Source organism: Nonomuraea fuscirosea (assembly GCF_003001935.1).
In the GTDB taxonomy this organism is placed as follows: Bacteria; Actinomycetota; Actinomycetes; order Streptosporangiales; family Streptosporangiaceae; genus Nonomuraea; species Nonomuraea fuscirosea.
In genome coordinates this window covers 1-53,576 of sequence record NZ_PVNG01000018.1, presented here as the reverse complement: position 1 = coordinate 53,576, position 53,576 = coordinate 1, and the positions used below count along the sequence as shown (strand labels likewise).

At 69.4% G+C, this 53,576-nt stretch carries 61 protein-coding genes, 2 pseudogenes and 1 riboswitch (1 of these 64 running past the window's edge); of the genes and pseudogenes, 27 read left to right on the top strand and 36 right to left on the bottom strand.

Annotated features, from left to right (window positions below; all coding sequences use genetic code 11):
• The 8 genes from B0I32_RS35875 to B0I32_RS35845 form a co-directional block, all read right to left on the bottom strand.
• Positions 1–370 carry the 5' end (the start) of a GNAT family N-acetyltransferase gene (locus tag B0I32_RS35875; protein WP_106247365.1) on the bottom strand. The gene continues 629 nt to the left of window position 1, outside the view, so 370 of the gene's 999 nt are visible here — the first part of the coding sequence; it begins with the start codon at positions 368–370; its stop codon lies beyond the left edge, outside the window.
• A gap of 10 nt (positions 371–380) precedes the next feature.
• The gene (locus tag B0I32_RS35870; RefSeq protein ID WP_106247363.1) at positions 381–731 is read right to left on the bottom strand and encodes a hypothetical protein; all 351 of its coding nucleotides are present in this window, start codon (positions 729–731) and stop codon (positions 381–383) included.
• A complete protein-coding gene (locus tag B0I32_RS35865) occupies positions 728–1,105 on the bottom strand; it encodes an SgcJ/EcaC family oxidoreductase (protein WP_106247361.1) in 378 nt (125 codons plus the stop codon). The genes B0I32_RS35870 and B0I32_RS35865 overlap by 4 nt, the downstream gene beginning before the upstream one ends.
• 127 nt (positions 1,106–1,232) lie before the next feature.
• The gene (locus B0I32_RS35860; protein ID WP_106247359.1) at positions 1,233–2,027 is read right to left on the bottom strand and encodes an MBL fold metallo-hydrolase; all 795 of its coding nucleotides are present in this window, start codon (positions 2,025–2,027) and stop codon (positions 1,233–1,235) included.
• Positions 2,028–2,075: 48 nt separating this feature from the next.
• Positions 2,076–2,717, bottom strand: coding sequence for a response regulator (locus B0I32_RS35855; RefSeq protein ID WP_181308147.1), 642 nt, complete (start codon positions 2,715–2,717; stop codon positions 2,076–2,078).
• 61 nt (positions 2,718–2,778) lie between these two features.
• Entirely contained in the window at positions 2,779–3,945 is a 1,167-nt protein-coding gene (locus B0I32_RS35850) for a sensor histidine kinase (RefSeq protein ID WP_245956225.1), read from the bottom strand.
• Between the two features lie 107 nt (positions 3,946–4,052).
• On the bottom strand, positions 4,053–4,505 hold the full coding sequence (locus tag B0I32_RS60290) for a hypothetical protein (RefSeq protein ID WP_245956224.1): 453 nt from the start codon (positions 4,503–4,505) through the stop codon (positions 4,053–4,055).
• Positions 4,506–4,540: 35 nt separating this feature from the next.
• Positions 4,541–6,340, bottom strand: coding sequence for a flavin-containing monooxygenase (locus B0I32_RS35845; RefSeq protein WP_106247356.1), 1,800 nt, complete (start codon positions 6,338–6,340; stop codon positions 4,541–4,543).
• Between the two features lie 184 nt (positions 6,341–6,524).
• Between B0I32_RS35845 and B0I32_RS35840 the strand changes: the two genes are divergently transcribed.
• The 3 genes from B0I32_RS35840 (at position 6,525) to B0I32_RS35830 (ending at position 8,577) form a co-directional block, all read left to right on the top strand.
• The gene (locus B0I32_RS35840) at positions 6,525–7,874 is read left to right on the top strand and encodes a hypothetical protein (RefSeq protein ID WP_106247354.1); all 1,350 of its coding nucleotides are present in this window, start codon (positions 6,525–6,527) and stop codon (positions 7,872–7,874) included.
• Between the two features lie 86 nt (positions 7,875–7,960).
• On the top strand, positions 7,961–8,299 hold the full coding sequence (locus B0I32_RS35835; RefSeq protein WP_106247353.1) for an ArsR/SmtB family transcription factor: 339 nt from the start codon (positions 7,961–7,963) through the stop codon (positions 8,297–8,299).
• Positions 8,300–8,310: 11 nt separating this feature from the next.
• On the top strand, positions 8,311–8,577 hold the full coding sequence (locus B0I32_RS35830) for a hypothetical protein (protein ID WP_219912180.1): 267 nt from the start codon (positions 8,311–8,313) through the stop codon (positions 8,575–8,577).
• Positions 8,578–8,758: 181 nt separating this feature from the next.
• Here B0I32_RS35830 and B0I32_RS35825 read toward each other — a convergent pair whose 3' ends face one another.
• From B0I32_RS35825 to B0I32_RS35815, 3 genes are all read right to left on the bottom strand, one after another.
• On the bottom strand, positions 8,759–9,202 hold the full coding sequence (locus B0I32_RS35825; RefSeq protein ID WP_106247351.1) for a protein-tyrosine phosphatase family protein: 444 nt from the start codon (positions 9,200–9,202) through the stop codon (positions 8,759–8,761).
• 104 nt (positions 9,203–9,306) lie between these two features.
• Positions 9,307–10,116 carry an SGNH/GDSL hydrolase family protein gene (locus tag B0I32_RS35820; RefSeq protein ID WP_106247350.1) on the bottom strand — a complete coding sequence of 270 codons (810 nt, stop codon included), beginning with the start codon at positions 10,114–10,116 and terminating at the stop codon, positions 9,307–9,309.
• 2 nt (positions 10,117–10,118) lie between these two features.
• The gene (locus B0I32_RS35815) at positions 10,119–10,751 is read right to left on the bottom strand and encodes an NAD(P)-dependent oxidoreductase (RefSeq protein WP_106247348.1); all 633 of its coding nucleotides are present in this window, start codon (positions 10,749–10,751) and stop codon (positions 10,119–10,121) included.
• A gap of 93 nt (positions 10,752–10,844) precedes the next feature.
• Here B0I32_RS35815 and B0I32_RS35810 point away from each other — a divergent pair, with 93 nt between their 5' ends.
• Positions 10,845–11,420: a TetR/AcrR family transcriptional regulator gene (locus B0I32_RS35810; RefSeq protein WP_106247347.1), complete on the top strand. Its 576-nt coding sequence runs from the start codon at positions 10,845–10,847 to the stop codon at positions 11,418–11,420.
• A gap of 143 nt (positions 11,421–11,563) precedes the next feature.
• Here B0I32_RS35810 and B0I32_RS35805 read toward each other — a convergent pair whose 3' ends face one another.
• Positions 11,564–12,445, bottom strand: a complete 882-nt coding sequence (locus B0I32_RS35805; protein WP_245956223.1) for an alpha/beta hydrolase — start codon at positions 12,443–12,445, stop codon at positions 11,564–11,566.
• A 476-nt stretch (positions 12,446–12,921) separates the two neighbouring features.
• Here B0I32_RS35805 and B0I32_RS35800 point away from each other — a divergent pair, with 476 nt between their 5' ends.
• Positions 12,922–13,707: a class I SAM-dependent methyltransferase gene (locus B0I32_RS35800; RefSeq protein WP_106247345.1), complete on the top strand. Its 786-nt coding sequence runs from the start codon at positions 12,922–12,924 to the stop codon at positions 13,705–13,707.
• Between the two features lie 3 nt (positions 13,708–13,710).
• Here B0I32_RS35800 and B0I32_RS35795 read toward each other — a convergent pair whose 3' ends face one another.
• From B0I32_RS35795 to B0I32_RS35785, 3 genes are read right to left on the bottom strand one after another with little or no spacing between them, the layout of a single operon-like run.
• The gene (locus B0I32_RS35795; protein WP_106247344.1) at positions 13,711–15,216 is read right to left on the bottom strand and encodes a tripartite tricarboxylate transporter permease; all 1,506 of its coding nucleotides are present in this window, start codon (positions 15,214–15,216) and stop codon (positions 13,711–13,713) included.
• Between the two features lie 20 nt (positions 15,217–15,236).
• A complete protein-coding gene (locus tag B0I32_RS35790; protein WP_106247342.1) occupies positions 15,237–15,698 on the bottom strand; it encodes a tripartite tricarboxylate transporter TctB family protein in 462 nt (153 codons plus the stop codon).
• Positions 15,699–16,730, bottom strand: a complete 1,032-nt coding sequence (locus tag B0I32_RS35785; protein ID WP_181308145.1) for a tripartite tricarboxylate transporter substrate-binding protein — start codon at positions 16,728–16,730, stop codon at positions 15,699–15,701.
• Positions 16,731–16,901: 171 nt separating this feature from the next.
• Here B0I32_RS35785 and B0I32_RS35780 point away from each other — a divergent pair, with 171 nt between their 5' ends.
• Both B0I32_RS35780 and B0I32_RS35775 read left to right on the top strand, forming a co-directional pair.
• Positions 16,902–17,585, top strand: coding sequence for a response regulator transcription factor (locus tag B0I32_RS35780; RefSeq protein WP_106247341.1), 684 nt, complete (start codon positions 16,902–16,904; stop codon positions 17,583–17,585).
• 6 nt (positions 17,586–17,591) lie between these two features.
• Complete coding sequence (locus B0I32_RS35775; protein WP_106247339.1) at positions 17,592–19,019, top strand: sensor histidine kinase; 1,428 nt, start codon at positions 17,592–17,594, stop codon at positions 19,017–19,019.
• A 136-nt stretch (positions 19,020–19,155) separates the two neighbouring features.
• Here the strand turns inward: B0I32_RS35775 and B0I32_RS35770 are convergent, their stop codons facing one another.
• The 3 genes from B0I32_RS35770 to B0I32_RS35760 are packed head-to-tail and all read right to left on the bottom strand — an operon-like array spanning position 19,156 to position 21,421.
• Positions 19,156–20,163, bottom strand: a complete 1,008-nt coding sequence (locus tag B0I32_RS35770; RefSeq protein ID WP_106247688.1) for a TAXI family TRAP transporter solute-binding subunit — start codon at positions 20,161–20,163, stop codon at positions 19,156–19,158.
• An 8-nt stretch (positions 20,164–20,171) separates the two neighbouring features.
• A complete protein-coding gene (locus tag B0I32_RS35765; protein WP_219912179.1) occupies positions 20,172–20,762 on the bottom strand; it encodes a hypothetical protein in 591 nt (196 codons plus the stop codon).
• On the bottom strand, positions 20,759–21,421 hold the full coding sequence (locus B0I32_RS35760; protein ID WP_106247338.1) for a TetR/AcrR family transcriptional regulator: 663 nt from the start codon (positions 21,419–21,421) through the stop codon (positions 20,759–20,761). The genes B0I32_RS35765 and B0I32_RS35760 overlap by 4 nt, the downstream gene beginning before the upstream one ends.
• Positions 21,422–21,540: 119 nt before the next feature.
• On the opposite strand from B0I32_RS35760, the gene B0I32_RS35755 reads away from it, so the two are divergent.
• Complete coding sequence (locus tag B0I32_RS35755) at positions 21,541–22,605, top strand: glycoside hydrolase family 113 protein (protein ID WP_106247336.1); 1,065 nt, start codon at positions 21,541–21,543, stop codon at positions 22,603–22,605.
• An 81-nt stretch (positions 22,606–22,686) separates the two neighbouring features.
• Here B0I32_RS35755 and B0I32_RS35750 read toward each other — a convergent pair whose 3' ends face one another.
• Positions 22,687–23,346, bottom strand: coding sequence for a MarR family transcriptional regulator (locus B0I32_RS35750; protein WP_219912178.1), 660 nt, complete (start codon positions 23,344–23,346; stop codon positions 22,687–22,689).
• Positions 23,347–23,544: 198 nt separating this feature from the next.
• On the opposite strand from B0I32_RS35750, the gene B0I32_RS35745 reads away from it, so the two are divergent.
• A complete protein-coding gene (locus B0I32_RS35745) occupies positions 23,545–24,753 on the top strand; it encodes a cytochrome P450 (RefSeq protein WP_106247333.1) in 1,209 nt (402 codons plus the stop codon).
• 12 nt (positions 24,754–24,765) lie between these two features.
• Here B0I32_RS35745 and B0I32_RS35740 read toward each other — a convergent pair whose 3' ends face one another.
• Both B0I32_RS35740 and B0I32_RS35735 read right to left on the bottom strand, forming a co-directional pair.
• Positions 24,766–25,410: a DNA alkylation repair protein gene (locus tag B0I32_RS35740; RefSeq protein ID WP_106247685.1), complete on the bottom strand. Its 645-nt coding sequence runs from the start codon at positions 25,408–25,410 to the stop codon at positions 24,766–24,768.
• 162 nt (positions 25,411–25,572) lie between these two features.
• Positions 25,573–25,833, bottom strand: a complete 261-nt coding sequence (locus B0I32_RS35735) for a DEAD/DEAH box helicase family protein (protein WP_106247331.1) — start codon at positions 25,831–25,833, stop codon at positions 25,573–25,575.
• Positions 25,834–26,078: 245 nt separating this feature from the next.
• Between B0I32_RS35735 and B0I32_RS35730 the strand changes: the two genes are divergently transcribed.
• Entirely contained in the window at positions 26,079–26,576 is a 498-nt protein-coding gene (locus tag B0I32_RS35730; RefSeq protein WP_146178437.1) for a hypothetical protein, read from the top strand.
• 140 nt (positions 26,577–26,716) lie between these two features.
• Here B0I32_RS35730 and B0I32_RS35725 read toward each other — a convergent pair whose 3' ends face one another.
• The gene (locus B0I32_RS35725; protein ID WP_219912177.1) at positions 26,717–28,030 is read right to left on the bottom strand and encodes an amidohydrolase family protein; all 1,314 of its coding nucleotides are present in this window, start codon (positions 28,028–28,030) and stop codon (positions 26,717–26,719) included.
• Positions 28,031–28,118: 88 nt separating this feature from the next.
• Between B0I32_RS35725 and B0I32_RS35720 the strand changes: the two genes are divergently transcribed.
• Positions 28,119–28,589 carry a MarR family winged helix-turn-helix transcriptional regulator gene (locus tag B0I32_RS35720; protein WP_106247682.1) on the top strand — a complete coding sequence of 157 codons (471 nt, stop codon included), beginning with the start codon at positions 28,119–28,121 and terminating at the stop codon, positions 28,587–28,589.
• A gap of 38 nt (positions 28,590–28,627) precedes the next feature.
• On the opposite strand, the gene B0I32_RS35715 is transcribed toward B0I32_RS35720, so the two are convergent.
• From B0I32_RS35715 to B0I32_RS58070, 4 genes are all read right to left on the bottom strand, one after another.
• Entirely contained in the window at positions 28,628–28,969 is a 342-nt protein-coding gene (locus B0I32_RS35715) for a VOC family protein (protein WP_181308192.1), read from the bottom strand.
• Between the two features lie 61 nt (positions 28,970–29,030).
• Positions 29,031–29,345: a hypothetical protein gene (locus B0I32_RS56785; protein ID WP_106247326.1), complete on the bottom strand. Its 315-nt coding sequence runs from the start codon at positions 29,343–29,345 to the stop codon at positions 29,031–29,033.
• Positions 29,342–29,935: a hypothetical protein gene (locus B0I32_RS58075; protein ID WP_106247324.1), complete on the bottom strand. Its 594-nt coding sequence runs from the start codon at positions 29,933–29,935 to the stop codon at positions 29,342–29,344. Before B0I32_RS58075 ends, B0I32_RS56785 begins: the two co-directional genes overlap by 4 nt.
• A gap of 46 nt (positions 29,936–29,981) precedes the next feature.
• On the bottom strand, positions 29,982–30,158 hold the full coding sequence (locus B0I32_RS58070) for a hypothetical protein (protein WP_181308141.1): 177 nt from the start codon (positions 30,156–30,158) through the stop codon (positions 29,982–29,984).
• 274 nt (positions 30,159–30,432) lie between these two features.
• Between B0I32_RS58070 and B0I32_RS35700 the strand changes: the two genes are divergently transcribed.
• Both B0I32_RS35700 and B0I32_RS35695 read left to right on the top strand, forming a co-directional pair.
• A complete protein-coding gene (locus tag B0I32_RS35700; RefSeq protein WP_245956246.1) occupies positions 30,433–31,314 on the top strand; it encodes an aminoglycoside phosphotransferase family protein in 882 nt (293 codons plus the stop codon).
• Between the two features lie 253 nt (positions 31,315–31,567).
• The gene (locus B0I32_RS35695; protein ID WP_106247321.1) at positions 31,568–31,975 is read left to right on the top strand and encodes a hypothetical protein; all 408 of its coding nucleotides are present in this window, start codon (positions 31,568–31,570) and stop codon (positions 31,973–31,975) included.
• A gap of 109 nt (positions 31,976–32,084) precedes the next feature.
• Here B0I32_RS35695 and B0I32_RS35690 read toward each other — a convergent pair whose 3' ends face one another.
• Positions 32,085–32,927, bottom strand: a complete 843-nt coding sequence (locus B0I32_RS35690) for a helix-turn-helix domain-containing protein (RefSeq protein WP_106247319.1) — start codon at positions 32,925–32,927, stop codon at positions 32,085–32,087.
• Positions 32,928–33,013: 86 nt separating this feature from the next.
• Here B0I32_RS35690 and B0I32_RS35685 point away from each other — a divergent pair, with 86 nt between their 5' ends.
• Together B0I32_RS35685 and B0I32_RS35680 are read left to right on the top strand one after the other, a co-directional pair.
• A complete protein-coding gene (locus B0I32_RS35685) occupies positions 33,014–34,411 on the top strand; it encodes an MFS transporter (protein WP_219912176.1) in 1,398 nt (465 codons plus the stop codon).
• Positions 34,412–34,598: 187 nt separating this feature from the next.
• A complete protein-coding gene (locus B0I32_RS35680; protein WP_106247316.1) occupies positions 34,599–35,030 on the top strand; it encodes a hypothetical protein in 432 nt (143 codons plus the stop codon).
• 89 nt (positions 35,031–35,119) lie between these two features.
• Here B0I32_RS35680 and B0I32_RS35675 read toward each other — a convergent pair whose 3' ends face one another.
• Positions 35,120–36,550 (bottom strand): M20/M25/M40 family metallo-hydrolase, encoded by a 1,431-nt coding sequence (locus tag B0I32_RS35675; protein ID WP_106247315.1) that lies wholly within the window; start codon positions 36,548–36,550, stop codon positions 35,120–35,122.
• 117 nt (positions 36,551–36,667) lie between these two features.
• Here B0I32_RS35675 and B0I32_RS35670 point away from each other — a divergent pair, with 117 nt between their 5' ends.
• The gene (locus tag B0I32_RS35670) at positions 36,668–37,168 is read left to right on the top strand and encodes an HIT family protein (protein ID WP_106247313.1); all 501 of its coding nucleotides are present in this window, start codon (positions 36,668–36,670) and stop codon (positions 37,166–37,168) included.
• Positions 37,169–37,329: 161 nt separating this feature from the next.
• A complete protein-coding gene (locus tag B0I32_RS35660; RefSeq protein ID WP_181308139.1) occupies positions 37,330–37,980 on the top strand; it encodes a hypothetical protein in 651 nt (216 codons plus the stop codon).
• Between the two features lie 72 nt (positions 37,981–38,052).
• Here B0I32_RS35660 and B0I32_RS35655 read toward each other — a convergent pair whose 3' ends face one another.
• Positions 38,053–38,508: a hypothetical protein gene (locus B0I32_RS35655; protein WP_245956222.1), complete on the bottom strand. Its 456-nt coding sequence runs from the start codon at positions 38,506–38,508 to the stop codon at positions 38,053–38,055.
• A gap of 222 nt (positions 38,509–38,730) precedes the next feature.
• On the bottom strand, positions 38,731–39,633 hold the full coding sequence (locus tag B0I32_RS35650) for a LysR family transcriptional regulator (protein WP_106247309.1): 903 nt from the start codon (positions 39,631–39,633) through the stop codon (positions 38,731–38,733).
• 121 nt (positions 39,634–39,754) lie between these two features.
• Here B0I32_RS35650 and B0I32_RS35645 point away from each other — a divergent pair, with 121 nt between their 5' ends.
• Complete coding sequence (locus B0I32_RS35645) at positions 39,755–40,585, top strand: SDR family NAD(P)-dependent oxidoreductase (RefSeq protein WP_106247307.1); 831 nt, start codon at positions 39,755–39,757, stop codon at positions 40,583–40,585.
• A gap of 153 nt (positions 40,586–40,738) precedes the next feature.
• Positions 40,739–41,071 (top strand): SMI1/KNR4 family protein, encoded by a 333-nt coding sequence (locus tag B0I32_RS35640; protein ID WP_219912175.1) that lies wholly within the window; start codon positions 40,739–40,741, stop codon positions 41,069–41,071.
• Between the two features lie 329 nt (positions 41,072–41,400).
• Here B0I32_RS35640 and B0I32_RS35635 read toward each other — a convergent pair whose 3' ends face one another.
• Together B0I32_RS35635 and B0I32_RS35630 are read right to left on the bottom strand one after the other, a co-directional pair.
• Positions 41,401–42,006, bottom strand: coding sequence for a response regulator transcription factor (locus tag B0I32_RS35635; RefSeq protein ID WP_106247306.1), 606 nt, complete (start codon positions 42,004–42,006; stop codon positions 41,401–41,403).
• Positions 42,003–43,205: a sensor histidine kinase gene (locus B0I32_RS35630; RefSeq protein ID WP_245956221.1), complete on the bottom strand. Its 1,203-nt coding sequence runs from the start codon at positions 43,203–43,205 to the stop codon at positions 42,003–42,005. Before B0I32_RS35630 ends, B0I32_RS35635 begins: the two co-directional genes overlap by 4 nt.
• 252 nt (positions 43,206–43,457) lie before the next feature.
• Between B0I32_RS35630 and B0I32_RS60285 the strand changes: the two genes are divergently transcribed.
• Positions 43,458–44,027, top strand: a complete 570-nt coding sequence (locus tag B0I32_RS60285; RefSeq protein ID WP_106247302.1) for a hypothetical protein — start codon at positions 43,458–43,460, stop codon at positions 44,025–44,027.
• 66 nt (positions 44,028–44,093) lie between these two features.
• Here the strand turns inward: B0I32_RS60285 and B0I32_RS61790 are convergent.
• Positions 44,094–44,258, bottom strand: a pseudogene (locus B0I32_RS61790) (DUF4240 domain-containing protein); the annotation flags it as partial.
• A 198-nt stretch (positions 44,259–44,456) separates the two neighbouring features.
• A riboswitch (SAM riboswitch) is annotated at positions 44,457–44,550 on the top strand.
• Between the two features lie 7 nt (positions 44,551–44,557).
• On the opposite strand from B0I32_RS61790, the gene B0I32_RS35615 reads away from it, so the two are divergent.
• Positions 44,558–45,181 carry a GNAT family N-acetyltransferase gene (locus B0I32_RS35615; protein ID WP_106247301.1) on the top strand — a complete coding sequence of 208 codons (624 nt, stop codon included), beginning with the start codon at positions 44,558–44,560 and terminating at the stop codon, positions 45,179–45,181.
• Here the strand turns inward: B0I32_RS35615 and B0I32_RS61785 are convergent.
• Complete coding sequence (locus B0I32_RS61785) at positions 45,135–45,647, bottom strand: methyltransferase domain-containing protein (RefSeq protein WP_425438125.1); 513 nt, start codon at positions 45,645–45,647, stop codon at positions 45,135–45,137. The genes B0I32_RS35615 and B0I32_RS61785 overlap by 47 nt on opposite strands.
• On the opposite strand from B0I32_RS61785, the gene B0I32_RS35610 reads away from it, so the two are divergent.
• The 6 genes and pseudogenes from B0I32_RS35610 to B0I32_RS35585 all read left to right on the top strand — a co-directional run.
• On the top strand, positions 45,596–45,988 hold the full coding sequence (locus B0I32_RS35610; RefSeq protein WP_106247299.1) for a YciI family protein: 393 nt from the start codon (positions 45,596–45,598) through the stop codon (positions 45,986–45,988). The two genes, B0I32_RS61785 and B0I32_RS35610, sit on opposite strands and share 52 nt — an antisense overlap.
• 18 nt (positions 45,989–46,006) lie before the next feature.
• Complete coding sequence (locus B0I32_RS35605) at positions 46,007–47,257, top strand: RNA polymerase sigma factor (RefSeq protein ID WP_106247298.1); 1,251 nt, start codon at positions 46,007–46,009, stop codon at positions 47,255–47,257.
• A gap of 726 nt (positions 47,258–47,983) precedes the next feature.
• The gene (locus B0I32_RS35600; protein WP_219912174.1) at positions 47,984–48,364 is read left to right on the top strand and encodes a tyrosine-type recombinase/integrase; all 381 of its coding nucleotides are present in this window, start codon (positions 47,984–47,986) and stop codon (positions 48,362–48,364) included.
• Positions 48,365–48,558: 194 nt separating this feature from the next.
• Positions 48,559–48,969, top strand: coding sequence for an Imm10 family immunity protein (locus B0I32_RS35595; RefSeq protein ID WP_106247296.1), 411 nt, complete (start codon positions 48,559–48,561; stop codon positions 48,967–48,969).
• A gap of 465 nt (positions 48,970–49,434) precedes the next feature.
• Complete coding sequence (locus B0I32_RS35590; protein ID WP_106247294.1) at positions 49,435–49,716, top strand: hypothetical protein; 282 nt, start codon at positions 49,435–49,437, stop codon at positions 49,714–49,716.
• A gap of 527 nt (positions 49,717–50,243) precedes the next feature.
• A pseudogene (locus B0I32_RS35585) lies at positions 50,244–50,390 on the top strand (helix-turn-helix domain-containing protein); the annotation flags it as partial.
• 107 nt (positions 50,391–50,497) lie between these two features.
• On the opposite strand, the gene B0I32_RS35580 reads toward B0I32_RS35585, so the two are convergent.
• Positions 50,498–50,812, bottom strand: a complete 315-nt coding sequence (locus tag B0I32_RS35580) for a hypothetical protein (protein WP_106247293.1) — start codon at positions 50,810–50,812, stop codon at positions 50,498–50,500.
• 773 nt (positions 50,813–51,585) lie between these two features.
• The gene (locus tag B0I32_RS35575) at positions 51,586–52,416 is read right to left on the bottom strand and encodes a DUF4365 domain-containing protein (RefSeq protein WP_106247291.1); all 831 of its coding nucleotides are present in this window, start codon (positions 52,414–52,416) and stop codon (positions 51,586–51,588) included.
• Positions 52,417–53,576 lie beyond the last annotated feature (1,160 nt).

The window sequence follows — 53,576 nt, the reverse complement described above, 5'->3', positions numbered from 1 at the left end:
GGAGGTGAAGCTCCGCGTCCACGCCGGGGAACGCCCTGGCGCTCAGCACCGGCGCCGTACGGACGGCCCAGTCCACGATCCGGCGGCCGAGCCCCTGCCTGCGGTAGGCGGGGTGCACCCCGCCGGAGAAGCGCAGGTAGTGCTTTCCGCCCTCGGCGGACTGCCGGACCGGCAGGTAGCCGAACGCCACGATGCGCTCGCCCTCCCTGGCCGCGATCGTGCCCTCGGCCAGGTCGATCAGGGGGTGGGCGAGCCGCTCGGCCGCCTCGTCGACCCCGTGCGGCTCGCCGGTCCTGTCCTCTGCCTCCACCGCGGCGTAGAGCTCGGCCAGTCTCCCGGCGTCTCCCCGCTCAAGCGATCCCCACCTCATGCCGGGCAGCCTAGGTGAGCCGGGCGGCACATCCCAACCGCTCGCCGATGCGGGCCAGCCCTTCGGCGAAGGACCTGCGGGTCTGCTCGTCGAAGCCGTGGAAGAACTTGTTCACCAGGGTGACAGCCCAGCTCAGCCGCTCGGCCACGTCGTAGACGCGGTGGATCACGCGCGTGCCCTCGGGGTCTGCGACGACCGCCCACTCGCCGCGGTACCACCAGCCGCCCTGGTAGGCGACGGTGTGCTCGCCGAGCTCGGTCTTCATCTCGTATCGCGGCCGGTCGTCCAGCAGGGCCCGCCACACCCGGTCCACCGGCGCCGCGACCACGCCGGAGACCTCGGTGATGAGCTTCTTCCTCATGGCCGGCCCACCCGGGTGTTCTGGAAGGAGGCGAAGCGCCAGCCCTCGGGGGTGCGCAGGGCGGTCAGCGTGATGACGGAGGCGCGGCTGGGGTCGGGCTCGCCGTCCATGGTGGAGGTGCCGCCGATGACCAGCACCGCGACGTCGGCGGTGAGCTGCCTGATCCGCGGCGCCTGGTCGCTCTCCGCCAGCTTGATCGGGGTCTCGAACAGCTTCCTGTGCACTTCCTCGATGGCCTTGCGGCCCTCCAGGTGCAGTCCGAAGTAGGTGATGTAGTCGGCGTCCTCGGTGAACAGGCCGGCGTAGCCCGCGGCGTCCCCGGCGTTCCAGGTCTCGGTCATGCGCTCGACCAGTCGGATGATCTCGGCGGACATGTCATGACTCCTTCGTGTCGCGGCACGGCCGGGGGACCGCGCCAGGTCATGGCATGACGCTATAACGCTCTCTTCTATATTGCAAGTTGCACTATTTAAGATGCGCCAGGTCGCTCGCTGCGTCGTCTCAGGCGTCCAGTTGCATGAAGGCGCGCTCGATGACCTGCCTGGTGACGTCCTCGGAGTAGGGGAAGAGTTTGATCAGGTCGCGCAGCCCCTCCACGTGGGCCCGTTTGGCCAGCTCGGCCACCTGCACCAGCTCGTCGTGCTGCGCCTGGGCGAACGCCCGGTCCACCACCGCGCCGTGCCCCGGCACGATCACCGGCTCCGGCATCTCCGCCAGCATCGCGGCCGTCGTCGCGGGCCAGTCCAGCGGGTACGAGTCGCTGAACGCCGGCGGCGCCCCCTCCTCCACCAGGTCCCCGGCGAACACCACGCCCGCGTCCGGCACCTGCGCCACGATGTCGTTGCTGCTGTGCCCGAGCCCGAAGTGGCGCAGATGCACCATGCGCCCGCCGATGTCGAGGCTGGCCGCGGCCGTGAACGTGTGGTCGGGCGGAACGATCGTGACCTCCTCCATCTCCTCGCGCCGCTCAGGATGATGCTTGATCACGCCGGCCCGGCTGTCCTCGCCGTACCGTTCGATCTCCTCGGCGCACCTGGCGTGCCCCCAGATCTCGGCGGGGCGGAAGAGCGCATTGCCGAAGTAGTGGTCGAAATGGGAGTGGCTGTTGACGACCGTCCACGGGGCGGCGGTGATCCGCCTGACCGCCGCCACGAGATCCGCCGCCTCCTGGTGGGAGCTGCGCGTGTCGAGCACCAGGCAGTGCCCGTCGCCCACGATCAGCCCCGTGTTCAGGTCGAACGACCGATGACGCCGGACGTATACCCGGTCGCCGACCTCATGCCATTGCTCGTTCATGCCAAGGAACACTACTTTTAGCCGCGGTGAATGGCATATGTCCCTGCGTCACCCGCGCAGGTACGCCAGCACCGCCAGCACCCGCCGGTGCCCGTCGGCGGCGGGCGGGAGGTCGAGCTTGGCGAAGATGCCGGCGATGTGCTTGGCCACGGCCGCCTCCGTGACGAAGAGCTCCTTGGCGATCGAGGCGTTGGAGCGGCCCTCGGCGATCAGGCCCAGCACCTCGTGCTCGCGCGGGGTCAGCCGGGCCAGCGGGTCGCGCCTGCGTCGCAGCAGTTGGCGCACCACCTCGGGGTCGACGACCGTGCCGCCCGCGGCCACCCGGTCGAGTGCCTCGACGAACTCGCGTACGTCGCCGATGCGGTCCTTCAGCAGGTAACCGATGCCGGCTCCCGCGCCGGACGCGAGCAGTTCGGCCGCGTACGTCTGCTCCACGTACTGGCTGAGCACCAGCACCGCCAGTCCCGGCTCCCGTCCGCGCAGTTCCAGCGCGGCCCGCAGCCCCTCGTCGGCGAAGCCGGGCGGCATCCGCACATCCGTCACCACCACGTCGGGACGGTGCGCGGCGACGGCCTCGATCAGGGCGGGGGCGTCCCCGACGGCGGCGGCGACGGTGTGGCCGAAGCGTTCGAGCAGCCCGGCCAGGCCCTCGCGGAGCAGGACGGCGTCCTCGGCGATCACCACGCGCACGTGCTCTTCCTTCCCATCCTGGTCATGGGCACGGGATCTCCGCCCGGCACGGGGTTCGCGTTCATGGGCACGGAATCTCCGCCCGGACCAGGGTCGGGCCGCCGGACGGGCTCGACAGGGACAGTCTTCCGCCCACCACCGCCAGCCGGTCGGCCAGCCCGGTCAGCCCCGTCCCCTTCGCCTGGTCGGCACCCCCGACGCCGTCGTCGCGCACCTCGACGACCAGCGTGCCCGCCTCGATCCGGCCGGCGACGTGCCCCCTGGTGGCCTGGCCGTGCCTGGCCAGGTTCGTCAGGGCCTCGCTGACGACGTAGTACGCGGTCACCTCGACCGGCGCGGGCAGCCGGCCCGGCACGGAGACGTCCACGTCGACCGGCACCGGCGAGCGTCCCGCCACGTCGTGCACCGCCGCCGCCAGCCCCCGGTCGGTGAGCACCTGGGAGTGCACGCCTCTGATCAGCTCGCGCAGCTCGGCCAGCGCCTGCTTGGCCTCCGCCTGGGCCACCCCGATCAGCCGGGCCGCCTCGGAGCCCTCGGGCAGGTCCAGTCCGACCATCCCCAGCGTCATGGTCAGCGCGACCAGACGTTGCTGCGCGCCGTCGTGCAGGTCCCGCTCGATCCGGCGGCGCTCCGTCTCGTACGCGTCCACCAGCCGCGCCCGCGACCGCAGCACCTCGCCCAGCTCGGAGCCCTGCGGCGCCAGCACCGCGCGCACCATGGCCCCCCTCGCCCCCGCCCAGGCGGTGATCGTGTACGCGGCCACCGGCAGCAGCAGGACACCCGCGACGAACGCCAGCACGCCGGCGACCGGCGTCGCCTCGGGCTGGACGAACCAGGTGAGCGCCACCACCAGGGGCCCGCCGACCGTGACCGCCAGCATGACCAGGTCGATCCACCACAGCGCGACCACGGTCATGACGACCAGCCCCGCCTCCCGCCTGCGCCGGTCCTGGGTGTCCGGCAGGGGGACGGCGTCCACCAGGCGCAGCCGGGCGCGTTCGAAGCGGGCGACCAGCGGGACCGACCCGGCCAGGGCGGCCAGGCCCGTCACGAGGCCCAGCGCCGGGGTGACCAGCGTGCCGCCGTAGGCAGCCGCGGCGACGAGCCCGGCGGCCGCGCCGGGGACGAGCCCGGCCACCAGGTACGCCGCGCCGCGCCACGGCCAGGCGGAGGCGAGGAACGGGAGGGGGCGCTGCGTCAGGGCTTCGAGCGCGGTCCTGTTGAGCACCTTGTGACCGTATCCGCTGGTGGGAGGGCAGGCAGTAGTGCTGGGTAGAGCATTCGTCCCGTACGCCCGCCACTTGTGCCCGAGCAGCGACGCTTGGTTGCGGGCCGTCAGGCGGTCACGGTGCCGCGGCGGCCGTACCGGTCCGCCACGGCGTCGAACAGCTCCACCGCGCGCCCCAGATCCCCGACCTCCGCCGCCGGCTGTCCGAGCTGCGGGTCGAAGCACTCGAACCCGGACGCGCCCGCCACCACGGCCGCCACCTCGTACAGCAGCCCGACCACCCGGCGGGCCTCCTCGCCGTGGGTCCGGTAGGGGACGCTCATCTCCCAGCCGCCCTCCCAGTGGTTCACCGAGATGCCGGTGGCCTCGTGGTCGAGCTCCCAGTTCGGCGGGTACTCGACGATGCGCACCTCGCCCAGCAGCTCGCGGGTGCGGCCGACGATGCTCTCCCACGCCTCCAGGTCGGGCCGCAGCGGCTCCGCCCGCGCGTCGTCGGCCGCCAGCGCCTCGTCCCATGACTGGCCGGGCGCGCGGCGGGTGAAGTAAAGGTCGTAGCTCATGGGGGACGAAGGTACTAGGTGCCGGATCTTGACGGTTACGTCCGGAACGTCAGGCCCTCGAAGGCGCCCGACGTACGCCACCGGTCGATGTAGGCGAAGTACGCCACCGCCCCGTGCGGATGGCCGACGTTGAGCCGGTCCTTCATGCCGAGGTCCCGGCCCTCGTTGTTGTAGTAGCCGGGCGTGCAGTCGGGGGAGCCGAGCATCCGGCCGGCGCCGGACAGCAGCAGGTCGACCCAGCCCTGCTCGGCCTGCGCCGACGCCTCGACCTGGGCGTACCCGTGCTCGACCGCGTGCCTGACGGTCGTGGCGATGGTCCTGCCCGCCTCCGTCAGGTTGTGCGGGATGTTGGAGATGAGGTTGGCGCCCTGCGTCGGCTGCACGAGGAAGGCGTTCGGGAAGCCGTGCACGTGGATGCCGTGCAGCGTGCGCATGCCCTGCGCCCAGTGCTCCGACAGCAGCACCCCGTCGCGCCCGGTCAGGTCGTAGCCGGCCCGGCGGGTGTAGTCGGTGCCGACCTCGAAGCCGGAGGCGTAGATGACGCAGTCGACCTCGTACTCCTTGTCGCCCGCCAGCACACCCCGCTCGGTGATCCGCGTGACGCCCCTGCCGTCGGTGTCCACGAGGTGGGTGCCGGGCACGTTGAACGCCCGCAGGTATTCGTCGTGGAAGCAGGGCCGCTTGCAGAGCTGGCGGTACCACGCCTTCAGCCGCCGCGCGGTCTCCGGGTCCCGCACGATGCTGTCGACGCGGGCGCGGATCTCCTCCATCTTCTCGAAGTCGGAGTCCTCGAACGCGGCCAGCATCGTGTCCTGGGTGAGCTCGTTCCGCGGGATGGCGTTGATCTTGGAGCGGTAGCGGCGGGCGATGTCGGTCCAGCCGTCCATCACCAGGTCCTCCTCGGCCGCGCCGCCGGTCTGGTTCGCGGTGAAGTTCTCCAGCCAGCGCTGCTGCCAGCCGGGGCTCGCGATCGTGGCGAACCAGCCGGGGTCGGTCGGCCGGTTGTCCCGTACGTCGACCGACGAGGGCGTGCGCTGGAAGACGTACAGCTCGGCGCAGGCCCGCGCCAGGTGCGGGACGCACTGCACGGCCGTCGCGCCGGTGCCGATGACGGCCACCCGCTTGTCCGCCAGCCGGTCCATGGGCGCGCCCGAGGGGTCGCCGCCGGTGTAGTCGTAGTCCCAGCGGCTGGTGTGGAAGGAGTGGCCGCCGAACTCCTCGATCCCGGGGATGCCGGGCAGTTTCGGCACGTGCAGCGGGCCGATGCCCATGGCGACGAACTGCGCGGTGAACGCGTCGCCTCTGTTGGTCCTGACGATCCAGCGGGAGCGGTCCTCGTCCCAGGTCAGGTCCAGGACCTCGGTGTGGAACAGGGCGTTGTCGTACAGGCCGAAGTGTTTGCCGATGCGGCGGCAGTGTTCGAGGATCTCGGGGGCGTGCGCGTACTTCTCGGTCGGCATGTGGCCGGTCTCTTCGAGCAGCGGCATGTAGACGAACGACGCCGTGTCGCACTGGGCGCCGGGGTAGCGGTTCCAGTACCAGGTGCCGCCGAAGTCGCCGCCCTTCTCGACGATGCGCACGTCGTCGATGCCGGCCTCCTTCAGCCGGGCGCCGGTGACGAGCCCGGCGAAGCCGCCGCCGATGAAGGCGACGGTCACGTGGTCGGTCTTGGGGTCGCGCTCGGTCATCGGGGTGTACGGGTCGTCGAGGTAGTGGGCGAAACGGCCGGTGAGGCGGAGGTACTGGTCGTTGCCGTCCGGCCGGAGCCGCTTGTCGCGCTCTTCGCGATATTTCCGGCGAAGGGCGTCCCTGTCGATGGTCGGGCGCTCTGTCATGCATCCCTCCGGGGGCGACGACGGTAATTCCAGAATGACATTCGGAAATGGCGTCCGACAAGCTCCGCGCCGCGATTGCGCGCGGCCTGCCACCCGGCGGCCACGGGGGCACGATGAAACGCCCGATTACCTGAGCGGGATGTCCACTATTGTGGTGGCTCGGACACACGGAGGAAGCGGATCCATGCTGGCCCATCGCGCACTCGTCATCGCCATGTTGCCGGCGATCGGGCTGCGGGTGCTGGCCGTGCTCGGCTTCCCTCCCGCCATCCTCTTCTACGGCGACTCCTTCGCGTTCCTGCGCGAGGAGCTGACGCCCGGCACGACGAGACCGTCCGGCTACTCCCTGCTCCTCGCCGTGCTGCGGCCCGCGCACAGCCTCAGCCTGGTCACGGTCCTGCAGCACCTGCTCGGGCTGGCGCTCGCGGTCGGGGTGTACGCGCTGCTGCGCCGCCGCGGCCTGCCGGGCTGGGGCGCGGCGCTGCTGGTCACGCCGCTGCTCTACGACGAGTTCCTCCTGCTGCTCGAACACATGATCATGGCCGACGCCGTCTTCATCGTGCTCGTCACGGCGGCCATCGGGCTCATCGTCTGGCGCGTCTCGCCGACGACGGCGGCCGTGGGCGGGCTGCTGCTCGGCCTGGCCGGGATCACCAGGACGGTCGGCCTGCCGCTGCTCATCCTGACCGCCGCCTACCTGCTGATCAGGCGGTACGGCTGGCGCCCCCTGGTGGCGCTGCTCGTCGCCGGGGCGATTCCGCTGGGCGCGTACGCCACCTGGATGAAGGTGGAGAAGGGCAAGTTCGGCCTGACCGAGGCCGACGGCAACTTCCTGTGGTCCAGGACCATGAGCTTCGCCGACTGCGCGGTGATCAAGCCGCCGGAACGGCTGGCCGTGCTCTGCCCCGACATGCCCGTGGCGCAGCGGCCCTATCCACCGCACTGGCTGTGGGAGAGCTTCTCGCCGCTACTCAAGGTGCCGGGGGCGGCCAACCGCAACCAGCTGGCCGGCGAGTTCGCCAGGCAGGCCATCCTCGCCCAGCCCGGGGGCTACCTCGGGGCCGTCGCGACGGATCTCACCCAGCTGCTGCGCTGGGAGCGGACGGCCGTCGACGAGAAGACGCCGTACAAGCTGCCGGCCTCCGAGCGTCCCATCAGCGAGTCCGTACGCGGCGTGGCCGAGTCGTACGAGGCCGGGCCGGCCGCGACGCGGGTGGTGGAGCCGTTCGCCGGGTGGCTGCGGGCGTACCAGCGGTTCGGGTACGTGCCGTTCCCGCTGCTCGTGCTGGCCCTGGTCGGGGCCCTCGTGGCCGCGCCGCTGCGGCGGCGATGGGACGCGCTCCTGCCCGGGGTCGCCGCGCTCGCCCTGGTCGTCTCGCCGCCGTTCCTGGCCGCGTTCGACGTGCGGTACGTGATCCCGGCGATCCCGCTGGTGTGCCTGGCGGTGGGACTGACCTTCGCCGGCACCCGTACCCCGTTCTTCGCACGACGTGCGCAGCCCGCCGAACAGCGAGAACCGGCCCAGGTCGCCTAGCCACCTGTCCGCGCGTGCTGGCAGGCGCCCGGCGGCCGGTGTTACCGTTGCACCTGTAACAGCGCACTTACACGTGATGGGAAGCTATGACGCAGGCCGGGCCGACGGGTGACGACCTGGTCGAGATGCTGGCGGCGCTGTCCAACCCGCTGCGACTGCGCATCGTCGCGCAACTGGCCGCCGGGCGCGACTACGTGAGCCACCTGGCCCGCGTGATCGGCATCAGCCGCCCGCTCCTGCACATGCACCTGCGCCGGCTGGAGGCCGCCGGCCTGATCGCCGGCAACCTGGAGCTGTCGGACGACGGCAAGGCCATGAAGTACTACCAGGTCACCGACTTCAGCTTGCACCTGACCGCGTCGACGCTGGCCGAGGCGGCCAAGACACTCACCACCCCCGACCCCGCCGAGGGTCCCGGACGCTAGGAGCCCTTCCGATGCCCATGGCCTGGCCCGAGGTGATCTTCTTTCTCGGTGTGCTGATCCTCGTCACCTTCCTCATCAGCGTGGTCATCGTGGGCCTGTTCGAGTCCCGCAAGTCCAGACTCCAGGCCGACCAGGCGGACGACCTGCGCCGGCTCGTCCAGCGCTTCGAGCAGTTGGCCGAGAACACCATGGACGCCCAGCAGCGAGTGGCCGCCGACCTGGCGGAACTACGCGCCCGCACCGCCACGATCGAGCAGATCTTACGCACGGTGGAGTGACACGGGGCGGAGTCCTCCGCAGATGGCCGGTCGAGCACCGGCCGATTGAGAACCGCTCGGTGGCCACGGCCTCTCGGGTCAGCACCACCCCGGGACACGGCCGCTCGGTGATCAGGGTGGCTGGGCGGTCAGGGTGGCTGGGCGCTCAGGGCCGGTTGGGCGGTCAGGGGTTGCTGCGCGGTCAGGGGCGGTCGGGCATGCTCGCGTTGAAGCGGGATACGAAGCGGCGCTGCCAGGGGGTCTCGACGGCCTGTTTCGCGTAGTGCTCGCGGACGTAGGCCACCGCCTGATCCGCCGGCACGCCGTCGAGCACGGCCAGACAGGCCAAGGCGGTGCCGGTGCGGCCACGCCCGCCGCCGCAGGCGACCTCGACGCGCTCGGACCCGGCCCGCTCCCACGCCTCGCGCAGCGCCTCGGCGGTGGCCGCGCGGTCGGAGGGCAGCCAGAAGTCGGGCCAGCGTAACCACCGATGCTCCCACTCGACCGGTGGCGGCGGCTTGCCCAGCAGGTAGAGGGCGAAGGCCGGCTGCGGCCCCGGCGGCAGCGGGTGCCGCAGACCTCTGCCCCGGACGAGACGACCCGAGGGCAACCTCAGCACTCCCTCGGCAGCGGGCTCCCACGTCATGCCCCGAGGCTGACCCGCCCGCACGGCACGACCCCGCCCGTTCATCCCAGGGCGGACAGCGAACCGCCCTGTTCATCCCAGGGCGGACAGCGGGCCGTACCCGGTCAGCCCCGGGCGGACAGCGGAACGGCTTCGGGGAGCCAGCGCGTGGTCAGGTCGGTGACGACGGCGCCGCCTGTGTCGGTGAGGTGGACGTGGTCCACGAGGATGCGCCGGCCGCCCGTGTGGGCGATGTCGTCCCAGCCGCGCCCGAGCAGGTGGTGCTGGGCCGCGACCCAGAAGGCGAGTGGAAAGCCGAAGTCGTAGGCCGTGAGCGGGCCGCCGTCCTGCCGCAGCAGGTCGGTCAGCCGCTCGTGCAGGGGCAGGTAGTCGGCCCCGGTCTGCTCGGCGACCTCCTTGACGGCGGTGTTGTAGCGGGTGAGCCGGCGGTTGATCTCGGTGTCCTGGTCCTCGCCCAGTGGAGGGAGGGACATGAGGGCGACGCGGGCGCCGGTGGCGGTCCTGACGCGGGTGACGATCTCGCCGAGGGTGTCGCGGTACTGCTCCACGGGAACCGCATTGCGTACGTCGTTGGTGCCGACGAGGAGCGTGACGGCGGCCGGGCGGCAGGCCACGATGTCGGTGCCGACGCGCCGCGCCAGGTCGGCGGCGGTGTCGCCGTTGACGCCCGCATTGACGAACTCGTACGCGGGAAGCGCGGCACGCAGCGCTCCCACCCAGTCCGCGCCGAGCGCGCCCTGCGTCATGCTGGCCCCGGCCGCCACCACGCGCGGACGCGCCCCCGGCCCCTTGGCGCACGCCTCGGCGGGCGGATTGTCCGGCGGGCGGAGAAAGGTGCGGTAGCCCACGAGCCCGGCAGCCCCCAGGGTGACGGCGAGCAGAAGGGAGACGGCGATGAGGACGGCTCGCTTCATGATCAGTACCCCAGGGAGACGCAGTGGCCGACGGTGGCCGGGTCGTCGATGGCTTCGAGCACGGCGTGGGCGAGGTCGGCCCTGGCGATGGTGACGCCGCCCCGGACGTTCAGGTCGACGGCGGTGCGGTAAGCGCGCCGCCTGCCGTCGGTGAGGCGTGGCGGCCGCATGATCGTCCAGTCCAGACCACTGGCGCGGACCTCCTCGTCGGTACGCGCGAAGTCGGCGAACCCCGTCCGCAGGAAGCGGCGCAGCAGTGGCTTGACCAGCACGCGGCTCGCGAAGCCGTCGCCCGCGTCGACGACATGCCCACTGGCGGTCACGACGACCAGGCGACTCGTGCCCGTGGCGCGCATCGCGGCGATGATCGACCGCGCTCCGGCTGCACACACGTTCCCGGCGTCCCGGCCGCGCGGTCCGAGAGCGGAGACCACGGCGTCGCTGCCGCTCAGCGCCGATTCAATGGCCTCGGGCCGCATGACGTCTGCGGTCACGAGGGTGAGCCCGGAGTGGCGAGGACCGGTCAGGCGGGCGGGGTCGCGTACGACTGCGGTGACGTGGTGGCCGGCGGTGAGGGCCTGCTGCACGAGGTGTCGTCCCGTGCCGCCGGTGGCGCCGAAGACAGTGATCTTCACTTAGACTCCAGGTGAGTAAACGCTTGCTAACAAGCCGAGACGATAGTGAGCGTTTACTAACCACGTCAAGCAGGAAGCGGGAAAGGGCGCGTGATGGGCACCAGAGACGTGATTCTCGACGCGGCGGCCGAGGTGATGGCGGAGCGGGGCCTGGCCAATGTGACGACCAGGCAGATCGCCGGCGCCGCCGGGTTCACCGAGGCGGCGCTCTACAAGCACTTCACCAACAAGGCCGACCTGCTCGTGGCCGTCATCAGGGAGCGCTCACCCGGCTTCACCCAGCTGGCCCAGGCGCTCAAGGGCGACAACAGCCTGCTGGACGACCTCACCGCCGCAGCCAGAGCGGCCATCGACTTCTACCGGACCGGATTCCCCATGCTGGCCTCGATCTTCGCCGACCCCGGCACGCTGGCCGCGCACAAGGAGGAGCTGCGGCGGCAGGGCGCGGGCCCGCACATGGCCAACCAGGCAGTGGCCGCCTACCTGCGGGCCCAGCAGAAAGCCGGGCGGGTGCGGCGGGACGCGGACGTGACGGCGGCGGCGGGACTGCTGCTCGGAGCCTGCTTCCAGCACGCCTTCCTGAGCCACATGTCGGCGCCCGGGCACGACGACGACGGCGAGGCGGCCGCCTCGTTCGCCCGCACGCTCCTCGAATCACTGACCGACTGAGCCGAGCCGGGCCGGCCTGTCAGCGGGTACGGCCGGCCCGGCGCCGGTTGCGGCGGAAGATGCCGAACTCGGCCGTGAGCCCCAGCACGGCTCATTCAAGTCCGGAGTGGGCGTCCTGATGAGAAAGCGGCAGAGTCCGTACGTCAGTGCCGCCCTGCCCACGCGGCCAGCCGGTTCAGGAAGGTCGTGGTCGTGGGGAGGTGCTCGTCCTCGGCGACCAGTACGGCCGCGTGGAAGGCGTGCGGCATCCCCTCGTACACGTCGAGGTCCACCGGTGTGCCCGCCGCCGACGCCGCCTCGGCGAAGCGGTGCACGTCCTTGAGCAGGATCTCGTCGCCCCCGACCGACAACAGGAGCGGCGCGAGCCCGCGCAGGTCGCCGTAGAGGGGGGACTGCGGCGCCTCGTCGGGGCGGGCGCCGGCCAGGTACTGGGTGGTGATCGGCTCCATGATGGACGGGTCGATCGAGTCGCGCCCGCCGCCCTCGCCCGGCGCGGGGAACGAGGCCGCGAGGTCGGTGATCGGGGAGACGGGAACGGCTCCGCCGGGCATGGGGTCCCCGGCGGCGGCGACCAGCAGCAGGGCCGACAGGACCAGCGTGGCGCCGGCCGACTCGCCGACCAGCAGGATCCGGCCGGCCGGCACCCCTTGGGCGAGCAGGGCTCGGTACGCGGCCAGCACGTCCTCGATCGCGGCCGGGTACGGATGCGCGGGCGCCAGGCGGTAGTCCACAGCGTAGACCGGCCGGCCGGTGGCCTTGGACAGGCGGTGGGCCATGATCCGTTCCATCGGCGGGTTGCTCATGGAGAAGCCGCCGCCGTGCACGTACAGAGTGACGCCGTCCTCCAGGGTGCGGCCGCCGGCCGTGACCCAGGCGCCGGGCACGCCGCCGGTCTCCGGCAGCACGGGGTCGAGGCTCGCGTCGCCGTCGAGCGACGGCGGGTCGGTGAACAGCCGGCCCATCTGGGCACGGACGCCGTCCGCTTCGTGTTGGTTTGCGGGGATGTGGGTGAGGTTCAGGTTCATGAGGAGGTCCTTTTCGATCGCCCGAGGCAAGCAGGGCACGCCGGTACACGGGCACGCAGGTACACGGGCATGGGCACGCTGAGATGAACCGCGAAGACGCGGTGGAACAGCTGGACACCGCCAAGCGCGGGTAGAACAGCCGGACACCGTCGAAACGCGGCGAAGAAGCCGGCGACCGCGAAAAGCGCGGTCAGAGCCGGAACGGTGCGTCGTCATCGCCCGGACGGCGAGCACCGACCTGATCGGTGAGCCGCCAAGGGCAGGTCATCCGGGGATGACGCGCGGGCGCTGAGCGCCTAGGCGCGACCTGTGACGTGTGAGTCCACGATGATCATCCCCTTGGTACCGGTGCCGCCCACCCGCCGACGTCCTCCCGATCGGCGTCACACGACACGCCCCGCCATTGAAGCCGCGCCCGCCCCCGGTGTCAACCGCGCCCTCGACGACGTACCAGGAAGATCGCTACGCTGACCGCCATGCGGGACGGTGTCTATCGCTACAACGAAGAGCGCTGGCAGGCCCTGGTCGAGGCGGACGCCCTGTTCACCAGGCCCATGCTCGACCTGGACCAGGACAGCGCCCGCGGCTACCTCGGCCTCGAACGGCTCGGCCTGCCCGGTGACGTGGCGGGCCGCAGGGTGCTCTGCCTGGCGAGCGGCGGCGGCCAGCAGTCCGCGGCGTTCGCCCTGCTCGGCGCGGACGTGACCGTCTTCGACATCTCCTCGGGGCAGTTGGAGCGCGACCGTCAGGCGGCCGACCACTACGGCGTCGGCATCCGCACGGTCCAGGGGGACATGCGGGATCTGTCGGCCCTCCGCGGCTCCTCGTTCGACCTGGTCTGGCATCCGTACTCGCTGACCTTCGTCCCCGACGCGCGGGTCGTGTTCCGCGAGGTGGCCGGTGTCGTCGCGGCGGGCGGCGACTACTACCTGATGTGCGCCAACCCGTTCTACTCCGGGCTCACCCACCACGCCTGGAACGGCGCCGGCTACACACTCGACCAGCCCTACGAGGACGGCGCCGAGACGAGCTACCCCGACCAGGACTGGGTCTACGAGCGCGAGCCGGGCGGCCGGGCCGTCCAGCGGCCCCGCGAATACCGGCAGACGCTGAGCCGCATCGTCAACGGCCTGGTCGCCGAGGGCTTCACGCTGCGTTTCCTGGCCGAGGTCGACGACGGCGACGCCGAGGCGGAGCCGGGGACCTGGCACCACTTCATGGCGGTGGCTCCACCGTGGCTGGAGTTCGTCTGGCGGCGTTGAGCACTACTCCTCCTCGGTGAACACGACCTCGCGCCGCCGCCGGATCGCGGGCAGCACGGCGACGACGAGCGCCGCCACGGTCAGGGCCAGGAGCACCGCGGAGATCGGCCGGGTCAGGAAGACCGACGCGTCGCCGCGGGAGATGATCAGCGCCCGGCGCAGGTTCTCCTCCAGCAGCGGCCCGAGGACGAAGCCGAGCAGCAGCGGCGCCGGCTCGCAGCCGCACTTGATCAGGACGTACCCGAGGAGCCCGAAGAAGACGATCGCGTAGACGTCGTAGGCGTTGAAGCCCAGCGAGTACGTGCCGATCGACGCGAACAGGATGATCATCGGGAACAGCACCTGGTACGGAATGTGCAGCATGCGCACCCAGATGCCGATCAGCGGCAGGTTCAGCAGCACGAGCAGCACGTTCCCGATCCACATCGACGCGATCAGCCCCCAGAACAGCGCGGGCTCGTCGGTGATGACGTTCGGTCCCGGGGTGATGCCGTGCACGATGAACGCGCCGACCATCAGCGCCATCACCGGATGGGCGGGCAGGCCCAGAGTGAGCAGCGGGATGAATGAAGTCTGCGCGGCGGCGTTGTTCGCCGACTCGGGGCCGGCCACGCCTTCGATCGCGCCGCTGCCGAACTCCTCCCGCCGCTTCGAGATCCGCTTCTCGACCGCGTACGAGGTGAACGAGGCCAGCACGTGGCCGCCGCCGGGCAGGACGCCGAGCGCGGCGCCGAGTCCGGTGCCGCGCAGGATGGGGCCGACGATCCTGCGCCGGTCCTCGCGGGTCGGCCAGAGGTTCTTCACCCTGCCGATGACCGCCGTGCGGGTCTGCTCGTTCTCCAGGTTGCGCAGGATCTCGGCCAGCCCGAACATGCCGACGGCGACGGAGACGAAGTCGATGCCGCCGTACAGTTCGCGCTGGTCGAACACGAAGCGCGGGGTGCCGGTGTAGATGTCCTGGCCGACGGTGCCGAGCAGGACGCCGAGCGCGATCATGGCCAGCGCCTTGAGCGCCGTGCCGCGGGCCAGCGCGATCGACACGATCAGTCCGAGCAGCACCAGCGCGAAGTACTCGGCCGGGCCGAACTGCAGCGCGACGCGGGCCAGCGGCGGCGCGGCGACGGCGAGCGCGACGGTGGCGATCGTGCCCGCGATGAAGGACCCGACCGCGGCGGCGGCCAGCGCCGCGCCGGCCCGGCCCTGCCTCGCCATCTCGTGCCCGTCGAGCGCGGTGACCGCCGCCGACGACTCACCGGGCAGGTTGATCAGGATGGCGGTCGTCGAGCCGCCGTACTGGGCGCCGTAGTAGATGCCGGCCAGCATGATCAGCGCGGTGACCGGCTCGAAGCTGAACGTGATCGGCAGCAGCATCGCCACCGTCGCCGTCGGACCGATGCCGGGCAGTACGCCGACCGCCGTGCCGAGCAGCACTCCCACGAAGCAGTAGAGGACGTTCTGGACCAGGAGGGCGGTGGAGAAGCCCAGGGCGAGGTTGTCGAGGAGTTCCATGCCTCAATCCGGAAGCCGCGTCAGAATCCCAGCCACGGGCCCACGAGCGGGATCCGCAGCTGGAGTCCGACGACGAAGATGAGCGTGCTGGCCGCGGTCAGCCCGGCCGCCACGGCCACGGCCATGAGCGGCCGTACGCGCGTGCTGGCCAGCGTGGTGAGCAGGGCCGTCACCGCCGAGGTCGGCACGAACCCGAGGCCGCGTACGGTGAAGCCGAAGAACAGGACCGCGACCGTGATGACGGCGACCGCCCGCCACGGGACCGGACCGAACGCGATCACCTCGCCGGCGACGAGGCCCTTGACCACGATGGCGAGGCCCAGCCCGGCCACGATCAGGCCGACGAGCAGCGGGAAGGCTCCGGGGCCCATCCGCAGCGGGGTGCCCAGCTCGTAGCCGAGCGCCCCCGCCACGAACGCGCCACCGATCAGGATGAAGATCCCCCCGGCGAGGACGTCGGGAAGAGAGCGGCGGCGCTCCACTCAGGAGGCCTTCACGCCGGCGTCGGCGATGACCTTCGCCCAGGTGCCGAGCTGCTCCTGGAGCTTGGTCAGGTGCGCCTGCGGCGTCGCGTCCGCGGCCGGGACCGGGGCGGTGCCGAGCTTGGCCATCTGGTCGATGACCTTCTGGTCGACCAGGGCCGCCTGCAGCGCCTCGGACAGCTTCTGCACGACCTCCTTCGGCGTGCCCTTCGGCGCGTAGAGGCCGTGCCAGACGCTGACCTTGAGGTCGGGCAGCCCGCCCTCGGTGGTGGTGGGCAGGTCGGGCAGACTCTTCACCCGCTCAGGCGTGGTGACCGCGTACGCCTTCACCTCGCCCGCCGTGATCTGGCCGCTGGTGTTGGTGGTCTGGTCGCACATGAAGTCGACCTGGCCGCCGACGAGGTCGGTCAGCGCGGGGCCGGTGCCCTCGTACGGGACCTCCTGCAGTTTGACGCCGGTGGCGCTCTGGAAGAGCAGGCCGCACAGGTGGGAGGCGGCGCCAATGCCGGCGTTGGCGAGGGTGACCTTGCCGGAGTTGGCCTTCACGTAGGTGACCAGCTCTTGCAGGGTCTTGGGCTCGAAGTCCTTGCGGGCCACGATCGTCATCGGCACCTCGGTGACCAGGCCGATCGTCTCGAAGCTCTCGACCGGCTGGTAGCCGAGGTTCTGGTAGAGCGCGGGCGCCGTCGACATGCCGATGTGGTGCATGAGCACGGTGTAGCCGTCGGCCTCCGCCCGCGAGACCTCGCCGGCGCCGACCGTGCCGCCGGCGCCCTCGACGTTCTGCACGACGATCTTGCCGCCGAGCTTGGCCGCCATGGGTGTGGCGATCAGGCGGGTGACGGTGTCGGTGGGGCCGCCCGCGCTGAACGGCACGACGATCGTGATGTTCTGCTCCGGGTAGCCGGCGCCGGCCGCGGCCGTCGTGCCCCCGCCCGTGCCGCCGTTGCCGGAGCAGGCCGCGACGAGCGTGACCACACCGATCGCGGTGATCATCCGCGTGGCGGTCCTGTACGTGCGGAACGTCTTCATGTCGCGTCTCCTCGTCGCACATGCGCATATTTCGATGAGTGCGCCGACTCAGTCTCGAATGGCGGGAGCGCGGATGGTGTCAGAGGAATCCCAAGGAATGCGCCTGATGTCAGAGAAATCCCAAGAACTCGGGGGGTGACGCCGGTAGGGACGCCGGTCGTACAATCCGGTATGCGGATCACCATCATCGAGGATGACGACCGCGTGGCGCGGGGCCTGGTCACGGTCCTGGCTCAGGCGGGTTTCGAGGTGCATCGCCTGGCCACCGCGGCCGAGGCGGTCCGCGCCGCACCGTCCGACGTGGTCCTCGTCGACCTGGGCCTGCCCGACGGCGACGGGCTCGACGTGATCCGCAAGCTCCGCGACCGCCCCGAGACCGCCGTCATCGCCGTGACCGCCCGCTCCGAGGAGCACGAACGGGTCCGCGGCCTGCGCGCCGGCGCCGACGACTACATCGTCAAGCCGTTCGGCATCCCCGAGCTGCTGGCCAGGATCGACGCCGTGCTGCGGCGCACCCGGGTGGCCCGCGCCCTGAGCCACCCCGACGAGCCGCTCGTCCTCGGCCCGATGCGGATCGGCGTCGGCACCCGCGAGGTCACCGTCGAGGACACGCCGGTGACGCTGACCCGCAAGGAGTTCGAGCTGCTCCTGCTGCTGGCCCGCCGGGCGCCCAACGTGGTGAGCCGCGACGTCATCCTCGACCAGATCTGGGGCGCGACCTGGGAGTCCTCCAGCCGTACCCTCGACACCCACATCGCCGCGTTACGCCACAAACTCGGGCCCGCCGTCATCATCCGCACGATCCACGGGGTCGGATATCGGCTCCTGGCCGACCATCCGGAGCTGATCGGCTGACCTCCCGTGCATCGTCGCCTGCTGGTCGTCCTCGTGCCCCTCGCGGTGCTGCTCGTCGCCGCGCTCGGGGTGCCGCTCAGCGTCAGCGTGGCCGAGCGGGAGATCCAGGAGACGTACGTCGACCGGCTCAACGACGTCGGCAGATTCGCCTCCCTGGCCGAGACCGCACTCTCCACCGGCAGGACCGAGGCGCTGCACCGGGAGCTGGCCCGCTACCACGAGCTCTACGGCATCCCGGTCGCGGTCATCGACACCTCGGGCACGGTGCTGATCGGCCCTGTGGGCGCATACCAGAAGGCGGCCAGGAACGAGCCCGCGCTGCCGCGCATCGTGACCGCGGCGCTGGCCGGGACGAGACCGGAGCCGTCCGGCGACTGGGCGCCGTGGGACGACTCCGCGCTCGTGGTCGCCGAGCCGGTGGGTCGCGACAGCGAGGTCGTCGGCGCCGTCGTGACCATCTCCGATCTGTCGAAGACCCGGCAGGGCATCCTCGTGCGGTGGGCCCAGCTCGCCGCGCTCGGCCTGCTCCCCCTGGTCGCGCTGACGGCCGTGGCCTGGCCGGTGTCGGCGTGGGTGCTGCGGCCGGTGCGCGAGCTGGACGCGGCGAGCTCGCGCATCTCCCAGGGCGACCTCACCACCCGGGCCGACGCCGAGGCGGGCCCGGTCGAGCTGCGGCGGCTGGCGGAGTCGTTCAACACCATGATGGACGCGGTCGAGAACGCCGTGCAGCGGCAGCGGGCGTTCGTCTCGGACGCCTCGCACCAGCTGCGCAACCCGCTGACCAGCCTCCGGCTGGCCGTCGAGAGCCTGGAGCCGCACCTGCGGGAGAACGGCGAAGGGCGTCAGGTGTACGACGTCGCCGTGGACGAGCTCAAGGCGATGCAGCGGATGCTGAACTCGTTGCAGGCCAGCGCCCGGATGGAGAGCATCAGAACGGCGTCGCCCGTCGACCTGGACGCGGTGCTGGCGACCCGGGTGGAGCGGTGGCGGGCGCTGACGGCGACGGCCGGGCAGACCTTGACCGTCGAGGTGCCGGCCGGGCTGCGGCTGCTGGAGCCGCCCGGCGGGCTGGGCAGCATCCTGGACGAGCTGATCAGCAACGCGTTGCGATTGTCGGACGCCCGGCTGGTTGAGGTCAGCGCCCGCGTGGCCGCCTCCGTCGGGGCGGGCGCCGGTGGAGCCGTCGAGATCGCCGTCCGTGACGACGGGCAGGGGATCGACGTGTCGGAACGGGCTCAGGCGCTGCGGCGGTTCTGGCGGTCGCCGCGGCATCAGAACGTGCCGGGGACCGGGCTGGGGCTGGCGATCTGCGCCGATCTGGTGGGGGCGGCGGGGGGTGAGCTGCGGCTGGAGGACGGCCTGCCGCGGGCGGGCGGGGAGGGGCACGGCTTCGCCGCGGTGGTCGCGTTGCCGGTCGTGAGCGAGACGAGCTGATCGCGCTCGTGGGCTGGACGTGGTCGCGCTCGCCGATCGTGTCTTGTAGGCGAGCCGACCTCAGCGTTCGCGTACGACGCGGTGTTCAGCGTTCGCGTACGACGCGGTGTTCAGCGTTTGCGTTCGGCGATGGCGTTCAGCGTTTGCGTTCTTTGAACCAGGCGGCCGCGCCAGGATGCAGCGGAGCCGAGGCGGTGGCGATCCCGGTGCGTACGTTGATCTGCCACGCCACGGGAATGGCCTCGGCCGCGTCGCGGCTGGCCGAGGTGATGGTGCGGGTGTGCGTGAAGACCGTGTCGGTGATGGCGTACACCAGGTCGGCGGGCAGATCGTCGCGGGCGAGCAGCACGTTAGGCACCGCCACGGTCCGGGTCGCGGGGACGCCGGCGTAGGCGGTCGCCGGGATCATGGCGGGCGCGTACGGGCCGGGGAACGCCGTGAACAGCCCGTCCGCCTGCTCGTCCATCGGGATCAGCCGGATCGCGTGCCGCTGCGCCAACTCGGTGATGGCGGGCGTCGGGACTCCGGTCAGGGAGAACATCGCGTCGATCGTGCCGTCGCGCAGTGCCGCCGCCGACTCGGCCTGGCTGAGGTAGCGGCCGTCCGTCTCCACCCGGCCGAGCCGCAGCAGCCGCAGCGAGGTGAACTCCGTGCCCGAGTCGCGGGCGCCGAGGGAGATGCGTTTGCCGTGCAGGTCACGGAACTTCCTGATCCGCGAACCGGCCATGACGACCAGGTGCAGGTGGCTGTCGTACAGGCGGCAGATCGCCGAGAGCCCGCCCGGCGTGCTGCCGTCGGCCGTGATCAGGGCGTCGAGGCTGGTCAGGCCCAGGTGCACCGCCCCCGCCCGTAACAGCTGGATGTTGTCGGTGGACGCCCCGCTCGGCACGGTGACCACCGTGACGCCGGGCACCTGCTCGGAGATGTGCTCGGCCAGCGCCCCGCCGATCCGCCGGTACACCGCGCCCGCCGGTCCGGTGGCCAGCCGTAAGTGGGTGCGGCCGGCGTCGGAGCGCCGGGCGGAGCAGCCCGCGAGCACGCCCCCGGCGGCCAGCAGCACCACCCGCCGGCTGAGCCGTAACCCTCCGCCGGCCTTGCGGACGAGCGCCTTCGCGCTCGCTCCGCCTGCCTGAGGGACGGGCATCTTCGTGCTCACTTCGTGAACCCGCCGGTCCTGCTCCACCGCAACACGGACGATCCGCGCCTGAAGGTGATCTGATTTCCGCCGTCGCCCGCCGAGATCCGCTCCCAGCCGTCGAAGCTCCGCGTCAGGTGGTGCGCCCACGTACGCAGGTCCCCCACGCCCACGGCGGCGATGGACTCCATCGGTGGCTCGCCGTCCGAGCAGTAATGGCCGAAGTCCGCGATGGCCGCGACGGTCTTTCCGAAGGCCCGGAGCTCGATGCCCTGACACGCCTCGGTCTTCGTGCCGTAGATGAGGCGCGGTCGCGTCCAGGTGCCGGTCGGGCCGCTGGAGTGCTGCTCGAACAGCCCTTTGCCGCGCCGATAGTGCATGGCCACCCGCCGCCCGTCGGCCAGCTCGGCCATGGCGTTGTACGGATCCCCTTCGCCGTTCCAGCGGATGTCACTCTTGCGCAGCCCCACAGTGGCAGGCGGCGCGGAGGTGGCCGGCGCGGGCGTGGTCGGCGCGGGCGTCGCCCGTACGCGCACAGGCTCTTGACCCCCACACGCCGCCACCAGCAGGAACACCCCGGCGAGCACCAGCGGACCGATCTTGTTCATCTCTGGTCATCACCGCTCTGTTCGAGGACCGGACTCGCAGGGGCGGCGGCGTCGAGCGCCGGGGCGAGCGGTGACAAGGCCGCCCGCATCAGGTCGGGCAGCGAGCCGGACAACACCACCAGCCCGCCCGCCGACGCGCCCGCCGACGACAGCCAGGACTGGAGCGCGAGCTTGGCCGCCGTGCCGACGCAGGCGGCCAGCACCTCGGCGGCGAGCCGGTCCATGCCGCCCGTACGCTCGACCAGCGCCTCCGCGAGCGGCCCGGCCAGCGAGCCCGCGGTCGCGGCGTAGGTCTCGCGCAGGGCCGGGCTGGCCGTGATCATCAGCAGCGCGTCACGCGCCTCGTCGCCCGGATCCGTGAACTGCTCGACGACGGCGTCGATCACGGCGTCGGACAGGCGGACGCCGGCCGGACGGGCGGTCACGGCCGCGGCGATGCGTGACTCCCTGTCCGCGGTGACCGCCGCGACGATCGCCTGCTCGCGGCTGGAGAAGTAGTTGTTGTACGTCCTCGGGGACACCCCCGCGGCCTCGGCGATGTCGTCGACGCGGACGTTCTCCGGCCCCTGCTCCAGCGCGAGCCGCAGGGCGGCGACCCGGAGCGCCTCCCTTGTGGCCTGTTTCTTCCGCTCCCGCAGGCCCGGACGGCGTGTACTCACCCCACCACCCTTCCAGGATCGCCTACCTCCGCGCAATATGCGCACACGCAATTTTGCGCGTACGCATGTTTTAGCGGTACGGTCGAGCCCTCGTCTCCTACGAAAGGACCTGATCCCCCATGCGAGCCAAGGGCATCGCCTACGACACCGGCTTCATCAGCGCTCCCGGTCAGCCCAGCTCCCGCGAGCCCTTCGACCCCGAGACGGTCCTGCGGGAGCTGACCATCATCCGCGACGACCTGCACTGCGACGCGGTCCACATCGTCGGCGGCGACCCCGACCGGCTGGAGATCGCCGCGCGCCACGCCGCCCGGCTCGGGCTGGAGGTCTGGTTCTCGCCGTACTCGCTGGAGCTGACGCCCGGCGAGATCCGCACGCTGTTCGACGACTGCGCGGAGCGGGCCGAGCGGCTCAGGGCCGAAGGGGCGGAGGTCGTGTTCGTGGCCGGCGTCGAGCTGAGCATCATGAACCGGGGGTTCATCGACGGCGACACCATCGCCGAGCGGCTCGGCCATCTGCTGGCCGACCCGGACCGCAGGCCGGAACGGCTCGCCGCCGTCAGCACCCGGCTCAACGCCTTCTTCCGCGAGGTCGTGCCTTCCGTACGTGAGCGCTTCCACGGGAAGGTGACGTACGCCGCCATCCAGTTCGAGCAGGTCGACTGGGACCTGTTCGACTTCGTCACGCTCGAACTCATCCGCTCCGCCGAGGTCGCCGACCGGTTCCGCAGCGGCGTACGCGACATCGTCACCGCGCAGGACAAGCCCGTCGCGATCACCGGCTTCGCCTGCGCGACCTGGCGCGGGGCCCCCGACGTCGCCCCGCGCAGCATGGAGATCACCCGCCACGACGAGGCCACCGGCGTCACCCGCATCGACGGCGTGTACGAGCGCGACGAGGCCGGGCAGGCCGCGTACCTGGTCGAACTGCTCGACATCTTCGACGGCGAGGGGGTCGACAGCGCCTTCCTCTACCTCTTCGCCCTCTACACCTACCCGCACCGCCCCGACGGCGACCCCCGCGACGACCTCGACCTGGCCAGCATCGGGATCGTCAAGGTCCTCGAACCGGGACGCACCGGCGTCACCTATCCCGGCATGCCCTGGGAGCCCAAGGAGGCGTTCGCCGCGGTCGCCGCCTATTACGCCGGCACCCGAACGGGCGAACCCGCGCCGTCCTCTTAGTCAGAGTCAGCGGCCGTGGCCGCACCATCGGTGACCCCGGTCAGGCTCGCCGGACGACCGAATCGTTGCAGGAGCGGAACCTCACGCCAGGAGGTGCCGTGAGCGCTCGGCCGACTCCAGCATGTCGAGGCAGACCCGTTCCAGGAACAGCCCGCCCTTCGTCAGCCGCCGCCCCACGGCGCTGTCGGGGCCGAACGTCTCCTTCGCCGCCAGCGCGGCCCGTACCGTCTCCAGGGTCTGCCGGGCGCCGATCACCACCGACCGGTACCAGGCCTCGTCGTCGACCACGTAGATGTCGCGGCGCCGCCGCGGGTCGCGCTCGCGCCGGACGTACCCCTGCTCGACCAGGTAGTTGACGGCCACCGACACGGACGCGGGGCTGACCTTGAGCCTGCTGGTCAGCTCGGCCGCGGTGCGTCTGCCGTCCTCGGCCAGCAGCAGGTCGAGGTGGACGCGTGCGGTCAGTTTCGGCAGCCCCGTCCTGACCGCCAGGTCCAGGATCTCCGCCTCCAACGCGCTGCCCGGCGATCCGTCCCCGCGCGGAGGCGCCGGCGTGCCCCGCCGGGCTCGCCGGACCGTCGCCTGATGTGCCTGCTGGGGCCGGTAGCCGCCGGGGCCGCCGTTGCGTGCGACCTCCCGGCTGACCGTGGACGTCGGCCGGGCGAGCCGCCGGGCGATCTCGGCGTAGGAGAGCCCGCCGGTCAGGCCGGCCGCGATGTGCTGGCGTTCGCGCTGGGTCAACCGTCCTCCTGGCATGCCGCCAGTATTGCCTTCGCCAGCAGTCATTGCAACGCTACATTGCGTTCGCGCACAGCGTCATTGCACCGATTTATCGGCTTTTAGCTGGGCAAACAGCCTTTGGTCGATTGACGTTGTTCCGAATGCAACGTAGCTTTCATGCTGAGCCGAACACGTACTATCGCGAAAGCAGGACCAGGCATGAGCGAAACCGTCCACACCGCGCCGGCACTGCCGACCGCGCGTCCGCCCGGCTGCCCCTTCGACCCGCCCAAGGAACTGCTCCAGGCCCGCGAGCACGGCCCGATCAGCCGTTACCTCTTCCCCGGCGGACACGAGGGCTGGCTGGTCACCGGCTACGACCTGGTCCGATCGGTGCTGGCCGACCCCAGGTTCAGCTCGCGCAAGGAGCTCATGCGCCACCACCCGCTGATCGACTACGGCGACATCGAGGTCCCCCCGGCGCCGCCCGGCGAGTTCCTGCTGATGGACGAGCCCCGGCACAGCCGCTACCGCAAGCCGCTGGTGGGCAAGTTCACCGTACGGCGGATGCGGCTGCTCACCGAGCGCGTGGAGCAGATCACCGCCGCGCACCTGGACGCGATGGAGCAGGCCGGGCCGCCGGCGGACCTGGTCACCGCGTTCGCCAAGCCCATCCCCGCGGTCGTCATCTGCGAGCTGCTCGGAGTTCCGTACGAGGACAGAGGCTCCTTCCAGGAGAACATCGACATGTTCCTCGGCGGGGAGGCGACCGACGAGGAGCTGTACGCGGCCTACCTCGCCACTCAGCAGTACCTCGCCGAGCTGGTCGCCGCCAAGCGCGCCAACCCCACCGACGACGTGCTCAGCGACCTGCTCGACAGCGACCTCACCGACGAGGAGCTGCGCGGGATGGCGCTGATCCTGCTGTCGGCCGGATTCGACACCACCGCGAACATGCTGGCCCTGGGCACCTTCGCGCTGCTGCGCAACCCGGAGCAGCTGGCCGCGCTGCGCGCCGATCCCGCGCTGACCGAACCGGCGGTGGAGGAGCTGCTGCGCTATCTGAGCGTGGCCAAGACGTTCACCAGGGTGACGCTGGAGGACGTCGAGCTGGGCGGGCAGAGCGTCAAGGCCGGTACGACGCTCATCCTGTCGTACAACACCGCCAACCGTGACCCCGAGCGCTTCACCGACCCGCACGTGCTCGACCTCGGCCGGCGGGACGGCGGCCACCTGGCCTTCGGCCACGGCATCCACCAGTGCCTGGGCCAGCAGCTGGCCCGCGTCGAGCTGCGGGTCGCCTTCCCCGCGCTGCTCAACCGCTTCCCCGGCCTGCGGCTGGCCGTACCCGCGGAAGAGGTCGCCGTACGCCCGGAGACCGCCGACATCTACGGGCTCAAGAGCCTCCCCGTCACCTGGGACGCCTGATCTCGCGGCCTTTCACCCGGCCTGCTGCCTGCGGACGATCTCGTTGATCCAGGTCGGCGCGAACGGAGACGTGCATCCCGGGGACGTCGGATAGTCCTTGAGCACCTCCAGGCGCTCGCCGATGTCGAGGGCACGGGCGCGGTGCTGGGCGTGGTCGATGCCGATCTGGGCCAGACAGTGGTTCATCGCCCACTGCAGGCGATCCGGGGCGTCCCGCATCTCCGCCTCGATGACGTCGAGCAGCGCGGGCAGGTCGAGGCCCTCGGGCTTCTTGGCCACCCGCTCGATGGTCAGCGCCCAGCCGGCACTCGCCACCACCGGATCGGGATCGGCGAACCAGGCCACCCGCAGCTCCTCGGCGTGCGGGCTCTTCTTCACCACGTAGTTGACCAGCCAGTCGTGCACCTTGGGCGCGCGCGTCTCACGGATCATGGCGTCCAGCTCGGCCAGCGAGAACGCCTTCGGGCGGCAGATGAGCAGCGCCAGCAGCCTGGCCGCGGTGTCGTCCGTCTCCCAGAGGCGGCAGGCGAGCTCGTGCTGCGTCTTCAGGCGCTTGGCGACGGCGCGGAGCTTGCCGAGGTTGACGCCGTGATCGTCGCCGTGCCGCTCGTTCACCTCACGCGCCTGAGCGTCTTCGAGCCCGGCCAGCTCGGCCATGACCTCGGCCACCGTCGTCTGGGGCGCCGTCTTGGCCACCGTCGTCTGAGCCACGTCAGCCTCCTTGCCGTTCCGTCCCGTGCTGGCAGCCTACGACGGAGCCCGCCGTGCTGCCGTACTGACGACCTGCCTGCTCGTCACGACACCACCCCCGCCAGCCCCTCAAGCCGCCGGACGACCTCGTCGATCGGTACGGACGTGTCGATCTCCACCGTGCACGTCGCCGCCTCCACGGTGTTCGGTGAGCAGCTCGCTGATGGCCGGCTCCTGCCACACCCAGTCGGCCGTCCCGTCGGGCAGGGTCTCCCAGCGGCTCCACCGGTCGGTGTCCGTATCGACGGCGCGATGCCCCCTGGTGGCCAGCATCTCCGACGCCGTGGACTTGCCGGTGCCCGACATCCCCGTGATCAGGATCTTCACCATCCTCGAAGTCTGCCCTCAGCCCACGTCCGCCGGGCGCGCGCGACGATGAAACTTTCAACATTCGCGTCGGCAATATGGCTCCGCGGGTCCGGCCCCCGGCCTGGTGAGCAGACCTCGCCCCGCTGCCCCTGGTTCCTTCGCAGCCCTTAACGCCGGGCCGAATCAGCCGCCCCCGACCGCTTCTCTGGACGGCCTGGGCCCTCGACCGTACTCTCCGGGCGGGCTCCACCGACATCATTGAAGAGATGAGGTTGGAATTGACACGTTCGCCAGCACGTCGCGCGGCCGGCTCTGTCGCCATCGTCATCGCCACCCTCGCGGCGATCCTGATGCCCGTCACCCCCGCCCACGCCACTTACGGTCCGGACCAGCCCGTTTCCATCACGGTGACCTCGAACGCCGGCCCGCCGCTCATGCTCGCCCAGGTGACCGGCACGGTCGCGTTCGACGACGGGAACACGAAGTTCAGGTACGCGCTCCGGCTGTGCTGGGGCAGCGGGGCCTATCCCAAGCCGAACCTCTACGTCTCCGTCAACGGCAGCAGCACGTTCTATCCAGGCCAGACGAGCACGTCGCCCGCTCCGGCCGGGTGCCAGTTGTCGCTGTACCACCACGACGGTGAGTACACCCACCCCTCTACCATCACCAACATCACTGTGTACGTGACGGGTGGCTGGTTCTATCCAGGCCAGACGTACAACAGCCGGACCAAGTCCTTCACCTACGACAACCCGTACAACTGAGTGGTCCTGAGGGCCCGGGCGGGTGGCCTGAGACCACCCGCCCAAGGCCCGCTGCGAGGAGAGAGTCGCCCGCTACCCGCACCCGCTCCCTCGCGCTCGCGCATGACACCGCACACCGCACGGGTTGCAGCACCGGCCGTTCACCGCGCCTCGGGCACCCATGATCCGTCGACCGGGACGCCGGCCGCCGCGGCGATGCGTTCGCGCGACTCCAGGAGCCGTGCGCGCAGCGCCGGCAGGTCGACGCCGAGCAGCCGCCCGTCCCGTTTGACCGCTTCACCCGCGACGAAGACGCTGTCCACCAGGCCCGGATGACCGGCGGCGACGACCGTGCCCAGGGGGTTGCCGACAGGGAAGACGGAAGGGTCCTCGGCGTCGAGCAGGATCAGGTCGGCGTCCTTGCCGACGGTGATGCTGCCGGTCCTCGCGTCCAGCCCGCACGCCCGCGCACCGTCCACCGTGGCGAAACTGACGACGTCCCGCGCCGTCAAGCCGCCATGCACCGGGGTGTGGCCGATGTCCAGGCCACGCTGCACGGCCAAGGCCGTCCGCATGGTGGCGAACATGTCACCCCCCGCGGACGGGCAGTCGTCGATCGAGAACGACGGGCGGATCCCGGCGGCCAGCATGCGTCCGGTCTCCGGCCAGCCGATGCCCATCTTCAGCTCGACGTCCGGGCTGATCGACACCGAACAGCCCGCGTCGGCCAGCATCGCCACCTGCTCGTCGGACAGGCCGTTGCCGTGCACGAAGGTCGTACGGTCGTCGAGCAGCCCGCGTTCACACATGTCGGCGACCGGGCGGCGGCCGCTGGGCCGGCCGGTGCCGCCGTGCACATGCACACTCACCCGCAGCCCGAGCTCGCGCGCGAGTGCGACATCGGCGGCGGTCTCGTCGATGGTGCTCAGTTGCGGCCCGCGCAGACCCAGCGCCATGCCGTCGTCCGGCAGTTGTGCCCGTACGCGCTTGATCTCCGGTGCGATGTCCGGCCCGATGGCCCCGTAGCAGAACACCGACCGGCCGGGCGCCTCGCGCAGCGCCTGGATCGCGGCGTCGGCGTTCTCGGGACGGTCGGAGCAGTGGAACCAGTCGAGCAGCGTCGTGACACCCGAGCTCAGCGCCTCGATCCGCCCGAGCAGGTTGCCCAGGTAGACGTCCTCAGGCCGGTAATGAGGCCGAAGCGTGCCGTGCACGGCGACGCGGTACTGGTCGAACGTCCAATCCGCGCCGACGCCGCGGAACGCGGTCTGCCAGGTGTGCCGATGGGTGTCCACGAACCCGGGCATCACGATCTTGCCCGTGGCATCCACGACCTCGGCGCCGGCCGCGTCCACGCTCGCACCGACCGCGGCGATCCGCCCGTCCTCGATGAGCACGTCCCCCCGCGGCAGATCCCCCACCTCCGGATCCACACTGATCACCATGCCACCACGCACCACTGTCCTCATGGCCATGCGCGTTCCTTCCCACTGAAGTTGATGCATCAACTTTAGGTCGATGAAGTTGTCACGTCAACTGCCCGTCACCAGGTACGATTCCGCCATGCCGGAGACGCTGGAACCCGACGAGTGGAACTTCTGGGACACCTGGATGCGCGCGCAGCGCCTGCTCGTCCGCGAACTCGACCGCGCCCTGCAACGTGACCACGGCATCTCGAAGGCGGAGTTCAGCGTGCTGGTGACGCTGTCGCGGGCATCAGGCGGGGAGATGCGCGTCGGGGAACTCGTCGATTCCCTCGAATGGGAGAAGAGCCGCGTCTCACACCAGCTCACCCGCATGGAGAACCGCGGCTTCGTAGCCCGAACCGAAGGCGGCCCCAGCGGCCGCCGCACCCGCATCGGCCTGACCGCCCAGGGACGCCGCGTCGTCCAGGACGCCGTACGCGGCCACGCCGGCAACATCCGCCGCTACTTTTTCGACTCACTCACCCAGGAGCAGGCGGCGACCATCCGCGAGTGGAGCGAGCACCTCATCACCCGCATCGACCCACCCAGCGACAACCCGACGCCCTGAGGACTTCACCAGGTTTTACGGACTTAGCGGGCAATTCATTACGCGACCTGAGGGATGCCCGCGAGCGACATGCTGTTGCCGTCCGGGTCGAGAACCTCCACATGACGCACGCCATTGGAGTAGGTCTCCACGGGCTCGTGCTCAATGCCGTGGGCGGCCAGCCGGGCCAGAATCTCATCAAGGTCGGTGACACCGAACGTGATCATGGTGCCACCGACGCGTGCGGCCCGCACATCCCGATCGTCGATGACCAGATAAGCGTTCTCACCCACCCGCCACAGGTACTCCTCGCCGATGACCTCGTCCGCCGGCCGCCCGAAGAACACCTCGTACCATTTCAGCGACACCGCCCGATCCCGTACGCACACGACGCTGTGCATGTCCACGCATCCGCTCCTTTCATTTGGCCCTCATCGAGGAGACGTCTCCCGCGACCGAAACTCATCGCCAACCGGGAGTGATCGTGAACCACCTTTCGGACAGGTAGCGCACACGATCGTGCACACGAGAGATGCCGAGCGCGGTGTTGTAGGCGGCGAACGGCGGCCATTGGAACACGAATATCGCCAGTTCTTCCAGCAACAGCGCCCGCTCGAACGCGGCGCGGCTTCCGCCGCAACGGTCCAGGTAAGCGATTGTCGCGGCGGGGGAAACGAGGGCGCCGTCCGGCACTGCGCGTACATTGACGAAAGCGAGATCGGAGGAGGCCCGGCCGATACCCGCACTCTGCCAGTCGCAGAAGACCAGCCCGCTCATATCATGAACGATGTTGCTGGTATGACAGTCGCCGTGCACGAAACCGCCGGCTGCGCTGCGAGCTCCGCACGTAGCTCCACGCGGGCGGCGAGGAGCTGGGACAACTGGGGCAGCACCGCACCCCAGAACTCGGTGATCGTCTGGGTAGCGGGTTCGGCCATGGCGGCCAGAAGAGGCTGCGGCCCATTCCAGCTCTCATCGAGCGGTCCGGGCATGGCGTGCATGGCGGCCAGATCTCGTCCCAGTTCCGACCATGCGCGGTCGGTCCATTCCCGCGCAGGCAGGCGATCGCCGGCGTGAGCCAGCAGTAGGGCTACCCCTGCCTCGGTTTCCAGTGAATCGAACAACGGCGGTGTGCGGAGTGGCACCTTGGCCGCCAGTTCCGTGTAGAAGCGCAATTCGCGGCGGGCGCCGTGCAACGCCTCGACGCCAAGGCTCGCCGGCGTGACCTTGAGAAAGGCCGTCCGGCCCTCGAACGTCCGCGCCGAATGCAGACCCGCACCGGAACGTGCATCCGCCGGCTCGGCGTCATCGCGATCGATGGTGATCCCGAACCTGCGTACAGCCAGAGAGATGATGTCGGAGCTCACGGAGTGGCCCCCTCACGGTTCAGGCGGCGAATACCGCTGTCCGCTTCTACTCTTCTCCGGTCTCCTGCTTCGGCGCGAACGCGTACGAGAGGGCGATTCCGAGACTCACGGCCATCGACATACCGAGGATGAAGCTGTCCAGCGCGACACCCAGGGCCACGCCCATCGCGATGCCCGGCCACATGCCGGCCTTCCAATTGAAGGAGTCCTTACGGTTCGTCATGGTCCGATCCTCGTACAGAAGCGCGTAGCAGCATAGACGTCACAGTCACAAGTACGACATGACAGTTGTCACCCGCGACGGCAACGACAGCCCGCCCCAGGCTCGACCCCAACTGACGTCGTAAAGATCGAGCCGGAACGATGGGCTTCACCATGACCGGGCACGGCCGTGGAAATCCAGTCGACAGACAAACAGCGGCGCATGCACGGTGATAAGCCAACCACCCGTCTCCAGGCAGGACATGAGCCGATCGCAGGAGTCGCACTTGGCAACCGTGAGAGCCGCGAACGACCGCCCCACGATCACTGCCGCACTGGCCAGAAAGCTGATCGACACACAGTTCCCCCAGTGGGCCGCGTTGCCTCTCGAACTGCTCGACCCGGCCGGCTCGGACCACGTGATCTACCGGCTGGGCGAGCACTTGTCCGTCCGGCTGCCCCGCCACGGCGGCGCCATCGGACAGGCCCAGAAGGAATTCGACTGGCTACCCCGGCTCGCCCCACACCTCCCCCTGGCCATCCCCGTACCGGTCGGAGTGGGTGAGCCCGACTTCGGCTATCCGTGGCGATGGGCGGTGTCCCGCTGTTTGGAGGGCGAGGTGGCCACGGTCGAGGCCCTGGCCGACTCATCCACGGCCGCCGTCCAGCTGGCCGAATTCCTCACCGCCCTCCAACAGTTCGATCCCGATGATCAGGAGCCCCGCACGGACCTCACCGGCCGACCACTGGCCGCCCGGGATCGCGCCACACGAGCCGCCATCAAAGAGGTCGCCGACGTCTTCGACCCCACCGCCATGACCGACCTGTGGAACGCGGCCCTGAACGCCCCGGAATGGGATCGACGCCCGGTCTGGTTCCACGGCGACTTCCACACCGGCAACCTGCTGACCATCGACGACCGCCTCAGCGCGGTCATCGACTTCGGCGGCCTCGGCCTCGGCGACCCGGCCTGCGACCTCATGATCGCCTTCACCCTGCTGTCACCCACCAGCCGCGCCACCTTCCGCGCCACCCTCGACGTGGACGACGCCACCTGGACCAGAGGCCGCGGCTGGGCCCTCACCACCGGCCTGAACGCCTACACCACCTACGCCGCCACCAACCCCCGGATCGCCACACAAACCACCCGCCAAATCACCGAGGCCCTCATCGGCTAGAACAGGCTTTGTGGAGGAAGCAGTCGCGTCCACGGGCGCGGTCACTAATCCGCCATTCCCTCGGCTAAGGCCACCGCAGCGCAGGCGTCGGAGGCGCGTCTCAGCTTCCGCTCCACCTCTCGCGAACGCCTGGGACGCCATTGCCGGGTCGTGGAGCGCGCGTTCGAACGCCTAGGTGGGATCATCGACACGGCGGCGCCGTTCACGGAAGGCTCCGCCGTACCCTCCGAGAACTGAAGGCGGCCCTCCCGACATGCCTCCCTCCTTAAGGCTCGCGCGGAACCTGATCTGGCTCCAGGCGACACTCTCCCTGATCAGCGTCGTTCTGGGGATCCTGGCGTTGGCCGCCGGCTCCACCGAGGTCTTCGAGCACCTGCTCTACCTCCCCTCCTACGTCCTGTCACTCGCGACCGGTCTGCTGGCGAACCGGTGGCGCACCCGTCGCCCGCGGGTCCGTGACGTCACCATCGCCGTCCAGCTCGCCATCCCCTTGCTCGACTTCGTCTACTTCCTGTTCGACGGCACCCTTGAGTGGGTCGTCACCGCACCGTGGTCCGCGCTCATCGTGACTCTGCTCCTGCTTCCTCCAGCCAGAACCTGGTTCACCCCCGTACTCCAGCCTCCAAGCCCGCCGCAGCCGGCGCCACCCGCCGTCGCCTGACGGGCGTCGCAACTATCCGCGCCCGGGAGGCCGGCTGGAACAGCGCCAAACAAAACCACAGCGTCGGCCCTCACCCCACCTTCGTCACTCTGCACGGCGTGGGGGCGGTTCAGCAGCCGCCCGGCATTCCCACGACGGGTCTGCCGGAGAACGGGTGATCCTCCGGGGCCGTGGCCTGCTGTGCGAAGAGGGTGCGGACGCGGCCGGGGGTGTGGCCCAGTTCGTCGCGCATGACGCGGGTCAGGTGGGCCTGGTCGTTGAAGCCGAGGCTGACCGCGAGCCCGGCCAAGTCGGTTTCGCCCTGTTCCAGGGATGTCAGCGCGCGGCTGACCCGTACGCGGTTGCGGTAGCGGCTCAGCGGCATGCCCGCGTGATGGCGGAACGTACGGCTCAGGTGGGACGGCGAGGTCCGCAGGAGGCGGGCGAGGGGGACGAGGCCGGCACTGGCGGGCTCGTCGGCGAGGATCGCCTCCTTGGCCCGGTTGGCCAGGTCTTCCCGCCCGGGCGCGGGTACGGCCTGGGGGCGGCCGCGGAGGGTCAGCAACAGGAGGTCGAGGACCGCCTCGACCGCCTCGACGTCCGGGTCCGCGCCGGCGCGCAGGAGCAGGCGGTGGGCCAGTTCGAGCCGGGCGTCCACGGGGATCGCGGGGGAGCGGGTGACGTCGAGCCCGGCCGTCAGCACGTCGTCGACGAAGGTGACCTCCGTACACACGTCGCCGCCCGCCGGGTGGGCGAAACGCAACTCCTCGTCCGCGTGGTGCAGGTAACCCGTGGCAGGCTCGACGGTCACGCGCCGGCCGCGGGACTCCACCCGGAAGCGGCCCCGACGGACCAGCACGATCTGGGCGGCGCGCGACGACTCGGGAGCCGACCAGCGGACGTGGTCGTCCGTGCACCGAACGGTCCTGATCACAAAGTGCGGGCTCTCGATCACCCTCTTCGCGGTACGCACCCGGCCAACCCTACGGACCGGCTCCGACAATCCCGTCCGCATATTTCTTCAAGACCGGGCGAGCGCGTACGTCCGATGCTGGGCGAATGACTCTCTTTGCGCCCCCGGCCACGACGGCCGCCCGCCGGGGCCGGATGCTGGCCGTGCTCCTCGCAGGGGAGGTCATGGCGTCCATGGACAGTTCGATCGTGTCGGTGGCGGCGCAGACGATACGGGATGATCTGCGCGCCGGCGGCGCCGCGATCCAGTTGATCGTGTCGGGCTATCTGCTGACCACCGGCGTGCTCTTCGTCACGTGCGCGCGGATCGGTGACGTCATCGGGCAGCGGCGGGCGTTCCTGCTCGGACTCGGCTGGTTCACCGGCGCGTCGCTGCTGTGCGGGCTCGCCCCCGACGCGGCCACGCTGGTGCTCGCCCGCGTCGGGCAGGGCGTGGGGGCGGCACTGCTCACCCCGCAGATCTTCGCGCTCATCCAGCTGCACTGGGACGGGGCCGCCCGCCGCCGGGCCATCGGCGTCTACAGCATGGTGCTCGCCCTGGGGGTCGCGCTGGGGCAGGTCGTCGGCGGGCTGGTGGTCAGCGCCGACCTCTTCGGCCTGTCCTGGCGGCCGGTTTTCCTGCTGAACGTCCCAATCGGCGTGGTGCTGCTGATGCTCGGCCCGCGGCTGCTGCCTGCCTCCCGTACGGACGGGCAGGCGCGCCTCGATCCGGGCGGAGTGGCCGTCCTGACCGTGGCCATGGCCGCGGTCACCGTGCCGCTCATCTTCGGCCCCGACCACGGCTGGCCCGCCTGGGCCTGGGGCTCGCTGGCGTGCGGCGGGCTGCTGCTGGCGGGGTTCGTACGGCACGAGAGGCGAGCACGGCATCCGCTCCTTGACCCGGCAGTCCTGCGGCCGAACGGGGTGAAGCCGGGCATGGCGGCCTGCTGGATCACCATGGGCTGTTACGCCGTCTTCGTCCTCACCCTCACACTGCACCTCCAGACCACGCTGGGCTTCTCGCCGCTGCAGGCGGGGATGGCCTTCGTGCCGTACACGCTGGGGTTCGGCGCGCTCAGCCTGACCTGGAACCGGTACCCGCCGAGGCTGGTGCGGGCCCTGCCGATCGCCGGACCGATCGCGTTCGCGGCCGGGGCGACCCTGCTGGTGCTCCTGTGCGGCGCACGATGGCATGCGGTCGGCTCCGTACCGCTGCTGATGCTGGCCGGGGCCGGGCACGCCGCCGGGTACAGCCCGCTGATCGCGTCGATCACGGCGCGGGTGGAGCCGCGACTGGCGTCGGCGGTCTCGGCGCTGAACGCCACCGGCCCTGTGCTGGCCGGGGTGATCGCCGTCGCGGGGCTGGGCAGCGTCTATTTCGCGGCACCCTCCTCCGCCGACGGCCTCCTGCGGGTCGTGGTCGCGCTCGCCGTCCTGCTCGGCGTCGGGACGGTGTGCGCCGTACGAGCCACACTGGCGATCAGGGCACTTGCCCTCGCAGGCTAACGGCACGAACGTACCGTCAGCTGTTCAATCGCAGAGCGTTTCTGGCTGGCGAAGCTTGGAAGACGGCGACTTTACTCACCACTGCACACAATCTTGCTCGGACTTGTCGGGAAGCGGCGGACCACGTAAGAATCAGTTTCGCCTTCAACTACTTGGTTGGAGCGCCACCGCACGGATGAGGAGAGGCATGAAGCGCACCATCCCCATGCTCGTCGCCACCGGCTTACTCGGCGCCACGCTCACCGCCGTCAGTCCCGCGTCCGCAGCCACCTCTTCTGCAGTCGACTGCACCAAAAGCGGCTACACCAGGGTCGTGAACAGCTACGTCCCGACCAACATCGAAAGGCCCGCGATCGACGGCCGCAGCTACAACATCGGCGGCCCGCTGGCGTACACGTACGAGATCTGCCTCGACATCCCGGACAACGAGAGATTCACGATCGAAGTACGGAGCTGGACCAACCAGCAACAGAGTTCGTTCGTGGACGACCGGCCCGGAGACAAGGTCTTCCGCTACTCGATCCCTCCCAACAGCTTCTGGCAGATCTACGGCACGTTGACCGGGCCGGGCAGCACGTACATCTACTACACCTGGCACGAGAAGCAGACCCAGGCCTGACGCGAACCGGGCCGGCCACCTCACTCAGCGACGTGGCCGGCCCGCCATGAGCACGGATGCGGCCGTTTCGGGCGACATGACGGATCGGGTCAGGCAGGGCCCTCGGCGCGGGCGTGGGCGTCGAGGATTTGGGCGACCGCTTCGGTCACCTGGACGGCGAACGGGATGTTCAGCCATTCGTCCGGTACGTGCGCGTTCGAGTCCGCGCCGAGCGCGCCCGTGACCACGAACTGCGCCTGCGGGTACCGGCGGCCGAGCAGCTCCATGAACGGGATCCCGCCGCCGATGCCCAGGTTCTGGCACGGCTTGCCGAAGACGCGGTCACCGACCTCCCGCAGCGCCGAGGCCAGCCAAGGCGCCGTGGCGGGCACGTGCCAGCCGTTCATGACCATGTAGTCGCCGACCTCGACCTGCGCCCCGTACGGTACGTCGGTCGTGAGGGTCTTCTCCAGCGCGGCCCGCGCCGCCTCGGCGTCGGCCGTGGGGGGCAGGCGGAAGCTCAGCCGCAGGGAGGTCCAGGGGCGCAGCACGGCTCCCGCCACCGCGGGGTCCGGGAGCCCGGCGGCGCCGGTCACGGACAGGGTCGGCCGCCAGGTGTTGTTGAGGACCAGCTCGACCTCGTCGTCGGAGACCCGCGTCATCCCCGGGAGCAGCGGGAGCCGGGGCACGGCGACCTCCGGATGGAGCGCGACCAGCTCCGCCGCCTCCGCGCGCCGTTCGTCCGGAATGGGCACCACCATCTCGGCCACCTTGACCTCGCCGGTCTCCGGGTCCTCCACCCGATCGAGCAACTGGCGCATGACGCGGAAGGAGCTCGGCGCGATGCCACTGCCGAGCCCCGAGTGGATGCCCGACTCGAGGATGCGCACCGTGACGGTCGCCTGCACCGCGCCACGCAGACTGGAGGTCAGCCACAGCCGCTCGTAGTCGCCGCCGCCCCCGTCCAGGCACACCACCAGCGACACCTCGCCGAGCCGGTCGCCGAGATGCTCCAGGTACGCGGGCAGGTCCGGGCTGCCGGACTCCTCGCCGGTCTCCAGCAGCAGGACCGCGCGGGCGTGTTCGCCGCCTGCCCCGCGTACGGCCTCCAGCGCGGTCGTGGCGGCGTAGCCCGAGTACCCGTCGTCGGCGGCCCCGCGGCCGTAGAGCCGGCCGTCGCGGATCACCGCCTGCCACGGGCCCAGACCCTCCGACCAGTCACCGAGCGGCGGCTGCTTGTCGAGGTGCCCGTACAGCAGCACGGTCCCGATCGCCGTCGCGCCCGGCGTCGCGGGCACGTCCACCAGCAGGAGCGGGGCGCGGCCGTCCAGCTGCACGACGTCGCACCGCGCGCCGGGCAGGCCCCGCGCCGCCACCCAGGCCCGCACGTGCTCGACGGCGGCCCGCAGGTGACCGTTCTCCTCCCAGGCGGCGTCGTAGCCGGCGGACACGGCGGGAATCTCCACCAGACCGGAGAGGCTGGGCAGCACGTCCGTCTTCCAGGCTTGGCTGATCGATTCGCGAAGTTTCTGAAGGTCCATGCGGTAATACTGGCCCAACCGCCGCACCGCTCACGCACGGCGGGCGCGCTCAATGGCACGCATGTGGCACGGTGATCATGTCGTCGTCAGGGCGGGAGCTCCCCCAGGAGGGCGTTGATGACCGATGCGATCAAGCGGGTGCCGTTCGATGTGGAAAGCTACAGCCGTCGTTCGCGGACGAGACCGTGCTTCATCTGCGCGATGGTCAATGGGGATACCGACCAGCCGGAGGAGATCGTCTACGACGACGGGGAGCACATCGCGTTTCTTCCGAGCTTCTTCGTACTGCCTGGGTACGTGCTCGTGGCGCCCAAGCGCCACGTCGAGCACGTCGTGCGCGACCTTTCCGAGGACGAGTTCGTCGCGGTGATGAAGGTGGTACGCCGAATCGCGCTGGCCTTGGAGGCGAGTGTGCCCTGTGAGCGGACGTATCTGTTGTCCTTGGGAAGTCAGCAGGGGAACGCTCACCTGCATTGGCACATCGCGGCGCTGCCGCCTGGGGTGCCTTACGAGCAGCAGCAATATCACGCTCTCATGTCGGAGAACGGGGTCATCGAGCGCACCTCCGAGGAGATTTCCGCGTTGGCCGCCAGAATACGGAATTCTTTGGGCGCGTAGCTTGAGCGGCCCTCGTGGTGCGAAAGGGGGCACTCGGACGGCTTTCCGACCCTGGTCGCGCCGTTAGGCAGAACCGTCAGCTCACTCGCCGATGAAAAGCCCCGGCGCTGAGCCGCAACCTTGCCACGCTGTCGTGCATCTAAACCGCCATGAGATTAGGAATGATCAAGCGTGTGACGGCATGGACGACCGCCGCGACCGTCGTGAGCGTCCCCCTGGCCGCCGCATCGACGCTGCCCGCCTCTGCGGTCTCGTCCGCCACCGCCGCCTCCGCCTCCGCCTCCGCGGCGAAGACGATTTCGTTTCGAGGCATGCGTCTCACCGTCCCCTCCAAGTGGACGGCGCATAAGAGCGACACGATCTGGGACCTTCTCACTGTGCAGACCCGGCCCGGCTGCGACCGCAAGAAGACCGGCTGCCCATACTTCAGTATCGGCGGCCCCAACATGATCCACGGCTCCAACGACCCGAACTGGATCGGGGAAAGGTACAACCCCGGCCGCGCCCCCTTCCACCCCGAGACCAGCGTGATGCCCTGCCGCTACAACCGACAGAGCGACATCGACGATCTGGAGCGCTTCCCCGGCGGCTACAAAGGAAAGACTGTGGTGTCCGGTCACCGGCAGGTGGGCAAGGGCCACAAGGCCCGGTACTACGAATGGGCCGTCGAATGTTACGACGAGAAGAAGAAGCGGGTGACCAGGAAGTTCGTTCAGCGGGAGTGGTACCTGCGGAAAGAGAAGATCGTCATCGTGGACGGATTCAACACCCCCGGCCTCGCGGACGCCATCAAGCGCGCCACCTGGAACTGACCTCGAATCGAGCGACCTTCGTCACCGACCTCGGGCACCCTGCGCCCGAGGTCGGTGATGGCCCGGCTGTAGCTATGTGGAGTCGTTGCCCCAGGCGAAGTTGAGATGCTCCGCTAGTTCCTCAGCCGTGCCCCCTTGGTTGAGGAGAGCACGTGCTGCCTGGGCCTGCTTGATCGTGGGCAGGTGCCCGTCGAGGAGGAAGGGGAGCAAGAGTCGCCGTGCCACTACCTCACGCCACGAGATTGCGGACGGCCTGCGCACCACCGACACGTTGACCCGTAGCGCGTGCTCATTGCCCGGCGGAACGCCGGGCCGATCGACCTCGATGGCGACGTACCGGAACCCGTTCGCCAGGTCACAGGCGGCGCAGCCGGCCGGCCCTCGGCTCAGCCTGCCGCCGCACTCGGTGCAGGCGAGCCGGTCGTAGGCGGCGTCCACCACTCGCCACGGGTGCCTGTTGGGCTCGTCGATCACCATCTCGGCGACGTCGCGCTCGTCCAGGGCGGTCAGCGTGCCGAAATCCTGCACGACGAACTCCCGCCATCCCGATTCGACGATCTCGTCAACAAGACCGGCGCATCGCTCACAGTCAGGCGCTCCGGCGGGCTCCCACTGGTCGCATTCCCCGCACCGCCGCATTCTCGAACGGTACTCGCCGCCCCAAGCCGGACTCACCCGATTATCGCGTCGGGACCTCACGCCGTAATGGACCGCGGCCGACTACCGCTGCGACACCCAACCGGCTCGTCCTCATCCCTCGCCGGTGGCCGCGGCGCGCAGGGCCGCGGCGACGACGCGTTGGCCCTGCGACGGCTCGGGCCTGGTCACGGTCAGAGTGGTACGCCCGGACCACGCGGGGTCGTCGACCTCGACGATGGCGATCCCGGCAGGCAGGCCGGGAACGGCGATGCGGGCGACGGTGGTGATGCCGAGCCCGGCGGCGACGAAGCCGAGCCTGGCGTTCCAGTCGCGGATCCGGTGGGCGATCCGCGGCTCCGGCAACGTCGGCCAGGCGCCGAACTGCGGGTCGCCCCGCAGACCCGCGCCGACGATCCAGGGCTCGCCGGCCACGTCGTCGACCGTGACGCGCGCCCGTCCAGCCAGGCGGTGCCCCAGTGGTACGGCGACGACGCCCATGCCGCTCTCCGTCAGGCGCTCGGTTCTCAGGTCGTGCAGGTCGTACTCGGGCAGCCCCTGACCCACGGCGATCACGGCGACGTCGACCCCGCCGGCCCGCACCTGGCGCAGGAGCGCCGGGCTGGAGGCCTCGTGCAGTTCCACGGCCAGCGCGGGGTGCTCGCCGGCGAGCGCGGCCACCGTACGGGGAATGAGCGACCAGGTCGCGGTCGGAAAGGCCCCGAGCCTCACCTGCTCGGCGAGCGTGTCGGAGAGCAGGGCCAGGTCGCGGTTCATCGCGTCGAGCTCGGCCAGCACGACGACCGCCCGGCGTGCGACCGCCTCGCCGGCCCGGGTGGCCTCCACCCCACGGGCCTTGCGTACGAACAAGGGCATTCCGGCAGCCGACTCCGCGGCCGCCACCTGCCGGGAGATCGCCGACTGGGTGTAGCCGAGGAGGTCGGCCGCCGCGGTGAAGGATCCGGTTCCGACGACGGCGTGCACGACGCGTAGTGCGGGAACGGTGAACTCCGCCATGCGAGCAACCTAATCCATGCGTACTCCGCATGTCTAATATGCGAAAGACTCGTTTGTGGAATGGCTTGTGCGCCGGGATGCTGGAACCAAGAGGAAACACCTTTGGAAGGGAACGACCCTGATGTCCAAGATCTGGTTCATCACCGGCGCATCGCGGGGCTTCGGCCGCCTGTGGACGGAAGCCGCACTGAAGAGAGGTGACCGGGTCGCGGCCACCGCCCGCGACGTCACCGCGCTGGAGCCGCTCGCGCGGCGGTTCGGGGACGCCGTCCTGCCGCTACCGCTCGACGTCACCGACCGGAAGGCGGTGTTCGACTCGGTGGAGCGAGCCGTCGAACGGTTCGGACGTCTCGACGTGGTCGTCAACAACGCCGGCTACGGACTTTTCGGCATGGTCGAGGAACTCACCGAGGCCGAGCTGCGCGCCCAGATGGAGACGAACTTCTTCGGCACCGTCTGGGTCACTCAGGCGGTCCTGCCCGTGCTCCGGGCCCAGCGTTCCGGCCGGATCATGCAGGTTACGAGCGAGGGCGGCGTACGCGCCTACCCCGGGATCGGCGGATACCACGCCTCCAAGTGGGCGGTGGAGGGCCTGTCCGAATCGCTCGCCCAGGAGGTCGCCTCGTTCGGCGTCCATGTGACGGCGGTCGAGCCGGGCCCTTATGCCACGGATTTCGGCGCCGGTACGAGCATGCGAGCCACCGACCGTCACCCCGATTACGCCGCCGTCCACGAAGCGACCGCCAAGGAATGGATCCTGGGCGACCCGAAAGCGACCGCGGACGCGATTCTCACTATCGCCGACGCCGAGAATCCTCCCCGGCGGATTCTCCTCGGGCACACACTTCCCGAAGTCGAGGACATCTACGCCGAGCGGCTTCGCGTGTGGCGGGAGTGGGCATCGGTCACGGAGGCGGCGTTCGGCGAGCGGATCATTCCCGTAACCGCCTGACGAAGCGACTCGGCTCGACTGGAAACAGGGGTTGAGTTCCGAGCTGAGCGCCCGCTGCTCCTGCTTCCTCACCAGTCTGGACTCCATCCTCCTCCCGAGCCGTCGGCCCAGGACGGGACTTTCGATCAGAGTCGGCCTGGCAGGATCATCTCCATGACCGGGATCGATGACCTTTTACGGCGAGTGCTCGTGAAGGCGGCCGCGGACACGGAGCGGCTGTCTCCCCCCGCGACAGCGGAGGAAGTCGAAAATGCGGAGCGCATTCTGGGCTTCGAACTTCCTCCAGTGCTGGCGCGGCTCTACGGTGAAGTGGCCAACGGCGGTTTCGGCCCCGACTTTCACCTCTTGCCGCTCACCGGCGATGGGCGTACCGCCGTAAGCGACTATCGCGAGGAACGTACGACGCGGGAGTCCGGTGAGGCCGTTAGCCGAACGACATCAGCGCTGACTGGCACAACGCGTGGTACGTCGACGCCGACAGCCTGACCGACTGGTTGAAGACGTGGCTCTCGGGAACGGGCTGGCACGAAGAAGATGCCGAATACGATGAGGTGCAGGAACCAAGGCCCTGGGGGATAGCTCGGCAGCGATTGTCAGAGCCGGAGTAATTCGATCGTCCCCAAGCGCCACCTGGACAGCCAACACGCGAAGAGAGCTTCAGCGCAATCCAGACGGACCCTTTTCCGATGCGGGGAAGGTGTTGCTTCGCCTGGTGGACGAGTTGGGTGTCAGCCCGGAGGAGATCGGCGCGTTGGCTCGATGGGTCGCCTTCGAGCCGGTCCCGGCGGCCCGGTGTGGGCGGCTCGTTCCGCGGATCAGATCCAGCCTTCCTCCCAGGCGCGGCGGGCGGCGGCGTGGCGGGAGCCGACGCCCAGTTTGGCCATGGCCGCCGACAGGTAGTTGCGCACCGTGCCGGGCGCGAGGTGCACCTGGGCGGCGATCTCGCTGACCGATGCCCCGGTACGGCAGGCACGCAGCACGTCGAGTTCCCGGTCGGTGAGCGGGCAGGGGCCTTCGGTCAGGGCGGATGCGGCGATGTCGGTGTCGATGTACCGCCGGCCCGCGGCGACGTCGCGGATGATCTCGGCGAGCCGGGACGCCGGCGTGGTCTTGGGCACGAACCCGCTGACGCCGGCCGCCAGGGCGCGGCGCAGCACCCCCGGCCGCGCGTGCCGAGTGACCAGCACGACCCGGGCGCCGGGCAGCGCGGCCATGATCCGTGCGGCGGCATCCAACCCGTCGGCCGGCGGCATCTCCAGGTCGAGCACGGCGATGTCGGGGCGGTGCTCGCGGGCCAGCCGTACCGCGTCGGTGGACGTGGCGGCCTCGGCGACCACGGTGAGGTCGGGTTCCAGCGCCAGCAGCGCGGCCAGGGCGCTGCGCAGCAGGTCCTCGTCGTCGGCGATCAGCAACCTGATCATCGCGCCTCCGCGCTCGCGTCGACCGGCAGGCAGGCGGCCACGACGAAGCTTCCGTGTTCGTGCTCCCAGGTCAGCTCGCCTCCGGCGGCCCGCAGGCGGTCGGCCAGGGTGCGCAGCCCGGTGCCCGCCCCCGAGCCGGGCGGGCCGGTCGCGCCGTCGTTGCGTACCCGCAACCGGGCCAGGCCGTCCGTGAGGCGGTAGTCGACCTCGGCGGCGCGCGCCCGGCTGTGGCGCAGCACGTTGGTGGTGGCCTCACGCACGACCAGCCCGAGCAGGTGCCGGCACGCGTCGGGGAGCGGCCCGGTGCCCGCGGCGGGCTCGACGTTCATCTGGACCCGGATGTCGGCCGCGGCGAGCACCCGGCCCGCGTTGGCCAGCTCCGCCTCCAGCGTCGTACGGCGGTAGCCCTGCACGACGGCCCGCGTATCCGAGAGCGCGTCGGTGGCGAGCCGCTGCACCTCCAGCATCTCCGCGGTCGCGCGGGCCGGGTCGGCCGCTGCCAGCCGCGCGGCCAGTTCGCTCTTGCGCGCGATCACCTGTAGGTGGTGACCCTGGATGTCGTGCAGGTCGGCGGCGAACCGCAGCCGTTCCCGGGTGACGGCCAGCTCCCCGTCGAGGCGCCGCGCCGCGTTCAGCCGTTCCGCGATGTCCCACGCCCACAGCGACCCGAGCGTGACCCAGGCGCTGAACGCGACCAGTCCCGGCGGGAACAGCACCGCGCGTACCGGGTCGTCGCCTCCCGCGACCGCGCCCGGCACGGCCGCGGCGGCCATCGCCACGGCGATCAGCGCCCACCGGCGCGGCGGCGGCAGGAACGTCGCGACGACCGACACCGTCATCGCCGGGGCCAGTGCCCACAGCGCGTCGTCCCGTACGGCCAGCAGAACGCCGCCGAGCGTGGCCGTACCGGCTGCACTCGCGGCCATCCACGCCAGGAGCGGGCGGCCGGGGCGCTCGCCGGATGCGGTGGCGGGGTCGAACGCCAGCCGGCGGTGCAGCAGCACGGCGCAGCACATGGCTGTCACGGCCAGCGCGGCGGCGCCCGCACCCCTGGCCCAGACCGGTACGCCGGAGGCCAGGAGCCCCGCGCCGGCCACGGCGACCAAGAAGAACGCGGTGCTGCCGGTGAGGCTCCACCAGGTGTAACGGCGGAAGCTCCGGAGTGCCGCCGTCCCGCCGTCGGTCCCGTGGTCGCGCACGCAGTCATTGTGACAGTACGCCGCGTCGCGGGCCGGTCGCGATTTCCGCCACGGTCGTTTCATGACAGTTGTCACGAGATTCAGTGACAAAGCCACGCGCACGCCTGTGGTTTCGGCACTACTGGCGGCCTCCTCCAGCGGCCAGGCTGAGCGCGGTAGATGCCCGGCCCCGTAGGGAGGAACCGCATGGACGGCCCGCCCGCGCACCCCGATCCGTCACCTGTCACCCCATCACCCCACCAGGAGGCCTCCATGACGAGCGTGTCCCATGGACGCGGACATCGGGTCCGCCGGTTGCTCGACCGCTGGCCCACGGCGCTTGCTCTGGCGCTGTCCGCGGCGACCTTCGGCGGAACCGAGTCGGACGAGGCGGTGGCGTCGTTCGCGTCGATCCTCCTGCTCCTGCCGTTGCTGTACCTGGTGGTCGCCAAGCTGGAGGCGCGCCGCGCGACGTGGCCGCTGCTCGTGGGCGGGCTGGCCGGCGTCGTCGCGCTGCGCGCGCTGGAGGTGATCGAACCGGCCGTCGTGTTCTCCGCCCTCGCGCTGATCGTCCTGCTTTGGAGCGTCGTGGACGGGCACGTGTTCCGGTCCGGGACGTTCCGGGTGCAGGCGCTGGGGATGCTCGCCTTCGGTGCGCTCGGGCTGATCGGGCTGGCCGTGGATCCGGATCTGGGCCGCTACCTGGTGGCGGCCGGATGGTTCTTCCACGGCGTCTGGGACTTCGTCCACCTGCGGCGGGACAAGGTGGTGGCCCGGTCCTTCGCCGAATGGTGCGGCGTCATCGACGTCGTGATCGCCGCAGAGTTGATCTTCAGGTGGTAGGGCGGGGCCGGGAACAACGGGACAGCCGCTTTGGTTGGGCCGGCACTCGCATATGGAGAACCACTTCTGGAAGTCGATGATGTCGTCGGGCGGGAGTTCGGTGAGTTGCTCCACCAGCCGGATCAGGCGCGCCTTCCTGGTGCCGGTCTCCTGGGCCGACTGTTCGATGAGTGCCCAGAACGCGTCCTCGTACCTGGGCGGATGATCGTATGAGCGGTCAGTCCTGCCCAGAGCCGGTGCGGCGGCGTGGTGACCCTGGTCGGTGTGTTCGGTTGGTACGGCGGGGCCGGCGTGCGGTGGCCGGCCCGGTGTCGCGCCACCGTCCGGGACCGGCCCTCAGGCCGCACCGGTGGAGCACCGGAGGGCTTCTTTCGGCCGCCGAATGACGTTTGACGCCGCCCTCCCTCCGGGGCATGATCTCTACTTCGAGATTCATCCAGAGGATCCGAGGGACCTGGCCCAGCGACGGTCCGGCAACCTGCCCGAAGAAAGGGAAAGGTGCCAACGCCAGGAACGATGAGGAGGGCTCGATGAGCCTGGGGCTTGATGTTCCTTCGCTGCATGGATCGCTCGTTCGGCTGGAGCCACTCGCGATGAGCCATGCGTCGGATCTGAGGCGGGCCGCGGAAGAGGACCGTTCCTCTTACGGTTTCACCTTGGTTCCCCGCGCCGCTGAGGTGGAGGCGTACCTGGCGGCCCAGTTCGCTCGTGGGAGCGACGGGCTGACTCCCTTCGCACAGGTTCGGGTGCGCGACGAGATGGCGGTGGGATGCACTGCGTTCTGGGATCCCCGAACGTGGCCGGATCGGCAGGATCTGCGCGCCATCGAGGTCGGCTGGACATGGCTCGCGGCATCCGCACAGGGCACCGGAATCAATGCCGAGGCGAAGCTCCTCCTTTTCACGTATGCGTTCGAGACGTTGGGCGTGGCCCGCGTCGACCTGAAGTCGGACGCCCGCAACCAGCGGTCGCGCCAGGCGATCGAGAACCTCGGCGCATGCTTCGAGGGCGTGCTGCGCAGTTGGTCACCCTCCTGGGCGCCTGGCGAAGCGGGGTTGCTGCGAGACTCGGCCATGTTCTCTGTGGTCGCTGCCGAGTGGCCGACCGTCAGGCAGGCGCTGCGTGCTCGCCTCGCCAACGTGAGCACCGAGTAGTTCGGGCGTCTTCCCGGCGACCGGACAGTACGACGGCTACGGCGGGATGACGATCGACGAAACTCGTCGGCGGTCCTACAACAAGGCCGCGGAGACGTGGGCCGCCCTGCTGAAAGGTCAGATGATGTAGACGGCACCGGCGTCGGCAGCGGTGAGTTACAGCATTGATCCCCACGGCGAACGCCATCTCCGGTGCAGGCTCGGGTGCGATGTCGATCACGGCTGACGACAGGTCGATGCCGATCATGTCGGTGTGCCGTGCCGCGAGGAAGCGGGCGACGTGCCCTGGACCGCATCCCAGGTCGGCTGTCAGTACGTCATCGAACTCCTGGATAGTGTCGACATCGGCAAGTCCGCACCGACGTCCCAGTCGAGCGACGGAGCGGCCGTCGCACGAGACGAGAGCTGACAGCCATGAAGTACGTGATCCTGATCCACTCCAATCCGCAGCCGTGGGGACACCCAACCGGCGACTACCTTGCTGCCTACCAGGAGCTGCCCGACGACGTGCGCAAACGGCTGGACGCCGAATTCGAGCAGGTGATGTCAGAACTGCAGGCCAACGGCGAGTTGATCGGCGGCGAGGCGCTCGGCGACCCCGCGGCCGCACGACTGTACCGGTGGGAGGACGGCTCCCCGCTGGCGAGCGACGGCCCGTACTCGGAGGCCAAGGAGCATCTGGCCGGGTTCTTCCTCATCGATGTCGAGAACCAGGCCCGCGCAGAAGAGGTCGCCGCGAAGTTCGCCGGCCCCGGAGAGACGGTGGAGCTGCGGCCGACGATGTGGCCAGGCGGCGACGATCAATAGCGATCTCAGGCAGATCCTATGGTGCAGCGGATACTCGCGGACGTGTGGCGACGGGAGGCGCCACACGTCCTCGGCGCGCTTCTGCGGAGGTACGGCGACCTCGGTGACTGCGAGGACGCGGCCCAGGAAGCTGCGGAGGCCGCTACCTCTCAGTGGCCCATCGGTGGGGTTCCCGACAACCCGAGGGCGTGGCTGATCCGGGTCGCGTCGCGGCGCCTGATCGACCGAGCGCGGGCCGACTCGGCCCGCGCCCGCCGCGAGGCGCTCGACCTGGCACGACGGCCGGACGACGGCGGCGTGGCTCCTGGGGCGGACGAGGTCCCCGCGACTGAGGTCGACGACACGCTCCGCTTGCTCTTCCTGTGCTGTCATCCTGCACTGAGCAGGCCGTCGCAGGTGGCGCTCAGCCTACGGGCGGTGGCCGGGTTGAGCGTGGAGCAGATCGCGGCCGCGTACCTGGTGCCGGTCCGCACGATGACCCAGCGCCTCAGCCGCGCCCGCACGACGCTGCGTGGCGCAGGCGCACGGTTCGCGATGCCGCCGGACGAGGAACTGGCGGCCCGGGTCGCAGCTGTGCTCGACGTCTGCCATCTGGTGTTCACCGAGGGCTACACGCGCACCTCCGGCGAGACCCTGGTCGACGTCGAGCTCGCCGAGGAGGCGATCCGGCTCACCCGTCAGGTCCACGTTGCACTGCCCGACCATGACGAGGTGACCGGCGGGCTGGCGCTGATGCTACTCACGCACGCGCGGCTGCCGGCGCGGACCGACTCTGCCGGTGATCTGGTGCCGCTGGCCGAACAGGACCGCTCCCGCTGGCGGCGCGATCTGATCGCCGAGGGTGTCGCGCTGCTGGAGCAGATACTGCCGCGGGGGCACGTCGGCCGTTACCAGATCCAGGCGGCTATCGCCGCGGTTCACGCGGAGGCATCGACCTACCAGGCCACCGACTGGATGCAGATCAGCGTTCTCTACGACATGCTGAGCCGGGTTGCTCCCGCCCCGTCTGTGACGCTCAACCACGCCGTCGCCGTTGCGATGGCCCACGGTGCGACGGTCGGCCTGGCCCTGCTCGATCCGCTGCTGACCGATCCCGCGATGCGGCGGCATCACCGGGTGTACGCCGTACGCGCCCATCTGCTGGAGCTGAACGGTGATGTGGAAGCCGCGGCCGAACACTACCGGCGGGCCGCGCAGCTGACGACGAGCCTGCCGGAGCAGCGCTACCTGAACCGGCGACTGCGCCAGCTAGGACGCCGTTGGACGTGACATGGACCAGGGTCATGTCGCCCGTGGATTGAACGCCGTCGACGCCCAGGTCAGCCAACCGGGGGAACACCAGTCCGACAAGATCCTCAATGTCACACCGGCACAGCCGATCTCCATCCCGATGTGGCGGTCATCGGGAGTCGGCCGGGTCTGGGAACGTCGTCACGATTCCGAGTCTGCCAGCGACCCCCGCGCCTGCGCTGGACGGCGCGGTTCCCTGAATGCGAGGGCGCGCCGTTGCGGTTCTGGGGATGCACCTGCAACCCGGGAAACCTACGAGCCCCATCGTGATGGCCTCGCGCGCCGGAGGCGCGCCCCAGAAGGGACAGCCCGAGCGGAGCGAGGACCGCTCGGGGCGGGGTCTCGGCAGGCAGTTCACGACGCCTACATGACGCTTCGGGCCGCGCTGAGCAACGCGGTTCGGGAGGAGACATCGACCCGCAACGTCGCCGCCAACGTCAAGATGTCGGTCCCTCGGAAGCGCAAGGTCAAGCCCTGGTCGGTGGACGAGGCCAGGACCTTCCTGGAGTCGGCCCGCACTCGGGAAGACCCGATGTATCCGGCGTACGTCCTGGTGCTCGTCCTGGGTCTCCGCCTCGGCGAGCCCCCCGGGCTACGTGGGGAGGACGTCGACCTCGACCAGGCCGAGATGACGATCGGCTGGCAACTCCAGCGAGTCGCCGGCAAGCTGCTGCACCGCCAGACCAAGACCGACGCCTCGACGCGATGCTGCCCTTTCCCGAGGTTGTCACGACAGCACTCCGCGCCCGACTGCAGGTATCCAATGCGGCTCGTCAAGCAGCAGGGGACAACTGGCAGGAGACAGGTCTCGTCTTCACCACCGCGAGCGGCCGACCGGTGGAGCCGTCGAACTTCCGGCGTAGCTTCGCCAACGCCTGCGATAAGGCGGGGGTGCGAAAGGTCCACTTCCACGCGACCCGCAAGACCTGCGCGTCCTTGCTCGTCGCCCTCGATGTCCATCCGCGCGTGGCCATGCAGATCCTCCGCCACTCGCAAATCGCGGTGACCATGAACATCTACAGCGAAGTCTCGTCAGAGGAGACGCGGAAGGCGCTGAAGCGATTGGGGCAGCACCTCAGCTTCTGAAGGTTCGCGCACGCTCTGAGACAGCTGGGCTCACGTTGCCTGGACCCCCGTCCGACCATGTGAGTCGGGCGGGGTTCGGTGTTGTTCGAGGTCTCCGGCGAGCGATAGAAGGGCTGGCTCTGACTCAGGTGGCCGGCGGGCGAACAACGGCGGTGATCTCTAAGCCGGGGCCGTCATGCGGCTACCCTCCCACCATGACGATCAGATTTACCGCTCAGGTCGCCGGAGCATACGAACACCCAGAGGATGAATGCGTGTCCGCCGGTGTGAGCGAAACCGAAGACGGTGACGGCATGGTGCTCACCTTCCAGTGCTGCACCTATGAGCCTGATGATCAGGACATTGCCCTGGGCTTTGACACCCACTGTGTGGTTACGGCCAACCAGGGCACCGCCTATGGAGCAGTCCAAGAACTCGCTCTGCGAGACAACGTGCTGCGCGTCGTCTTCGACCTCGACGCCCTGGAGGCGCTCAGCCTGGCCGAGCCTGAGATAGAGGCAGTTCTCGATGTAGACGAGCAGTCCGTCGAACAGCTTCGGCAAGGACTGCGCCGCATCCTTGCCTACGGTCGTGCTGACGCCCGCCCTCGGGTTCTGAAGCTGTAGAAGGTTGCCGCTGTAGCTGTACTTTGCAGCTGTACAAGATCGAAAAGGCCACTTCCCGATCATGGGAGGTGGCCTTCGACGTGCGGTGGAGCCTAGGAGATTCGAACTCCTGACTTCCTGCTTACAAATCGGTCTGACCTTCGAGGACTACAGCCTTGACCTGGGAGACAGGCAGTCCGCCAGCGACCGTGACTGACCCCTGGTGACCGCCCTTAATGGCACGCTAATGGCACGGCGATCGTGCATCCACATGCGTCTCCGAACGGCCGACATCCTTCCTGACTCGTGATCCGGGTACGGACTGCCGACGGTTTTGCAGCGGGCCGACGCTCCAGACCGCATCAGGCCCCTGACCTCCAGGTACGGCTCTCGCCTCTCCCCTATCAGGAAAGATCATCCCGCGCATATCCCGCGAGCAGGGTCAATCATGATCGCTCGGTTATGCCGGATCGGTAGACTCGCGCCGTGTTCAGCGTGCGTTGGCCGCACTACTTCGACGAGCAGGCGCCCCTCATCGAGGCCAAGGGCTGGTTCTCGGATGTCCTGGTCGAGCGGGAGGGACAGTACTACCGCCCAGTGTTCTACGATCCTGTCCGACTTGGGCAGGAGATCGCTGAGGAGATGTCAAACGGCGCAGGCTTCTTCAGAGAGCCCAACCTTGTCGTGGTCGATCGGGTCACGCGCGACCATATTGAAGCCGCCATCAGCGCACTCGTCGACAACGGCTTCAACCTGCTACCTGAGTGAGACCGACCAGGGCCAACAGATGGCGGGAGACGACTCGATCCAGCTCCAAGGCGCTGGCTACATGCCTCAGCTTGGAAACGGCGGTAGCCATCCTGCTCGGTGGGCCAGGGCTGAGAAACGAAGCCCTGGACCTTCGATCGCCCCCGACCATGCTCGATGCCCAGCCATGCAGTGGCGATCGTAGGGCTGTATCTGTGCGGCGGCGTGGCAACCGCGGTCGGCGCCTTCGGCAAGTACGGCGGGGGCGGCGTGCGGTGGCCGGCCCGGGTCCCGCCGCCGTCCGGGACCGGCCCCCAGGCCGCACGCCCGGACGGCGAGCGGGCGGAGGGCCGGGGGTACGGCGGCGCGCCGCGCCGCCGCTTGATACCTGAAAGAACAACTCGGCAACTCGGCAGACCTGCGAGTGTCCTGTCTCGCTTGATGGTTGACACTCTGGCCTCGCGTGATGCTTGACACCTTGATCGTTATCTGTGCCTGCTCGTGGCGTTATCGACGCTTCGGGGGAGGCTCGGGTGGCATTGGTGGAGTTGAGCGTCGTGGAGCAGCGCTATCACGCGGTGATCGAGGTGTTGTCGGGGGCGAAGGTCACCGACGTGGCCGGCCGTTACGGGATCTCGCGGCAGTCGGTGCACGTCTGGGTGCGCCGGTATCAAGACGGTGGCCTGGCGGGGCTGGGCATCCCTTGCGGGGATGGCCTTTTAGCGCGTAACCGTATGCGTTCACCCAGGTCGCCGACCGCGCGACTCTTTCACGCTTGGTGCTGAATGTGCTGGTCAAAGGACTACTTTTCGCGCAGGCTCTCAATCTCAGCGGCCAATACGACCATGTCGTGCACATGCTCGTAGTATTGGGCCGCATACTGATCGTCGATTGCCGGGAGGACCCTCTCGCACGCCAACGTCAGCTGCGCCAGGCCAGAGCGGTACTGTGCGCTGAGCGGGCCTTTAAGGACGCGTGTGGCCCAGCCGTAGGCGTCCGCATCGAGCATCACCATGTCCTCGTCCTCAATGTTGAGGCCGCGGAAGCCAGGCGGGAACGGCCTGGCCATGTGCTGGGCCATCATCTGCGAGAGCGTGTCGAGCTTCTCTTCCAACATGAGGGAAATCCTCCCAGGGCACGCTGGCGTCTCCGCGTGCGATTTGCCCGCGGTGGGGACATCTACTCCAGCGAATCTCAACCCTTCTGTGCCCAGTGCTCGTAAGGTCAGTGGCCATGGCGCATGTCGTGTTTGGGTCAAGCCCTACGAGCGAGAGAACCACAGACCAGACACAGAGGGATACAAAGCCCTCTGCGGCTGGCACGGGATGACTGAGAGACGGGGGCCCGTGTCCGAACAAGCCGTACGCGAGCGTGAAGCTCCGGTACGCGGACTACCAGCCAGTGCAGTCAGCCTGCGTCGAGGCCCTCAAGGAGATCTCACGGCGCTACGGCTTCCCGATCCCCCAGGAGCAGGGCGAGCGTGTCGAGGGAAGTTGATGCTGTAGCTGTGCTTTGCAGCTGTACAAGATCGAAAAGGCCACTACCCGATCATGGGAAGTGGCCTTCGATGTGCAGTGGAGCCTAGGAGATTCGAACTCCTGACTTCCTGCTTGCAAACGAAGTCGGAGGCACATCCAGCCTGGAGAACATCAGTAGCCGCGTCGGCATGACTTCCATGGGCGTCCATGCACGTGCGCGCTGATGAGAGGTCGTTGTCACTCAGTTCGACACTCAGACGCGGGCGGCTCGGCCTGGTCGGCCAGGATGGTGCCCCTTCGTCCCGAACTCGCGGCGTAGAGATCGACAAGGGTTGTTGCGGCAGTCAGGCTGCCCATGAAGATCGCAGGTGGTCGCTGCTGGTCGGTGGGGTTGCTGCACTTTGGTGCTGCACTACTGATGTTCGCCAATCTCGAACTTGCGATCCCAGTAGCGAAATAGATCTTTTATGTTTGTAAATCTCTGAATGGCGCCACTGTTTTTATCTGTAATTACTAGTTCTTCACCTTTGGTGAGGGGATCAATTAAAGCCATGCCCGATATGATAGCATCATGTACCATCACATCTATGTCTTTCTGCTGCTGACGAGAGCTCGCCTCGATCTCTTCCAAGAATTTGCCGAAAAAAGTTAATGTGGCTCCGCCTTCTGGATTCTCGACAATAAGCACGCCGCCCTGCGGATCGTATGATATATCAATTCCCAGAAGCTCTTCAAGGCGTTCCAATAGGACTTGCGCCCCCTGCTGTTCGTTTTCAAATCGCTGATGTCGGCGGATGGTCCTGCTTTTGATCCGGGCTAGCCCCTCTATATCAAGCTTATTCTCTATCGGGATGGCGATGCGAGGACTCTTGGCGCTCGCCTTGATTGGAATGTCAGGAATTTGCGCTATCTCCCAATATGCCAGATTGGTCTGCGAGTCCCATATTGTGATTACGACCGGTTCCCAAAAGTCCATCCAGTGCTTTAGGCGCCACGCTTCGAACGGATACTTGATGTGCTTTGCAGCCTTATCCAGATAGCGATCTAGGCTGTCCGTTCCCTTAACTTGTACATAAAAGGCGTAAGGCGTTACCTTGTCGTCCTCAACAATACGAACTTGCAGATCTTCGCCATAATCATTCCTGATCTCTTCGACTATCCAGTTTTTGGCTTGGAATACTCCCGTTACATGTCCTACAGCTAGGGAGGCAAGCTTGTGAGAGCGGGGTCTCGTAGGGGGCATAGCAACGATTGGACCACAAGAACAGGTGGAGTCGGAGTCGAATCGCGAATGCGCGAAGGGGCGGAAGAGGCTTCAAGATACGGAACAAGATCGATAGGTGTGGTTATCTCCCTCGTCGGGCAGGTCGTAGCCCTACTGGGCATCGTTCGCGTGTAGCCCCCAATGGCCCATGGTCAGCGTTGAAGATCTTTGGCGTTAGCCATGTTCAAGGGGTAGGCGTTGTGGTCATCTCCTCGTCGGGCAGGCGTAGCCATACCGGGCCGGACGTGCCGGGTCAAGCCGTCGTTCGCGTGTACATGTGCCCCGGTGAGCTTCCACGCGCGCCGGTTGTCCTGCGTGCACATGACGGCTTGACCCGGTGCGGCTGGTCTGGTGTCCCTTGTGGTGGCCGGCGGGGAGATGACCGCTCAGGACCTCAGCCACTCCGGATGGCTGGCGCGGCCGGACCCCCATCTCCGAGGAGGGCCGGGGTTTGGGGCAGAGCCCCAAGGTCTTCCGCCCTTCACCCTTGCGTCGTCGTGCAGCTGGCCGTCGTCCGTCTCCCCCGGGCGCAGTCACGGTTGAGGCTTGCGGGCTGTTCGTCCTGGTCTCGTCGATCGTTGGGCTAGGGGCGTGGATACATGAAGAGAGTGCAGCGCCTGGCGACTCTTGCCGCCTTCTACCGGAGGTGCCGGCTTGCCGGCACGCGCGCCGCCGCGGCGGGACCGGCCGAAGAGCCGCAGCCCGCCGCGAGCGAGCGCGCAGGGCCAGGCGTTGTGTCGTTGGATTCGCTGCGGCGGTGCGCTGCCGGCGGGCACTGAGGTAGGGCGGAGAGTCGCTGAAGCTGTTCTTCGAGGGGATCGCGCCTCCCTCGACGGAGCCGGGCCGGATGGGCTGCCTGGTTGTCTGCCGGTACGTTGACGCCGCTCTTCACGGCCTTCTCCTGGAGACCCTTCTCAGGCCCTATCCCGGTGCTCAGCTGTAGGTCGTCCTCTACCGCTCCCCCATGATCGCGCGGTCCCCGCCGCTGCGCGGCGGGCTTGAAACCGCAGGGAAAGTTGTAACAGCTCAACCAGAGGTCACATGTGTGTTGTCCCGGGACATGCTTGACGGATGAGTCCCAGGACATGGGCGACAGGTGCTGTTTTCGGCCAGTCTGTCGTGCGTCGTTGCGGCGTCGT

What these genes read in the sequence shown, in the direction of transcription:
- B0I32_RS35845 (WP_106247356.1), bottom strand. Translation starts at nt 6,340, where the DNA reads ATGACAGAGCGCCCGACCATCGACAGGGACGCCCTTCGCCGGAAATAT.
- B0I32_RS35745 (WP_106247333.1), top strand. Translation starts at nt 23,545, where the DNA reads ATGAGCGAAACCGTCCACACCGCGCCGGCACTGCCGACCGCGCGTCCG.
- B0I32_RS35730 (WP_146178437.1), top strand. Translation starts at nt 26,079, where the DNA reads ATGAGGTTGGAATTGACACGTTCGCCAGCACGTCGCGCGGCCGGCTCT.
- B0I32_RS35765 (WP_219912179.1), bottom strand. Translation starts at nt 20,762, where the DNA reads ATGAACAAGATCGGTCCGCTGGTGCTCGCCGGGGTGTTCCTGCTGGTG.
- B0I32_RS35735 (WP_106247331.1), bottom strand. Translation starts at nt 25,833, where the DNA reads ATGGTGAAGATCCTGATCACGGGGATGTCGGGCACCGGCAAGTCCACG.
- B0I32_RS35615 (WP_106247301.1), top strand. Translation starts at nt 44,558, where the DNA reads ATGAGCCTGGGGCTTGATGTTCCTTCGCTGCATGGATCGCTCGTTCGG.
- B0I32_RS35840 (WP_106247354.1), top strand. Translation starts at nt 6,525, where the DNA reads ATGCTGGCCCATCGCGCACTCGTCATCGCCATGTTGCCGGCGATCGGG.
- B0I32_RS35785 (WP_181308145.1), bottom strand. Translation starts at nt 16,730, where the DNA reads ATGAAGACGTTCCGCACGTACAGGACCGCCACGCGGATGATCACCGCG.
- B0I32_RS35800 (WP_106247345.1), top strand. Translation starts at nt 12,922, where the DNA reads ATGCGGGACGGTGTCTATCGCTACAACGAAGAGCGCTGGCAGGCCCTG.
- B0I32_RS35610 (WP_106247299.1), top strand. Translation starts at nt 45,596, where the DNA reads ATGAAGTACGTGATCCTGATCCACTCCAATCCGCAGCCGTGGGGACAC.
- B0I32_RS35660 (WP_181308139.1), top strand. Translation starts at nt 37,330, where the DNA reads ATGATCAAGCGTGTGACGGCATGGACGACCGCCGCGACCGTCGTGAGC.
- B0I32_RS35685 (WP_219912176.1), top strand. Translation starts at nt 33,014, where the DNA reads ATGACTCTCTTTGCGCCCCCGGCCACGACGGCCGCCCGCCGGGGCCGG.
- B0I32_RS35740 (WP_106247685.1), bottom strand. Translation starts at nt 25,410, where the DNA reads ATGGCCGAGCTGGCCGGGCTCGAAGACGCTCAGGCGCGTGAGGTGAAC.
- B0I32_RS58070 (WP_181308141.1), bottom strand. Translation starts at nt 30,158, where the DNA reads ATGACGAACCGTAAGGACTCCTTCAATTGGAAGGCCGGCATGTGGCCG.
- B0I32_RS35605 (WP_106247298.1), top strand. Translation starts at nt 46,007, where the DNA reads ATGGTGCAGCGGATACTCGCGGACGTGTGGCGACGGGAGGCGCCACAC.
- B0I32_RS35575 (WP_106247291.1), bottom strand. Translation starts at nt 52,416, where the DNA reads ATGCCCCCTACGAGACCCCGCTCTCACAAGCTTGCCTCCCTAGCTGTA.
- B0I32_RS35820 (WP_106247350.1), bottom strand. Translation starts at nt 10,116, where the DNA reads ATGAAGCGAGCCGTCCTCATCGCCGTCTCCCTTCTGCTCGCCGTCACC.
- B0I32_RS60290 (WP_245956224.1), bottom strand. Translation starts at nt 4,505, where the DNA reads ATGAGCTACGACCTTTACTTCACCCGCCGCGCGCCCGGCCAGTCATGG.
- B0I32_RS35600 (WP_219912174.1), top strand. Translation starts at nt 47,984, where the DNA reads ATGCTGCCCTTTCCCGAGGTTGTCACGACAGCACTCCGCGCCCGACTG.
- B0I32_RS35640 (WP_219912175.1), top strand. Translation starts at nt 40,739, where the DNA reads ATGACCGGGATCGATGACCTTTTACGGCGAGTGCTCGTGAAGGCGGCC.
- B0I32_RS35770 (WP_106247688.1), bottom strand. Translation starts at nt 20,163, where the DNA reads ATGCCCGTCCCTCAGGCAGGCGGAGCGAGCGCGAAGGCGCTCGTCCGC.
- B0I32_RS35595 (WP_106247296.1), top strand. Translation starts at nt 48,559, where the DNA reads ATGACGATCAGATTTACCGCTCAGGTCGCCGGAGCATACGAACACCCA.
- B0I32_RS35805 (WP_245956223.1), bottom strand. Translation starts at nt 12,445, where the DNA reads ATGAACCTGAACCTCACCCACATCCCCGCAAACCAACACGAAGCGGAC.
- B0I32_RS35680 (WP_106247316.1), top strand. Translation starts at nt 34,599, where the DNA reads ATGAAGCGCACCATCCCCATGCTCGTCGCCACCGGCTTACTCGGCGCC.
- B0I32_RS35675 (WP_106247315.1), bottom strand. Translation starts at nt 36,550, where the DNA reads ATGGACCTTCAGAAACTTCGCGAATCGATCAGCCAAGCCTGGAAGACG.
- B0I32_RS35795 (WP_106247344.1), bottom strand. Translation starts at nt 15,216, where the DNA reads ATGGAACTCCTCGACAACCTCGCCCTGGGCTTCTCCACCGCCCTCCTG.
- B0I32_RS35755 (WP_106247336.1), top strand. Translation starts at nt 21,541, where the DNA reads ATGCGAGCCAAGGGCATCGCCTACGACACCGGCTTCATCAGCGCTCCC.
- B0I32_RS35780 (WP_106247341.1), top strand. Translation starts at nt 16,902, where the DNA reads ATGCGGATCACCATCATCGAGGATGACGACCGCGTGGCGCGGGGCCTG.
- B0I32_RS35580 (WP_106247293.1), bottom strand. Translation starts at nt 50,812, where the DNA reads ATGTTGGAAGAGAAGCTCGACACGCTCTCGCAGATGATGGCCCAGCAC.
- B0I32_RS35715 (WP_181308192.1), bottom strand. Translation starts at nt 28,969, where the DNA reads ATGCACAGCGTCGTGTGCGTACGGGATCGGGCGGTGTCGCTGAAATGG.
- B0I32_RS35860 (WP_106247359.1), bottom strand. Translation starts at nt 2,027, where the DNA reads ATGAACGAGCAATGGCATGAGGTCGGCGACCGGGTATACGTCCGGCGT.
- B0I32_RS56785 (WP_106247326.1), bottom strand. Translation starts at nt 29,345, where the DNA reads ATGAGCGGGCTGGTCTTCTGCGACTGGCAGAGTGCGGGTATCGGCCGG.
- B0I32_RS35645 (WP_106247307.1), top strand. Translation starts at nt 39,755, where the DNA reads ATGTCCAAGATCTGGTTCATCACCGGCGCATCGCGGGGCTTCGGCCGC.
- B0I32_RS35870 (WP_106247363.1), bottom strand. Translation starts at nt 731, where the DNA reads ATGAGGAAGAAGCTCATCACCGAGGTCTCCGGCGTGGTCGCGGCGCCG.
- B0I32_RS35830 (WP_219912180.1), top strand. Translation starts at nt 8,311, where the DNA reads ATGCCCATGGCCTGGCCCGAGGTGATCTTCTTTCTCGGTGTGCTGATC.
- B0I32_RS35865 (WP_106247361.1), bottom strand. Translation starts at nt 1,105, where the DNA reads ATGTCCGCCGAGATCATCCGACTGGTCGAGCGCATGACCGAGACCTGG.
- B0I32_RS35670 (WP_106247313.1), top strand. Translation starts at nt 36,668, where the DNA reads ATGACCGATGCGATCAAGCGGGTGCCGTTCGATGTGGAAAGCTACAGC.
- B0I32_RS35825 (WP_106247351.1), bottom strand. Translation starts at nt 9,202, where the DNA reads ATGACGTGGGAGCCCGCTGCCGAGGGAGTGCTGAGGTTGCCCTCGGGT.
- B0I32_RS35635 (WP_106247306.1), bottom strand. Translation starts at nt 42,006, where the DNA reads ATGATCAGGTTGCTGATCGCCGACGACGAGGACCTGCTGCGCAGCGCC.
- B0I32_RS35835 (WP_106247353.1), top strand. Translation starts at nt 7,961, where the DNA reads ATGACGCAGGCCGGGCCGACGGGTGACGACCTGGTCGAGATGCTGGCG.
- B0I32_RS35650 (WP_106247309.1), bottom strand. Translation starts at nt 39,633, where the DNA reads ATGGCGGAGTTCACCGTTCCCGCACTACGCGTCGTGCACGCCGTCGTC.
- B0I32_RS35810 (WP_106247347.1), top strand. Translation starts at nt 10,845, where the DNA reads ATGGGCACCAGAGACGTGATTCTCGACGCGGCGGCCGAGGTGATGGCG.
- B0I32_RS35725 (WP_219912177.1), bottom strand. Translation starts at nt 28,030, where the DNA reads ATGGCCATGAGGACAGTGGTGCGTGGTGGCATGGTGATCAGTGTGGAT.
- B0I32_RS35695 (WP_106247321.1), top strand. Translation starts at nt 31,568, where the DNA reads ATGCCTCCCTCCTTAAGGCTCGCGCGGAACCTGATCTGGCTCCAGGCG.
- B0I32_RS60285 (WP_106247302.1), top strand. Translation starts at nt 43,458, where the DNA reads ATGACGAGCGTGTCCCATGGACGCGGACATCGGGTCCGCCGGTTGCTC.
- B0I32_RS35720 (WP_106247682.1), top strand. Translation starts at nt 28,119, where the DNA reads ATGCCGGAGACGCTGGAACCCGACGAGTGGAACTTCTGGGACACCTGG.